This window comes from Nostoc sp., from assembly GCF_036917815.1.
In the GTDB taxonomy this organism is placed as follows: Bacteria; Cyanobacteriota; Cyanobacteriia; order Cyanobacteriales; family Nostocaceae; genus Nostoc.
In genome coordinates this window covers 1-57,671 of record NZ_JBALEK010000014.1, presented here as the reverse complement: position 1 = coordinate 57,671, position 57,671 = coordinate 1, and the positions used below count along the sequence as shown (strand labels likewise).

Sequence of the window (57,671 nt, the reverse complement as noted above, 5' to 3'; positions counted from 1 at the left end):
TTGATTTGCGATCGCTTGTGGGGTGGATTCTGTCTTTGTGACTACTTGAGACTTTGGCGAACAAGCGATCGCACCGAAGTTTAAACTAAGTAAACAAAGTCCAAAAATAATTTTTTTAGGCGTTTGGCGTGCTGACATAACTACTATGAATTGTTAGTATTATCAGCTTTCGAGTATATGCTGCGTTTTCAGATTCTAGAAAAAATGGCGTAGGCGTAGCCCAACCCAGGCATCACATCTATAATTGAGGCGCTATAAAAAATAGCGATGTCAAAGTATCTCCCTCATTTTCCTCGGTTGATCCAAACGCCTCTGATTCCAGCTGCTTTAGCTCCGTTATAGTCTTCTATAATGCTATCACCAATATGCCATGCTGCCTCTGGGGAACATTGATGTTTATCTAAGGCGATAGCAAAAATTTGAGGATCGGGTTTAGCTGCACGTACCTGGGTAGAAATGGTGACGGAGGTAAAAAAGTCTCTCAATCCCAAACTTTGCAATACTGAGTAAATCCGGGAATCGAAATTGGACAGCACCCCCAAAGTAACTCCCAATCGCCGCCAGTTGATTAAAGCTGGTAAGACATCGGGATAGACAAACCACGGTTCGCCAGTGCCAAAGTGGATATAAAGTTCGCTAAAAAAAGCCGAAAAGTCAGAAAATTCCCTGAGAACACCTGCATTTTCAAAAGTGTTCAGAGCAATTATCCGCCACCAATCAAACTCGCGCTGAGGAATGTCTTGCAGTTCTGCATCTGGAAATATCGGCGGCGGAGCGGCTTTAAAGCTTTTGATGAAGGCTGTATTCAATGTTTCGGCTGAAACCGTAACGCCAAATTCTTGGGCTATCTGACTATAAACTTCACCCACACTACCTTTGACATCGAAGAGTGTACCCACAGCATCTAAAAAAATAACTTTCGGTTGTTCCATCAAAGTTTGAAAATTTTGAATGTTGAATTTTAGATTTTGGCTTGTAAGAGAGTTTGTGTGGGTAGAGTCTACCATCTGCTAAGTAGCTTGCCATAAATAAAGCAAATTATGGTATATGTCTTAATTTTTTACCAATGCCCAATGCCCATTAAGTTACCGAGAAAGTGTTTCTATGATCGGACGGACTAGCCAATTAAAACCAACTTTCAGCTGATGGTCTAAAGTTGGCAACCTATATAAATAGGCAATACGACGGGCGACGGATGCCAAAGGACCATCTAGTTTAATTCCCAAACCAGTGAGAGTGGCGTTGTCTATTCCGAGTGCCATCATTTCTCCTAACTGTTGGTAGCGGAAGGGAAGGAGGGGGCGATTAGTCAGAGTTGCCCAGATATTCCAAGCAGTATAATCAGCTTGTTGAAAAGCCGCTTGTGCAGTGGCAGGGACTTGCTGCCCTTCAATATCATGACAGTCTGCTAAATCGCCCAAGGCAAAGATTTCTGGATGATCGATGACTTGCAGATTGGATGTAATACTGATTTGACCACGCTGATTTTGTTTGAGAGCAAGAGATTTCACTACGGGCGCAACCCTAGTTCCCACAGTCCAAATTACCAAATCTACGGGAATTGTGTCTAACTGGCTTTTGTACTCTAGGGAAATGGAATTTTGCTCTATTGATTCCACTTTGGTTTCTAAATCAACAAACACACGACGGGCTTCTATTGCTTTCTTTGCTGCTTCGCGGTTAAACTCTGGGGAAGTTCGCAAAATTTGGTCAGCAATTTCAACGATGCGAAAGCGTCCTCTTTCTCCTAGTCTGTCGGCTAACTTACAGGCTAACTCGACACCACTGTAGCCGGCGCCAACGATCGCTACCCGAATTTTATCAGCATCCGATTCTTCTAAAAATCGCAGCCGTTCTTCCAGCCGATAGGCATCAGAGATGGTGCGGAATGAGTAAGCGTAGGCTGTTGCACCAGGTACTAAATCTAGCGGTGTCTCCCCTCCTAGCGCCAGCACTAATCGGTCATAAGGGATTTGGGGACCTTCATGTATATTTACCCGTTGCTGGTCGATGTCAATTCCCGACACAACCCCTTGATAAAAACGTACCCCAGTGCCTTGTAAAAGTTCTTCAAAGGGTGGGGCAATTTCCCAGGTTTGTAGTTCGCCAGTGAGTAATTCGTAAAGTAAAGGGGAGAATAGGAAGCGATCGCTTTGATCTACTAGAACAATTTCGGGTTTTTGCGTCGATTCCCAAGGTAATTGGCTTAACCGCAGGGCTGTGTAGAGTCCACCAAAGCCTCCGCCAAGGATACAAATTCTAGAAGTTTGTTGAGTCATCTATTCTATCTATGGGAGAGTCAATACTAGTTCGGCAACTAACTTTAGTCTAGTAAGTTAAAGCGGACTTTTCCAAACCCCCCAAAGTTTATCGGAAATCTCCGAAAAACCCCGTCGCTTCAGCGCGGGGCTGGATAGGAGGCAAAGGGACGATTCCACCTGCCACTAGATGCAAAAGCGCAGCTAGCAGGCGATGGCGGGTGGATGAGGAGATGAGCAAATTCCTTGTTCTACCCATTACTGCCCTCCATAGTTGCAGCTAAAATTTTAGCATAAGCAGCCAAATCCAATGCTAATTTTCGAGTTCAAAGCCTACGCTAAATCAGTCCAGTTTGTCGCTATTGACGAAGCAATTCGTGCTACTCAGTTCATTCGGAATAAGTGCATCCGCTACTGGATGGACAACCCGAAAGTCTCTAAGTATGACTTGAACAAACAATGCGCCATTCTTGCGGCTGAGTTTCCGTTTGCTAACAATTTGAATTCTCTGGCTCGTCAGTCTGCTGCTGAACCTGCATGGTCGGCAATCTCTGCGCCCGACGTAGAAAACGCTCAGGGAGATTCAACCCCTACTGTCGCTGGTGCAAACCTGTGATGGCAAGATGGGTCGCTGAACTGAGAATCCTCTGGCCTAAAGGCCAGAGGAGTGTCAAATAATTGGAGATTCGCTATAGTTAACGGTTAACAGGCAAGGCTAAAAGGAGTTAAAGAGATGGAAATTAAGCCAACTGACCCATCGCTAGCACTCATGGAAATTCCACCTGGCTATCTCAACATTATGGGTTACGTTGATCAGTCAGAAGTTAATGGTCCTGGTTGTCGTGCAGTCGTCTGGGTACAAGGTTGTCTTCGGGAGTGTCCTGGCTGCTTTAATACTAACTCGTGGTCATTTGAGGCTAACCAATTGATTGCTATTGATACCCTTGCCGAGAATATTCTCAGTAATACCCGCAATATGGGTGTAACGTTCTCTGGTGGAGAACCCTTTTGGCAAGCAACTGCACTGGCATCTTTAGCTCGAAAGGTAAAAGCTGTTGGGTTAAATGTAATGTCTTTTACTGGCTTCACTCTTAAGCAGCTACAGTCTCAATCGGCGCCGCCAGGTTCTCAAGAATTGTTAGAACAACTCGATATCCTGATTGACGGGCCTTTTGTAGAATCTTTGGCAATTAACTCTCCCAACTCTCCAGTCTCTTCTAGTAATCAACGGGTTCGTGTTTTAAACCCGGCTTTCCAAGACCAAATTACTTGGGCTAGCGATCAGATAGAAGTCCACATCCTCAAGGATGGTGGGCGCATTGTCACTGGCTATCAAGGTGGGCTGGAGTTGACGTAGTGGGGTATTGGGCATGGGGCATGGGGCATAGGGTAGAAAAAGTTAAAACTTAAAAGTTGAGCCTCTGAAGCTCAACTTTTATCTCTCCTCTCTCTTACTCAATGAATGCCCAATGCCCAATGCATCTGTGTTTGAGACGGACTATATTGAAAAAAAATACATATCTAAATTTGACTAAACCATTTCAAACAATTTTTAGTGAACACCGGGTATTTTGGGCTGTTTTACTCCTTGGTACAGCACTGGTGGTAACGCTAGCACTGTCGCTGTCTCAAGGAGCAGTACCTTTAAATATGTCGGAATTTTGGCAAGCCATTCTCCGCAAAGGCGATCCAGTTAAACAGACAATTCTCTGGGATTTGCGTCTCCCACGCATTACTGCTGCTCTCATTGTCGGCGCAGCCTTGGGAATGTCAGGAGCGCTGCTGCAAGGAATGTTACGCAATAGTCTTGCCGATCCATTTATTTTGGGTATTTCAGCAGGTGCAGGATTAATTGTGATTATGATGATCGTATGGCAAATATTCCCGATCGCAATTCCTCTCGCAGCGTGGATGGGTGCAATTTTGACTTCCGCGATCGTGATTTTGCTCGCTCGTGCGGGGTCGGGAATTTCGGTTGAGCGGTTGATTTTAGGTGGAGTGGCGATAAGTTCTTTATTTGGTGCTGTACAAAGTACATTGCTGCTTTTAGCTGAAGACGGTCAAATTCAAATTGCCCTCAGTTGGCTGGTTGGTAGTCTCAATGGACGGGGATGGCAAGAAATTGCTACGGCTGGCCCTTACATTATTGTTGCATTGATCGGGGGATGTTTGCTGGCGCGATCGGTAAATGTGCTGGCTTTGGGAGATGATTTGGCTGTGGGTTTAGGGGTTTCGTTGACGCGATCGCGCTTATTAATTGGTGGTGTCGCCACTCTATTAGCCGCAGGTGCAGTCAGCATCGGTGGCTTGATTGGATTTGTTGGTCTTGTTGTCCCTCACGGTGTCCGCCTGATCGTTGGTACAGATCATCGCTTTGTTTTACCACTTTCCGCCCTGGCCGGTGCATGCTTACTGACTTTTGCAGATTTACTCTCTAGACTAGGAGCAGTAGAACTACCAGTCGGTTCCGTTACCGCCTTGCTGGGTTCACCTCTGTTTATTTGGTTACTTTATCGTCGTTCTGCTGGGTTTAATAAATTTTGAGCTATTGATAAAGAATTCTGACTCCTGACTCCTCCTTCATTGAAAGCGACGAGGCATTGGGCATTGGGCATTGGTAACTTCTTCCCCATGATGCCACTTGCTATATGCCGGGGAACCCGTTCACCGCAGTATGCCCCATTCCCCATGCCCAAAAACTCCACCCACAAGGAGATGGAGTTTTTTATTGACTCGCATTTATCCCAATTACCCCAATGATTATTAAGGCAATCGAGAAAAGTTTGATGAATGTGGCAGATTCACGAAACCAGATAATACCAATGATAGCGATTAGGATAGTTCCCAATCCAGCCCAGACAGAATAAGCCACACTCACTTCAAGTCTCTTGAGAGCAAAGGTCAAAAAAGTAAAACAAAGTCCATAGAAGACAAATATTAATACCGAAGGAACTATTTTAGTAAATCCCTCGGATAATTTCATGCAAGTTGTACCTGAAACCTCAAAGAGGATTGCGAGGATGAGGTAAATCCAACTTATTGACATATTTTTTGTAAGTGGTTTGTTAAGAGCAATAAAGGGGTGGCGCACCAGGCGCTATAAGTGGAAGAAACAGTCCTGAAGCTAACAGATTAAATTTTGAACATATAATTTCAAAATCCAAAATTTGAAATCTAAAATCCCGTGAAGCATTGGGGCAACGTCTGCTGTAGCATGATTGTGGTTTTATCTTACTAATGGTATGAAAGATGACCACTCAATTTGAATACAGCACTCTTGCCCATCCACAGGATATTCAGCAGTTTGGGTATATCCTTGAGCAGTGTTTTATCAGCGCACTTAGTGGCGAGAAAGTTTACATCAACCTCATTGGTGTCGAAAATTTCCGTATTATTCGCGGATTGGAGCAATTAGTTGGTGGATTGGCAACTCTCGATATGGGTCAGTGGTGGGGTAGTGTGTGTGTACCAATGACAGGAATTGCGGCAGTGGGCATTGCTCCAGAATATCGCGGTTCGGGAGCTGCGATCGCTCTCATGCAACACACCCTCAAAGAACTTTATGCCAGAGGAGTTCCAATTTCCGCTCTTTATCCAGCCGTTCAAAGTTTGTACCGAAAAGTCGGGTATGAGCAGGGCGGTAGCTGGTGTATTTGGGAAGTTGCTACCAGGAATATCCAGGTGCGGGAGCAACCCCTAGCTTTAGAACCAATAGTAAACATCAATCATCAAGTATTTCATGAACTATATCAGCAACAGGCGAGACTAACGCAGGGATATTTAGACCGACATCCAGCAATCTGGGAGCGTTTAATCCAACCAGATGAGAAGGAAACAGTCTATGCCTATTTTATTGGCACTAAAGACCAACCTCAAGGCTACATCATCTTCACTCAAGAGCGAACAGAAGATGGTGAAATTCTCTGGGTGAAAGATTGGGTACTCCACACCGTTGCTGCTGCACAAACTTTCTGGTCTTTTCTGGCAAATCATCGCTCCCAAATTCATCGGGTACGATGGAAGAGTTCTGTAATTGATTCCCTGACATTGCTGCTACCTGAACAAACTGCCAAGATATGGCGTGAGAGTCGTTGGCTGCTGCGGGTAATAGATGTAGTCAAGGCATTGGAGATGCGGGGTTATCCATTAGGAATTCAAGCGGAACTGCACTTAGAAATTCAAGATAATTTGCTAACTGAAAATAATGGTAAATTCATTCTTTCTGTTGCCAATGGACGCGGTGAAGTCACAAGAGGTGGAAAGGGTGAGTTGCAGCTAGATATTCGGGAATTGGCACCATTGTATACAAGTCTATTCACGCCCTACCATTTGCAAATAGCCGGAAAACTCTATGGGATAGAAACAGCTATTTTAGCAGCTACGCAAATATTTGCGGGTGTTTCGCCTTGGATGGCTGATTTTTTTTAACATGGTCATAGGACTTACGCAAAACTACACGCTGTAGGGGCAATTCATGAATTGCCCCTACCTAAAAATCAGGGTTTTAGCTATTGTTTGCGTAAGTCCTGGGTCAGAAAATCCTAGTTGAAAATTTCTCGCTTGGCGACTCATATAGCAGTTATCGTTTACGTGAGGTACACCCGTAGGGGCACGGCATTGCCCATGAGTGTCAACTTAACGTGAAAGCAAGCCTAGAACCAGCTTTTAGATTGCCTCGTTCCCAGTCTCCGACTGGGAATGCCCGTCGTTGGGGCTGCCGCCTCCCTTACTGGCGGCAGAGCCGCCAGGAGCAGCATTTCCAGCCAGAGGCTAGAAACGAGATTTGAAAAGGGTTTTAGCTTAAGTTGACACCAATGGGCATTGCCGTGCCCCTACACCTCGTGATGTAACGTTGTACTGCATCTGAATGGGAACCGCTATAACACCATTCCTTTGAAACTTTCGGCTACGTGTCAACAGTGTTTATTTTCTCTCTGTACTAAACATAAGGAAGTTCAAGGAAAGTGAAGTACACAAAGATTCGTTTTAAAGCCAGGTATAAAAAAAGCCTGTTTTACTTCTGAATTCTGACTCCTGAATTCAGAATTATGCTGTGAGTTGGAAACATAATTAATCCGACCCTCGTCCTTCCGCTAGATTAACAATTTCTGTTGTTGTCAACTCACATCACAAATAAAAGTGTCAGCGATTTACTTTTAATAAGTAATGATGATTTATCGTGCTTATCTAATCCCAAATATCATCTCAAAAAATAACTCAATGGGATTTATGACTTTTTCTCCGGAAGTTAAGCACAGTCATCAGAAAAGAATCTCAGGTAAAACTGATTAGTTGCTCCATACTTGCACACCCACAATCACAACATGAAATCACATCTACTGGCGATTGGTTTAAGCAGTTTGCTTATAGTCGCAGGACAAGCAAAAGCCTCACAATTGCAGTCTTGGTACTATGATTCTAGCCAAAACCAATTAGACTTAACTACTACTTCGGGAATAGAACCAAAAGCCTTTTTATTAGATAATCCTAGCCGATTGGTGATTGACTTACCTGGAACTAATTTTAATTCTGATAGTGTCAAACAAAGTTTTGGTAAGGTGGTGAAAGAAATTCGCATTGGAAAATCAGACTCTCAAGCCACTCGTATTGTCGTAGAGTTAGCTCCTGGTTATGACGTTACTTCCCAAAATATATCAATTAAAGGAGATTCTCGTTCTCATTGGATTTTCAAATTCAATTCATTTAACCGCCGAAATAATCCCATTGTTGGGGAAAATAGAGAAGATATTGCCATCAAACCCACAGATGCATCTACATTTGCTGGAGTTATAAATCTTGGTCAAGAAATGGTTGGTATTACTTCTCAAATTCGCGGATTATTAGCAAGTTATAAATCATTGAATCCAGGGATATTTTTCTTAGATTTATCTACAGGAAACTATATAGATATTAATGGCGAAAAAAGATTTGCTGCTGCCAGTACAATCAAATTTCCCTTATTAGTGGCTCTTTTCCAAGAAATAGATGCAGGTAGAATTAAACTCACAGATAAATTAGTGATGCGGCGCGATTTAAGGGTTGGTGAATCGGGAATTATGCAATACAAACCCATCGGAACTAAATTTAGCGTCCTACAAACTGCTACCTTGATGATGACAATCAGCGACAATACCGCCACAAATCTGATTCTCGATCGCTTGGGTGGTGCAGCAAAAGTTAGCCAACGTTTTCGGAGTTGGGGATTGCAAAATACAGCACTTCGGAATTTACTTCCAGACATCGCTGGCACAAATACAACTAGTTCTAAAGATTTGGTCAGATTGGCAGCGTTAGTTTCTAATAATCGTTTGTTATCCCCAAATAGCCGCAATCAAGTTTTAGGCATTATGCGCCATGTCAAAACTAATAGTTTACTACCAGCTGGTATCGGTCAAGGAGCTACTATCGCCCACAAAACTGGTACATTGAGGTTTATTATTGGTGATGCGGGTATTATTCAAATGCCCAACGGCAAAAGCTATTTAGCAGGTGTTTTGGTGCAAAGACCAAACTATGATCCCAAAGCTGGGGATTTTGTCCGTGAAGTTTCGAGAAGAGTCTATAATTACCTAGATAATACCAAAGTTAGCAATATAGAACCGATACTTGGCGATGCCTCCGGCGGGCTACGCCTACGCACTCCTTAGTCGAGCCATAGTTGCGATCGCCAAAATAGGAGCGTACAGTTGTACGCTCCTACATATCTATCTCAGGTATTTTTGTGAAATGGGATTAATTCAGGAAATTTGGTCTAGGACTACCACCATTGCTACCAACAGCAGGAATTTCCAGGAAGCTATCTGTAGCTTTGCCAGTACCATCATCGGTAACGTGTGTAGAGTCACCCGGATGTCCATTGGGGACAAACAGTTGCGGGTGGTCAAAAGGCGCTCTATTATACCGAACTCGCTCATCAGTCAATCCCTTTAAAAAGGCGACCAATTCCTGTTTTTCTTCCGGTGAAAGATTGAGTGGGGGAAGAAGTCCAAAATCACCACCCCGATTGTAAAAATCAACCAATTGCTCTAAGGTCGCCTGACCTCCATTGTGGAAGTAGGGAGCAGTAAGTTCCACATTGCGAAGTCCAGGTGCTTTGAAGGCTCCATCTGCAATCACTGCTTCACTGGAATTCAACGGTGGAGCAAGGATGGGGGGGGTTTCGCCAAGGAGAACCTGAAATTTACCCAGTTGAGCCAATCGTGCCTCTGAAAGCGGATTACCTTGACCGTTACCCTGTAAACCGTCATTACCACCCAAACTGGGGTCGTCTGTAGGAGGTCTGACACCGATATTGAAGAAACCAGTGTCTTCAGGGGATTGTGGTGGGAACGGCGCACGTCTGATTCGTCCGTTTTGAGTCACGCTGCTCACTGAAGCAGATGTTAATTCTAATCCAGTGTGGCAACCAATGCAGCCACCTTTGCCCTCAAAGAGTCCTTTTCCACGTTGCTGCTGCTGAGTTAGGGCGGTGGTGTTTCCTTCTAAGAAGCGATCGTAGGGCGTATCGTTGGCAATGAGTGTAGACTCGTACAACTGAATTGCAAGCCCAAAAAATAGCGAGAAGTTGTACTCCATCAATGTATACTCATCAGTCTCCAAGGAGCGATCGGGCTTCTTGACAAAAGTTCGTTGACCTTGAGCATCGACTTGGATGAGTCGATTAGACTTCCACCACTCCGACTTGAAGGCATCTTGAATCAGCTGATCGTAGGTTCTATTTTTGAGTCCGGGTTTAGGCCATCTACTATCCTCGCCTAAAACGCTGTCTTGTGGATGCACCACCTGTTCACCTAGCGGTCTGAGAGTAAATAGCTTTTTCCCAAGTTTTCGGGGGAGCTTTTTGCCCTTATTAGTTCGTCCGAACTTATCACCAATTTCTTGAAAGGTGCGACCATTGGCGGACAACTCGGTAGAACTGAGTGGCGGTCCGAGCGCCTGAGAAGCCAAAGACGAATTATTCAGGCTGATTTTGACAAATTCGAGCTTATTTGGGCTTTCGGCTTTGACGACAGAGGCGTTAGGATCTCTTAAACCGAAGGGATTCACCCCATTAAAGATATTTTGTGCCCTTCCGTCCCAGAAGTTGCGGAAGTTGAATGCTGCATTAATTACAGTTGGTGTGTTACGCCCCTGGACGTGGCGCACATTTATGCCACCCACATTAAACACCGGATCTGGCTCGTTTGTTACTTTGTCTTCGGCACTACCGGGTATAACATCAACAAACTCCGTGTTGAAGACCCCCTGAGAGGAAGTGATATCGTTACGGTCAGATACAAGAGTCGTAGGATCATTTGGGTTTGACAGCTTGTGGAAGGGAAAATCTCCCGGCTTGAGCTGGTAGTTTGGTAGTCCGCCTACATTAAAAATTGTATCTGGATTCGCTGTCCCATCGGCATTGATCCGCAAAAGCCCAGGATTGATCTGATTTTTGGATCTATTGTCGGCTCCAGCATGGAAGTGACAACTAGCACAGGAAGTCTTTCCATCGCTCCCAACCTGCATATCCCAAAAAAGAGCCTTTCCTAACTTGATTGCAGCTCGTTTGTCTTTTACGAAGTCTCCAAGATTGCTAGGCTCTGGAATCGATACGCTCTTGAGTGAAACTTGAGGTGATGCCGAAACCTGTGCTGATACAGTATTTCCAGCTATTACTGTTGCCGTAATAATGGCAGCAATTGTTATAGTTCTTGAAAATTTTGATCTCAGGTAGTTAGGCTTGCTATATCTAAATCTCCAATCTTGGCTCTGTATTTTTGTCACCAAAGATTTGAGCAAAAATCGACCTCTTGAGGTCAGTAGCAAGTAGCCTGATAAGCTAGTAATAAATACTACTAAGCTGATTATGGGTATAATCCCCATAGTTTTTTGTAAAAAAATAACATCGAAATAAAGTATACATTTACGATCAAATTTGAAATTTAATATTCATGTAAAGTAATTACGTAATTTACGAATTTTCTATGAACAAAAAAAAAACTCTTCGGATTACAAATAAATTGAGTAGCGTAGATAAGCTGTTCTATGCTGTTCCATATTGAATCTGTATTAGCTAGTAGTCTGTCAAGAACTAATTGACGGATAAATAAATCTTTCAATTTTTCTTCTTTCCTTCTTACTTAGCGACGGCAGTCGCTCATCTGACTTTTCACGGCATCTGGAAAACCTCTCTCTAAATCTCTCTCCTAAAAGGAGAGAGACTTTGAATTTTCCCCCTTCCCTAGGAGGGAAGGGGGTTAGGGGGTTAGGTTTTTGGTGGACTTTTCCACATAACGTGAAAAGTCAGAGTCGCTCATGGGGGAAACCACGCCAGATGCTCCACTTGGTGAGGCAGCCCGGTCTTGTTGCCCCAACAAAGAGGGACTGCCGAACCCGGAGGGGGAGACCCCAGACGCTCTCTACGAGACGCTAAAAGCGTAGCTTGCTTCCCTGTAAGGGTACGCGGACTCGCTTGCCGCCGGCGCTATCGCTTTTAGCGTCTCCCCTTGGGAGAAGACCGCACTGGCTCCCCTTGGCGCTAGCCTCTCCCAATGTGAGAAGGGGAGACGCTAACGCGAATGTGGTTCGTTCTTTTATCCATCAAAATGTATTTGACAGACTACTAGTACAGTTCGGCGGAAATAGAGCAACCATTTAAAATTCCTAAAGAGCTTATTCCATAATACTTTTGACTTTTGACTTTTGACTTTTGACTTCCGCCTTGTGGTACTAGGCTACTAAGATAATTTATCAAGAAAAGTTTGGTAATCTAATTTAGATATGCAAATCAGATATGTTTTAGCTTATTATCAGCCCTACTTTTAGTAGGATATTTCAATGTCACTCCATCAAACTTCTGGTCGTTGGCGCTTAGGGCTAGCGTTATCGCTATTGACAGTCTTATTGTGGGGAATTTTACCTATTGCTCTTGCAGTAACTCTACAAGTACTTGATGTCTATACCGTTATTTGGTTTCGCTTTTTGGTATCATTTTTAATGCTTGCTGTGTATTTAGGAATACGCGGTAAATTACCAAAGTTAGAACAATTGCGTTCTGCTTCTTGGAAGTTATTAGCGCTCGCTACACTTTTCTTAGGGATTAATTACTTTCTATTCATGCAAGGTTTAGCATTAACATCGCCTGCTAACGCTGAAGTTCTGATTCAATTGTCTAGCCTTTTATTAGGTTTAGGAGGGCTAGTGATTTTTAAAGAACGTTACCGGCTGTATCAATGGATTGGTGTAAGTGTAATGACTTGCGGTTATCTTTTATTTTTTCGTGAACAACTAACGAATTTAATTACAGCGCATGGCACATATATACTAGGTAGTGTCTTGATTGCGCTAGGAGCAACAGCATGGGCTATTTATGCTTTGGCACAAAAGCAGTTATTACAATCTTTATCTTCCCCTAGTATCATGCTAACTATTTATGGCGGCTGTGCTTTATTATTCACTCCTTTAGCCAGAGTAAAATCACTTTTTATACTTGATACTTTCCATTTAGGGATGTTGGTTTTTTGTGCTTTGAATACTTTAATCGCTTACGGTGCTTTTGCCGAATCATTAGAACATTGGGAAGCATCACGAGTAAGTGCAGTATTAGCTTTAGCTCCCATTGTGACATTAATATCAGTCGCAGTTGTATTGGTTATTACACCTTCTTGGACACCACCAGAAAACTTTACTTTCATAGCAATGTTAGGAGCTGGTTTAGTAGTCACTGGTTCAGTAACGATCGCTTTGGGAAAAGCTGATTAATCGGAATGCTTTTCAGGATTTTTACTGGGTTTTTTATCTAGTGAATTTGTGCCATCTTCAAAGCTACAACATAAATACTGAGGCGGAGTATTTTTTATTTGTTATGATTTAATAGTGAAGGCAAACTACTAGGGTCAGCCGGATACTTTACCCATCTGCGTGACTCTATAGTATTTGATTGTTGACTTTATAGCCGAAAAATCCTTGAAAAAGAATTCAAAATCAGAATTCAGGAGTCAGAATAAATTACTAGGGGATTGGGAATAACTACTTTTTTTGACTACCACATTCTAGATTTGGTGGGGATTTTAAACCAGTTCATACCTATTATTTTTAGCAAGCTACATTCGCAAGTTATACATAATTCATCCTGAATTATAACTGCTGACTCCTAAATTCTGTTTTGATAAAATTGAGGCTAATAACTTTAAGTAAACCAAGCAGGGTGTCCGAATAACTACCAAAGCCAACACCTGATAAAACCAGACCACCGAAATAGTTGAGCGATGAATAGTTTGTTTGGTAATTGGGCCAGCACCCTCAGAAAAAATTCCCTATTGCTGGTTCTTTCAATGGTGCTGCCAACTTTTGGGATTAGTAATTCTGTCTTAGCAGCAGAGCGGATTTATGCATCTTATTCAGCTTTAGAGCTTTCAATTTCAGTTAAAACTTTAGAAAACTACGCCGAAACAGGTGTAATTAACGAAGACTTGGCAGCCTATCAGCAATATCTGCCTCTACAACAGCTTCAAGAATTGCGGCGGATTTTACTTAATCGTGTGAAAGTTACTCCGGTAGTAGTTTCACAACTTCTCCAGACACCGCAAGGAGAATTTTTGCTGCATCGGTTAGCGCAAGTGATTACAGCCAAATCCCCTCAGCCAGAAACAGGATTGAGTACTTTGCGTTCGGCGCTAATTTTAGCCTCTGGTGAATCGGGAGGTTTGACGCTTTTGAATGTGTTGCGTAAATATCCCAGCAGCAGCATTCACCTTGATGTAGCGCAGACTTTGGAAATAGCTACGGAATTAGATAAACTTGTTAGCCAAACCCATCGAGCGATCGCAGCAGTTTCCCAAAAGTCTAAAATAGAAGCTGCTAGCATTTCGCAACCCAATTTATCACAATTGCCCGATTTACAGGTTCCGGGAAAGTTTAAGTCGCAAAAATACATCTTGAAGTTTTTCGACTCAACGCGCAATCGGCTTTTATTGACTGATGTTTACATTCCCAACGTCCAAAGTCCGGCACCCGTAATTGTGATTTCTCACGGCTTGGGTTTAGACAGCAGCAACTTTCAATATTTAGCCACCCATCTAGCTTCCTACGGATTCGCCGTCGTCGTTCCCAATCATCCTGGTAGTGATGCTAAACAATTGCATTCTCTGCTAAATGGACACGCCATTGAAATAGCCGAACCAAGTGAATTTCAAGACCGGCCTTTGGATGTAACATATATACTGAATCAATTGGAAAAAGGTAATCAATCTGATTCACGGTTTAAAGGTCGGTTAAATCTGCAACAAGTCGGAGTATTTGGTCAATCTTTGGGAGGCTACACAGCCTTGGCCTTGGCAGGCGCTAAAATTAACTTTGAGCAGCTAAAACAAGACTGTAAACCAGCAGCACTCCAAAATACCTGGAATATGTCTTTACTGCTTCAGTGTCGGGCTTTGGAATTGGGCATCAGCAAGACTGACAAGGATTATAACCTGCGGGATGAGAGAGTGAAAGCGGCGATCGCAGTTAATCCCGTTACTAGTTCGATTTTCGGCAAAGCTGGCTTAAGTCAAATCAAAACTCCAGTAATGATTGTCAGCAGTAGTGATGATGCAGTTGCACCAGCTTTATCCGAGCAAATTTTACCTTTTTCCTGGTTGGCGAATTCCCAAAAGTATCTCGTCATCCTTGTAGGTGGCACCCACTTTTCCACCATTGGCAATGGAAACCCCGCAAATCAACAAGTAGCATTACCTGCGGATATGATTGGTGATGCTTCCCAAGCGCGTCGTTACATGAATGTTTTGAGTTTACCTTTCTTCCAAACATACATTGTAGGAAAGTCACAATACACCCCCTACCTGAACGCCGCCTACGCTCAAAGTATTTCTAGTAAGTCACTTGGTTTGAGTCTCGTCAAATCATTGAGTACAACCGAATTGGTACAATTACTGGATATGAAAGGAGGCAGTACCGTAAAAAAAAAGTCCCCAACACCATAGTCAGCTTCGGATTTTGGATGTTGGATATTGGTGTTGCATTGTTGCATGTGATGATTTTTATTTGAGCCGAACTTGCAAAAGTTCGGCTGAGTTTGATTAATCGTCTATACGTAGTAGCTTGCGGTAAAACGGTTGTGGAAAATCCGTTACGCGATAACGTTTATAGTTGTCCATAAGTTCAATTAAAAAATTAATAAACTCGAAACTAGCCATCATCAGTTCATAACTCATATCAGCGTTGCCATCAAACTGGATTCGGCAACGGGTTAAGTCTGAGGGTAGGGTAGCAACATTCCAGGAGGCGACAAAGGGGACGTGTTCACTGGCTTCTATCTTCCGATGTCCCTCCAAAACGCCTTTTTGATAAAGACTGATGGCATAAGGCAAGAAATTGCGTTTAGCACCCTGAACGTAAGGTAAGTAAACACTGGCTTGCTGTTGAGTCGCAGGCTGGATTTGATCGATAGACATTGTTAAATATTCCTCAAATTAGTTGACAACTGGGGATATTAGTGGCTGTTAGTAGTATTCCCAAAAGATGTGTCTAAAGCACATAGTGGGGAATGGGGAGTGGGGAATGGAGTTCAAAGACTCATTAGGGACTTCCAAATAAAAAAATGTCCCAAAACTGACCCAAAAACCCTCTCTATTTCCTGACTTTTCACGTTACAGCACTTCCGGCAGCTATGAGGTACATCCTCAAAGCTGAAAGCTATGATAGGAGAGGGGCAAGAGGAAAATTGTATTGCATAATAGCCGGAAGCGCTGTATGTGGAAAAGCTAACGATTGACCTAACCCCCTAACCCCCTTCCCTACGTTCGCGTAGCGGCACGAAGTGCGGGAAGGGGGAAAATTCAAAGTCTCTCTCCTTAAAGGAAGAGAGAAATAGAAGTGAGGTTTTCCAGATACCGTGAAAAGTCAGCTCTATTTCTCCTTTTTCTGTGTCGCGCCAGTTGCTTCTCCCAGGGGGAGACGCTACGCGAACAAGTCTCTTAACCGCAAGGGCGCACTGGCAACTCTATTGTCTCTGTGGTAGCCTGCGGCAAGCCGCTATCGCGTCTACGTTTATTTGGATAATTTATTTCTTGTCAGTCCCTTAGCAACTATCAAAGACTCATCTCTTATGCCCAATTCCCAATGCCCAATTCCCAATAAATGAAGTTACTGCAAAGAAATATAAAAATCTCGGTTACAATGATGCTGCATTAACTTTTATCGAAGCTGGGAACGATAACATTAAAAATCCTGACTGTAAAGTGGTGGATGCAGTTATTGCAGTTTCTCCCAACAACAAGCTGCTGCTACCTTGTTATTACTTTGCCCAAACCGGAGTTCTCATTAGAGAAAGTCCAACTCTACAAGCTTCCTGCCCAAGTGGGTATCAAAGGAATCAAGCCTCTGTCTAAGAGTAGTAAACGTGGTTAACGCGGGTAATTATGCAGAGTGGCGGTGACAACAAAGGTAGTCCCAGTAGCTTTTGGTTTAAGGATAGCGGGTATTGCAGTTTGCCCATTCCGATTAATGTCGGGAAAAGTAGCTTAGGGATATTTGTCCGTAAAATTACTAACTGTAGACAAATACTGATTTTTGAATCAAGCAACCTAACCTATGCCAGCGAATTCCTGGCCCGAAGAAGATTCTTATCAAGAGCTTGATCCGCTCAACTCCTTGTTATCTGACCTATCAGTAGATGAGGAGTCTGTGTTAGAAACAAATCCTGTGTCTCTAACACCCCGGTTTCAAGGTCGTAGAGGCAAAGCCGCTCTAGTCTTGACTATCGTCTGGAGTGGCACGATCGCTCTACATTTAGTTTCTTGGGCTTCTATATTTATTCTAGGACTGGCCACCATTCTAGGATTTCATGCTTTGGTGGTGGTGTTTACTAAATCCCATCGCTATCCAAAAGAAATACAGGGGGATTTGCCCTTTGTCTCTGTACTAGTGGCTGCGAAAAATGAAGAAGCGGTAATTGCTAAATTAGTCAAAAATCTTTGTAATCTGGAATATCCAGGGGGGCAGTACGAAGTATGGATAATTGACGATCATAGCAGTGATAGCACGCCACTTTTATTAGCAGAACTAGAACAAAAACATGACCAACTGAAAGTACTCAGGCGTTCAGCACAAGCTAGTGGCGGCAAATCGGGGGCGTTGAATCAGGTATTGCCGCTCACAAAGGGCGATATTATTGCAGTATTTGATGCTGATGCCCAAGTAACACCAGACTTGCTACAACAGGTAATACCTTTATTTCAAAGAGAAAAGGTGGGGGCGGTGCAGGTGCGAAAAGCGATCGCCAACGCTAAAGAAAACTTTTGGACTAAGGGGCAAATGGCCGAAATGGCTCTTGATACCTGGTTTCAGCAACAGCGCAGTGCCCTTGGTGGTATTGGCGAACTGCGAGGCAATGGTCAATTTGTCCGGCGTTCAGCCTTGGAAAGCTGCGGGGGCTGGAATGAGGAAACCATTACCGATGATTTGGATTTGACAATCCGCTTACATTTGGATAAATGGGATATTGAGTGTGTTTTCCATCCAGCCGTGCAAGAAGAAGGAGTGACAAGTGCGATCGCACTTTGGCATCAGCGCAACCGTTGGGCAGAAGGCGGATATCAGCGCTATTTGGATTATTGGGATTTAATTCTCAAAAACCGCATGGGATGGCGCAAAAGCTGGGATTTGCTGATTTTTATGCTGATTATGTATATTTTGCCAACAGCATCAGTCCCAGATTTATTAATGGCGATCGCTCGTCATCGTCCACCAATGTTAACTACCATCACAGGCTTGTCCCTTAGTATGTCGATGGTAGGGATGTTTACAGGACTGAGGCGAATACGTCAAGATCAAAAATTACCACCTTCTACATATTTTCTGATGCTGCTGCAAACCCTGCGCGGATTTTTATATATGTTGCACTGGTTTGTCGTTATGAGCAGTACAACCGCCCGGATGTCGGTAAGACCAAAACGGCTGAAATGGGTGAAAACCTTGCATACTGGGAATGGGGAATAGGGCATGGGGCATGGGGAGTTTGGAGTTAGGAGTTAGGAGTTTGGAATTTTCTCCCAATGACAAATGACAAATGCCCAATACAACTCTTGGAGAGGCTGCGCCAACGACTTCTCTACGAGACGCTACGCGAACGCTCAGTACAAGTGCCCAATGCCCAATACAACTCTTGGAGAGGCTGCGCCAACGACTTCTCTACGAGACGCTACGCGAACGCTCAGTACAAGTGCCCAATTTTTTATTCATCATCAAGTTCTGATTCTTCTACCCATTCAGGTGTAGTCATGGAGTCGGAGAATTCTGTAGAATCATCTGCAAAGCGGATAATTTGCCCGTTGAAAAATTCTGCTAGGCGTTGAGCTGCGATCGCTACTTCGTCAACTTCCCAATCAGGTGCGGGTGTTCGCTTTGGCGGTGAAGGCAAAGTTTGCGCCCCATTTCTATTTACACCATTTCCATTTACACCATTTCCATTTACACCGTTTCCATTTACCCCATTTCCATTTTTTGCTGCTGTCGGTGCTGGTGGTGGATTAGTTGGCTGTGGTACTGACGCCGGAGGCGAAATTTGCTGGTTGTAACTGGGAGTTGGTGGTTGCTGAGGGCGAGTAGAGTCTTTTGGGGGAGGATTTTTTTTGGCTGAGGTGGAGTTTGAAGAAATTCCTTTTTCTATATTTATCTGGATTTCACGCTGGAAAGTCTGCTGGAAAGCTGCCGCAATCATCGGTAGATAAGATTTCGCCTTGTCATACCATGCCTGTTGGATCGCAATTCGAGCCACATTACCATCAAACTCTATAAGACGGCTCATTTGACGCAGCATTTCTTGCCTGGATTTTGGCTGGAGGTTAGCAAGCACTTGTTGCCAAACCTGAGTTAAGTCATATTGTGCTTCCCCAACAACTTCTGAAGTTACTGGTTCAGTGTTCGCAGGCGACACAGGTACAGATACCGGTTCTGGGGTTGGTGGTGAAACTGAGTTAGCAGCAGAATTGTGATTTGTTTGCTGTTCAACCGTGGGAGATGAACTGACGGGCTGATTTTGGGCAATTGCCAGATGATTGGAGGATACAGAATTATGATTTGTTTGTGGTTCAGCTAAAGGTACAGAAGAGACTGGGTGACTTTGGACAACTGCTGAAGGATAGCTTGGAGATACAGCAGGTATGTTAACTCGTGGCGCAACACTTGGGGCTTGTGGCTGAATATTCGTTGCACTGGGTAACAATCCTAGTAATGTTACCTCCAACCACAAACGCGGCTGAGTGGTATTTTTAATTTGTACTTCTGATGTTCGTAGGTGTTGCTGTCCTGCTAAAATCGCACTCATATCAAAGTATTGAGCAAATTCAACCAGCGCTGTCCAAGTTTGTTGAGTACAAGCAACCAAATCGTGGCGATTGGGTGCGGTTTTAGCTATGAGTAAATCGCGGTAGAAGGCGGCGAGATTTTGCAGAAGAGTTAGGGGTTCTCGACCACGATCTAGGATGTAGTGAGTACAGTCTAGAACTGCTTCTGGTTTATCTTGAGCGATCGCATTTAGAAGCTTTAGCAAGTCTTGTTCGCTTACCGTCCCCACCAAATCCCAAACTCTATCTGGTGTAACTTCACCCGCTAATAAACCCAATTGATCAAGTAAGCTTTCGGCATCCCGTAACCCTCCTTGAGCAAGTTGGGCTACCAGGGTTACAGCGTCGGGTGAAATATGAATGTTTTCTATAGAGGCGATCGCACTTAAGTGCTTCACCATTGCCTCTAACTGAATGCGTCTAAAATCAAACCTTTGACAGCGTGAAATAATCGTTGGTAACACCCGTTGCGGATCTGTTGTTGCCAATATAAAAACTACGTGTCTCGGTGGTTCTTCTAGTGTTTTTAGTAGGGCGTTGAATGCCTGAGTACTGAGCATGTGGCAATTATGTACCAAGAGCATATTTGCCACAAAGTTATGATTATCTGCTACTTCAATGTCATAAACTCGCTCAACCCCAGCGAGGTGAACAGATTCGACTGTCTCCAAACTTGTAATCCATGAAGATGCCACATCCACATTCACCTGACTTTTCACATCGCGTGAACCTAACCCCCCAGCCCCCTTCCCTACTAGGGAATGGGGAGAATTCAAAGCCTCTCCCCTTGTAGGAGAGAGGTTTTCCAGATCCCTATTCACAGGGGATAGTATCTTCACTCCTTCTTTTACGTCCAATGCTGGTAGCCATCCCTGGTTTGTCCTAATTAAATGATTACCCGTACATCTAATTTCTCGATTAGTTGTCTTGATAACCAGGGTTTGCCGTTCTCCTTGGTCTAACCACCTGACCACTTTCTTAAATTCCCACTTCAGAGATGAGTCGTTGTAACTCAAAACCTTCTTGTCTTTAATTGTGGGATCATCAATTCTTTGAAGTCCCTCATCAGTCAAAACCAGAGAATCTCCAGTTAAGCATTCATCAATAACATAAACCTTATAGCGACACTGTACAGGAGCAAACTGGGCTTTTTCAATCAACTCGCGGATATTATCGACACCAGTATTACTGGCGGCGTCGATTTCAATTATGTCTAGGGCGTAACCCTTGGTAATTCCCTGACAAACCTCACACACGCCGCAGGGTTCAGCAGTGGGCTGATCGCCTTTAAGACAATTGAGGGATTTGGCCAAAATCCGGGCACTAGAAGTTTTCCCCGTACCTCTGGGGCCAGTGAATAAATAGGCGGGGGCGATTTTGGATGTGCCGATCGCGTTCGTGAGGGTGGTAGCGATCGCTTCTTGACCCACCAGTTCAGCAAAACTCTTTGGGCGATATTTGTGGTGCAGGGGTTCGTAAGACATGGAAAAATAGACTTCAATGCCTTTCAACGTTTATTAGTAGCACCGAGTCGAGTTTAGGATTCAATTATTTTAAACTCTGGTACCTGCTTTGTTTATCGATATTGTCAGAGCCACTGCACTCAACTAATGCCGTATATTTTGGCACTCAGGAATGCAAGCAACCAGAGCTTATCCTATACTATGATTTCAACATCAATGGTATTGGAATTATAGCATATCATTTAGTACATTTGTTCTAATTAACGAGTGAGGAGAAATCAATTAAAAATTAAAAATTAAAAATTAGGTGAGATAACAAGGAAGATACCCCATGCCCCATGCCCAATGACCAATACTTCTCTTCTTAGGCTGCGCCAACGGCAACTCTTGGAGACGCTACGCGTAGCAAGATCCCCGGAGGGGTACGCTCAGTACAAGTGCCCCATGCCCAATGACCAATGACTATACGTTAGTCCGGTGCGATCGCTACACTACAATTTTAGGATAAGCAATATTTCGATGGTGTAGCAGATGCTCAAGCAGCTATTTCAATGGCTCAAAAAGCTTTTTCAGAGCTTGTTTGGTGGAAAACAGACTGCCTCAAAATCTAGGGAGAATGTGGAAAAAGAACCAGCACCCCCCTTAAGCGATACGGATCTGGAATTTCTCTTCAACGAACTCTTGCAAGGAGTACATCAAGCACGAGGGGAAGCATGGGCACGGAAATGGCTGCATAATATTGAGCATCGCATTCCAACAGAAGACTGGGTTGAGTGGTTAGGGCGCTTTGGCGATAGATTATTAGCATCACCGACACCCAATAATGAAATGGCGGCGCGGTTAGTGCAACTGGGTGAGTTGGACATCCCAGAAATCGGAGATGTTGCCTATAGTATCGGGATGCAGTTGTTGACACGCAATCAAGGCGAACCAATTTGGGAATATGAAGGACCAGATGCTCTTAACACAACTTTGCCACCTGAACCAACTGCTCCAATATTAGAGTCAACAGACTCACCAGAGAATCCCCCAGAGAATCCCCCAGAGAATCCCCCAGAGAATCCCCCAGAGAATCCCCCAGAGGGAGAATACCAAACTGTCACCATAGAAGAGTTATTTGTGATGTTGCAGGAGGATGAAAACTTACGCCAACAGATTGCTCAACAGCTTGCCGTTGAAACAGATGATCCGCAAGTGCTTGTCCAGGCGTTAATTAGTCAATTATCTGGTCAATCGACTAAAGAGCAAACAGAAAATTAACTGCTTGGCACGGTCAAAACTCAAGAGTTAAATCGGGGAATTGTAACGTTGTAATGCTATACTCTTGAAGCTTTGTATATTTTTTGCTATCCTTCTACGGAAGCGCTGTCAGAATCTAATGGATTTTTACGTAATTCATGATTTTTTTAACACAACGATGGCTACAATCTAGAAAAACAAAATCCAAGTGTGTGGCAGATGCTCAGGCGGATATCGCAGTCGCTTAAAAGGTTTTTAAAGCGACTCATTGCACGTAAACAGACTAGTTCTCTCAAGGGTGCGAGAGGAAACAATCTGGTGGAGATACTACCAGAACTAACCAATGCTGAACTGGAACAATTGTTTATCCAATTGTTAGAAGGCGTGCATCAAGCACGAGGACGACAGTGGGCATTGAGGTATCTGCAACGGCTGGAAAATCGCGTTTCGGCTGAACGCTGGATAGATTGGTTGGTGATGTTTGGCGAAAGGTTGCTAGCTTCACCCGCCCCGAATCCTCTTTTAGCATCACAGATGGTGCAATTGGGGGAACTTGATGTTGGCAGAATTGGAGATATTGCATATAACATTGGCATCCGGCTGATGCAAAACTCACCCATACAAAACTCACCCACACCCATAGAGTATGACGACAATCAGGCGCAAGATGTCGTAGAAATGACTCCTGGGCAAGAACTAATCCGCGATTTGGGCGAGGAGTTATGGGAGTATGATGAGCCTGATGTCGTAGAAACTACTCCTGGGCAAGAACTGATCCGCGATTTGGGCGAGGAGTTATGGGAGTATGATGAGCCTGATGTCGTAGAAATCACAACTGATGAAGAAATTCTCCCAACTTCTCCTGGACAAGAGCTAATCCGTAGCTTAGGTGAACAGTTATGGGAATATGATCTGCCAGATGTTGAACCAATTACGTCAGCACCCGAAAATGTGCCTTCTGAGGAAAGATTGACTGAGAATTTAGAGGAAGTGGTATTTGAGTATGAACCAGAAGATGCTCAAACCCCAATCAGAGAAAATATCCCTCTACCCGCAGCGCAAGATTCAATCACCTCATTAGCCGAACTGAGGTTTGACGATGAAGAAGTTACTCCAACTAAAACACCAGCAAATCTCCTTTTTACTAGAGAAAGAAGCGAGTTAGCAACGTCTTCCTCAGAGGAAAGCTGGGATAACACTTTGACGAATTTAGAGCCAAAGGTAGCTTCTGCCCTAGATGAGTTGTGGGTGAGGTTGGATCAAAGTACCAATTTAGTCCAGCAACTTGCTTCTAATTTGGCAGTTCAAAGCAGTAATTCTCCTGGTATTATTGAGCGACATAACGATAATCCGATTACCCACGCTCAAGGGTGGTTTTACCAAGGTCTAAGCCAAGCGAAAACCGGTGATTTGTTAGGCGCGATCGCCTCTTACGATCAAGCCATTGAACTTCAACCCGAATTCTCAGAATATTGGTTTAACCGAGGTTTGACGCTGTTTCATTTAGAACGTTTTGAAGAAGCGATCGCATCTTACGAAACCGCCACACAATTAAAACCCGACTTCTACAAAGCTTGGTACAACCGGGGCGGAACTCTCGGAGAATTAGGATATTTTGAAGAGGCGATCGCTTCTTTTGACAAAGCCATAGAAATTAAAGCAGACTACCAAGAAGCGTGGTCTAGTAAAGGTTTGGCACTGCTGAAATTAGGTTGGCTACCCGAAGCGATATCCAGTTATGACCAAGCCCTACATTTGGAACCAGAAGACCAGGAAAACTGGTATCACCGAGGCATCGCCCTAGCTGTCGGCGAACAATTTGCTGAGGCGATTATATCTTACGACAGAGCGATAGAAATTAACCCAGAGTACCACGAAGTTTGGATAGACCGGGGTGTAGTGCTGTTTAATTTAGGAAAGTGGTCAGAAGCGATCGCCTCCTGGGATAAAGCCCTTTCAGTTCAAGCCGACTTCTACTTAGCTTGGTACAACCGGGGTATAGCCTTAGACAACTTAGGACGTAGACAAGAAGCCATCGCCTCCTATCGGCAAGCGATCGCTATTAAACCCGACTTTCACCTAGCTTGGTATAATCAGGCACTAGCACTGTTTTATTTAGAACAATTTGCCGAAGCGATCGCCTGTTATGACAACGCTTTGCAAATTAAACAAGATTATTGGGAAGCTTGGATTGGTCGGGGAACTGCGATCGGTCATTTAGTAGATTCTGAGGCATTGCGGAATTTGTCGAGTAGAATCACAGCGACAAATCCCGCCTTACAACAAGGCGGCTACGAAGGAAAACTAGCCAGCTACGAAGAAGGGTTAAAACATCTGCGGACAGATACCCACCCAGAAGGTTGGGGTAGATTGCATTTTGCGATCGCTAATACTTACTACGAACAAGGCAAAAAACATACTAATACCCGTGATTATTGGCGCAAAGCCGCATCTGAGTATCATCAGGCGTTGTTAACCCTGACACTAGAATATTTTCCCCAGTTGCACCTAGAGGTTTTGCAATCTCTAAGCAAAGTGCTGATGGGTTTGGGACAAACAACACAAGTTCAAGAATTGCTGCAACGCGGTACAGATTTATTGCGACAATTATTAAGTGAAGAAACTCGCTCAGACGAAAGTAAAAAACAGCTAGCTTTAAAATTTGCAGGTTTTGATCAATTGGCTGTTGATTTAGCCGTAGAGTCTGGTGATTTAGTAGAAGCCTGGGAAATTGCCGAACAAGGTAAAAATACTTGTTTAAACTGGCTGCTTTATGGCTGGAACGATCATATTTATTCGCCTTATTATGGAGCAATTCAACAACTATTCAATCCCACAACAGCAATTATTTACTGGCATATTAGTCCAGTCGCCCTACACACATTTATTCTCAAAGACCAAGCGCCATCACCGATTCTCCTCTTTACACCCATGCAAGATACTGGGGCAATAACTTTAGGAGAAGACGCTATCCGTTTAAATGAATTGCCCCTACCCGAAGCAGTGCAACGCCTAATTGAATTTGAAGCTTGGCTTGAAGATTGGCATCAAAAATACCAAGAATATCGCCGCACAGCCCAAGACAAAGAAAGTAAAAGCCAGCATTCTTGGCGAGTTGAGATGGAAGCAAAGCTATTGCAACTGTATGAAATACTAAATATTTCCACAATTGCCCAGGAACTCGAAGGCATCACCCAACTGGTTTTAATTCCTCACCGTGACTTGTATAGATTGCCCATTCATACCCTTTTCCATCTCTCTTCCCCATCGCCGGAAGAGTTGCCGAATGTGGAGTCAAATTTCACAGTCACCTATCTGCCGAGTGCCCAAATAGGTTTATCAATAAGAACTGAGGATATTTGGCAGTGGCAAAATAAGTTATTGCTCAGTGTTGAACATCCTGAAAGTACAGGTTATCCCACACTTAAATTTGCCAAACTTGAGTCTGAAGTTGTGAGCCAGATGTTCAATAATATCCAACGAATTCAGGGGGCAGAAGCTACAAAAAATCTTGTTGAAAATGCTTTATCTGATAATTACAATATCTTGCATTTTACGGGTCATGTAACTAATAATTTGGTTGAGCCTAAAAAGTCAGAATTAGCATTAGCAGGTGAAGACAGACTTACTCTCGATGAAATCTGCCAACAAAATCTCGCAAGTTACAACCTGATTACCCTCTCTGCCTGTGAAAATTTAAGTACTAGCAACCAGACTATCAGCAGCGAATATGTGAGTTTAGTCAGTGGTTTTGTGAGTCAGGGCGTACCTCATGTAGTGAGTACTCTCTGGAGTGTAGAATCTTCAGCTAGTGCCTTGGTGATGATCGAGTTTTACCGACGATTACACCCCAATAAATCAGCCGTTACTGCCTTAGCTGAAGCAACAAGATGGCTGAAAGAATTAACTGCTGGAGAACTGACCAAATGGTATGAAGATATTTTGAATAATCTGCATCCAGAAGAAGTAAGAATTCAAACTTATTTAGCAACACAATTATATAGAAATAGTAAAATGGCATCAGATAAAAATCTTTATAATCATCCTTACTACTGGGCAGCATTCACGATTATGGGTAAACCGAATTAATCAAAACCCCACACTTACACTAGTACATCACGGCGGAAATAGACCTACCATCCTAAATGGGTAAAAAGCTTGCGGTATAAGTATTCTTTCTTTTTACTTTTGCCTTGTTGTACTAGTTCTATATTTGGTCGGACTTGTACCCGATTGTGGAAGCGTTTATGAATTCATGGTGGTCTGAAAGTTTATGGCGGAAGTGAAGATTAAAAATAAATATGAAATCAGAAACCAGAAATGTATTACTTAAAGCTTACGCAGAACTACATAAGATCATTGAAGAGTTATATGAAGCTCATGACAGAGCAATAGAGAACAATGATTTTGACGATGCTAGTTTGTTGGCTAGTCGAGCAGATAGACTTTATGAAGAAGTCGAAAATTTAGAAATCATCATCTCAGAATTGGAGTAGATAATGAAAACAATTGAAGAATTAAAAACTCGGATCAAAGAACTCAGTAGTCAAGCTGTAAAATTCAGTAAAAAAGCAACTGAAGTGTGTTTGACAGACCGGGAACAAGCTAAACAGTTCAGACAACAAGCTAGGGAAGCTAGTAAGCGTTGTCAGTTATTGATACAAGAATTGAAACGGCAATAGGTTTAAAATAATTCTTACTCAGGGGTTTATTATGCCAGATGTTCGGTTTGATAAATACTATCGCTATGATGACCTGACAAGCATTCTGCACAGTTATGCACAGGAATTTCGCCAACTAGTACGGATAGAAAGCATTGGCAAAAGTTACGAAGGACGTGACATCTGGCTATTGACAGTTACCAACTTTGCCACTGGCGCACATCAAGAAAAACCTGCTCTCTGGGTTGATGGCAATATCCACGCCACTGAACTAGCACCGTCAAGTGTTTGCCTATACCTCTTGCAAACATTAGTTACAGCCTACGGTACTCACTCAGAAATTACCCGTTGTTTGGATACCCGCACCTTCTACATTTGCCCCCGTGTTAATCCTGATGGTGCTGAGTTGGCATTGGCTGACAAACCAAAATTTATTCGCTCTGGTACTCGTCCCTATCCCCATGATGAGGAAGGTAATGAGGGGTTAGTGATGGAAGATATCGATGGCGATGGTCGGATTTTACTGATGCGAATCCCCGATGCTAATGGGGCTTGGAAAGTCTGTCCTACTGAACCACGCCTGCTGGTGCGACGTGAACCAACAGAAACAGGTGGTCAGTATTATCGCGTACTACCAGAAGGAAATATCGAAAATTACGACGGAGTTCAGATTCAAATTCAGCCTTCTAAAGAAGGGCTAGATTTAAACCGGAATTTTCCATTTTTGTGGCGGCAAGAATCTGAGCAATCGGGGGCTGGCCCCTATCCGACATCTGAAACAGAAGTGCGATCGCTCGTTGAGTTTATCACTACACATCCTAATATTACAGGAGCGATCGCCTTTCACACTTTTAGCGGTGTTCTCATCCGTCCCTACACCCACCTCAGCGATGATGAATTTCCTGTTAATGACCTCCGCACCTATCAACGCATTGGCGCTAAAGGTACTGAACTCACCCAATATCCGGCTATCTCCGCCTTTCATGATTTTCGCTATAACCCCAAAGACGTAATTACAGGTATATTCGACGACTGGGCTTATGAATATCAAGGTCTATTTGCCTGGACAGTAGAAGTCTGGAGTCCGCAGCGCCAAGCTGGAATTACTGATTACAAATACATCGATTGGCAGCGAGAACATCCTGTAGAAGATGACTTGAAGATGCTGCGTTGGAACGATGAAAAACTGGCAGGTAAGGGCTACGTAGATTGGTATCCCTTCGAGCATACCCAACTCGGACAGATTGAACTAGGCGGCTGGGATACCATGTACGCTTGGACAAATCCACCCCCTGAGTTTCTAGAGAAAGAGATAGCCCTCTTCCCCGAATGGCTAGTTTGGCATCTGTTAATATCTCCTCGTTTAGAGATTTACGAAGCCAGTGTTCACAAATTGGGTGATGATACTTATCGGGTGCGATTAGTTGTGCATAATACAGGCTGGTTGCCCACCAACGTCACCCAAAAAGCCTTAGAAAAAAAGCTGGTGCGGGGCTGCATCTGTGAAATTGAACTGCCACCTGGGGGAATTTTAGTCACGGGTAAGCCCCGTGAAGAGTTAGGTCAATTAGAGGGACGAGCTTACAAGCCTTCAACTCCCATTAGACGGCACAGCGATCCTACCAAGGATCGGGCGAAGGTGGAATGGGTGGTGCGTGTGCCCCAAGGTAGCACAGCTAAACTGCTAGCCCGTCATGAACGTGCTGGAGTTGTTCGCACTGAATTGACATTCCCATGATTTGACATTTGAAATTGTCAAACATACTTCCTGGCATAATTACCCTAATACGGCTTTGTCTAAATCTATAATTACGGTTCGCCTGATTACACGCGACGAACTTCCCCAACTTTTAGCGTTGTATCACCACCTAAACCCCGTCGATGCGCCTCTGCCTGCTGACGATGTTTTACAATCCATCTGGGATGCTATTTTACATGATCCCCGTTTGTATTACATTGTGGCTGATCTTGCTAACCAGTTAGTAGCAACGTGTAACTTAACCATTGTTCCCAACTTGAGGCGTGGCGCACGTCCATACGGCATTATTGAAAATGTTGTCACCCATGCCGATTATCGACGATAGGGATTAGGTAGGCAAGTGCTGCATTATGCCTTGGCTTTAGCATGGCAGCAACAGTGTTATAAAGTGATGCTTCTGAGTGGCTCAAAACGCGAGGAGACTTTGCACTTCTATGAAAAAGTAGGGTTCAAGCGTGGAGTCAAAACCGGATTTGTTGCCCTACCTCCAGAGGAGTTGTGAGCAAGATTGATATAGATTAGACATCTTCCAAAAATCCTAGTTGATCTTTGGGTTCCTTTTCATAAAATTGTCTTTTGTCAAAAAATAATTCTTAGCCAAAAATCTGGGCGCAATCTGGCTCGAAAATTTTGATTGCGATCGCTAATTCCCAGTCTAGCATTTTCAAATTGCCCATCACTGACAACTATCTAAAGAGTGAAAGTTTTTACTCAAAATCCAGCCCTGAGTTAGTTGTATAATCTCGATTAAGTGATTAATAATAATTATACAACCAAGGGAACATTTTATTTCTTAAATGCTACTAAAGATCATGATACATTAAGTTTGACGGCACTAACCCTCCTCGGCAATTATAAAGAGACGGCTATGAAAGGCCAATTATTTTACTGCTTGACTGCAATTTTAGAACTGATAAAATCGCCTCCTTGCATTAATTATCTTTATTGTTGCAACATATCAGATCGCCACGGTGTCGCTGCTTATATTTAGTGTGATCTGCGGTTCTTTAAAAAAAAATAGGAATTACGCAAAACTACAGGCACTCAGGGGCAATTCCTGACTTGCTCCCGATGAAAATCAGGGTTTCGGCTATCGTTTGCGTAAGTCTTGATGTTATGAGATGTTAGAGCAGCTACTCATAATGTCCCACATTTTAATTTTCCAGAGTTAACGGGTTTCATTTCTGGTTTCCATATCGAGGCAACCAACCAATCATCTGGATATTTGTATTCACTTAACCCGGCATCGTGTATTTTCCAATACTCAACCCAAGAAATTGAAAAGAGGATATTTCCATGTCTAGTTTGTTTCGTTGGTCATCAACAAAGATTGCTTTCCTAGTTCTGGGAATGACAGCTGCCACAATAGCTCCCATTGTAATTTCTGCACCAGCTTTATCTCAAAATACTGTTCCATCTACACCATCACCAACTTCAACAGCTAACCTGTCTGATGTTTCCTCAGATTATTGGGCGCGTCCCTTCATTCAAGCCCTAGCCGACAATAACGTAATTGCTGGCTTTCCTGATGGTACTTTTAGACCCAATCAACCTGTGACTCGTGCTGAATTTGCGGCCTTGATTCAAAAAGCTTTCAGTAACCAAAGCCGAGTTCGGCAATTAAGTTCTGGTGGATTTAGTGATGTTCCTGCTAACTATTGGGCGGCTTCTGCAATTCAAAACGCCTACGAAACTGGATTCTTGGCAGGTTATCCTGGGAACGTGTTTAAACCAAATCAAGAAATTCCTAGAGTGCAGGGGATTGTTTCTTTAAGTAATGGCTTGGGTTTGTCTGGTGGCGATGCAAGTACTCTCAGTAGTTTCTACAACGATGCCTCAGCTATCCCTAACTATGCTGTTAATAGTGTGGCAGCAGCGACACTAGGTAATATTGTTGTGAATTACCCGGATGTCAAACAACTCAATCCGCAACAGTCTTTAACTCGTGCTGAAGCTGCGGCACTATTATATCAAGCTTTAGTTAAGCAGGGAAAACTGCAACCCATTGCTAGCAATCTTCCGGCTAGTCAGTATGTTGTGGCTGGAACTCCAACAAGTACCGATATTGTTGCTCTTGCTGCATCCAGTAGTTCTTTTACAACTCTGACTTCTTTATTAAAGACATCAGGTTTAGCTGATGTTCTTCAACAGGCTGGCCCTTATACAGTCTTCGCTCCCACCGATCAAGCATTTGCTGCTTTACCTGCTGCTACCTTACAAGAGTTACAGCAACCAGAGAACAAAGAAGCATTGATTAAGATTTTGAGATATCATGTGGTTCCCGGTGCGGTAACTGCTAGTCAACTCTCTTCTGGGAAACTAGAAACCGTTGAAGATAAACCTGTAAATATTCAAATCGATCGCGCTAACAATCAAGTCTCGGTGAATAATGCCAGAGTTATCCAGGCGGACGTTAAAGCTAGCAATGGTATTATCCATGCAATTAACCAAGTCTTGATTCCGCCTGATGTTAACATCAGTAAGTTAAATCAGCCACCAACAGGAAGTACAGGTACAACACCTGATGTAACAGTAGGTAGAGCTACTCGTGGTGGCAGAAGCTATATCGGAGTTGCTGGTAACATTGGTTTGCTCGGCAATGATAGAGCTCTGAGCGACGGCAACTTTGCAGTCATCAGCAAACTTGGTCTGACACGCAATATATCAGTACGACCATCGGTAATATTTGGGGATAATACACTGTTTCTGGTTCCCTTGACTTTAGATTGGTCTCCCCGTAGAGGAGGTTCGGTGGATCATGAAACGTTCTCTATATCTCCTTACGTGGGTGCTGGTGTAGCCATTGCAGCTAATAACAATACTGATTTTGGATTACTGCTAACTGGTGGTGTAGATGTTCCTCTCGGTTCTAAATTTACGCTGACGGGTGGCGTAAATGCTGCTTTTTTGAATGATACTGATGTCGGACTACAATTCGGACTTGGCTACAACTTCTAAGTAATCTGACCTCACTTCCATTCCTCTCTCCTTTAAGGAGAGAGGAATGGAATCTTACTCAAGAAGTCAATATCAGATGCAATCCTCATCCCCCGCTCCCTATCCCCACCCTATGAGTACATTGAGGGTGGGGACTTCCGCGACACGTTAAATTCAACTCAGAAGCGCCATATTCTAAGGTCGCTTAATGGCTAGAGTCAGTCCATCGGCGATGGGGACAAGGGAGAGTGTTACACGTTCGTCATGATGTAACTTTTCATTGAGCGCCCGGAGTGCTTGGGTGCTTTCATCTTGAATTTGCTCCTGGGCAACTTTTCCTGACCATAAAACATTATCAATCGCAATCAATCCACCTGGACGCACTAATTGCAGCGATCGCTCATAATATCCATCATAATTTTCTTTATCGGCATCAATAAAGGCAAAATCAAAGGTCTCGCCTTGCCCAGTTGCCAATAGCTGATCTAAAGTTTCTAAAGCTGGTGCCAATCGGAGATCGATTTTATCAGCAACTCCGGCTTCTTGCCAATATCGGCGGGCGATCGCAGTAAATTCTTCACTCACATCAGCAGCGATAATTTTCCCATCATCTGGTAGTGCCAAAGCTACAGAAAGGGAGCTATAACCCGTAAACACTCCAACTTCTAGGGTTTTCTTGGCTCCAATTAACTGTACCAGAAGGCTCATAAACTGCCCTTGTTCTGGTGAAATCTGCATTCCACTTCGGGGATGACTGGCGGTTTCTTGGCGCAACTTCCTAAGAATCTCCGGCTCTCGTAGCGAAACGGATAAAAGATAATTGTAGAGTTGGTTATCAAGACCTATAGACTGTTTTGGCATGGTAGATAAGAGAATTAAGAGAATCTACAGTTATACTATCGCTGATAAGTGGAATCTTAGGAATAACATGGCGCGGTTAGTTTTGACAGCAATATTGCTAGTGTTAGTGACAGCTTGTGGTAGTATTGGGCTGCTACCGACTAGCGAGTTAGTGCAAAAAGCGATCGCACTTGGGCTAGAGCAAACTCAACAAAAACTTAGCCAGCAGTTGGATCTAGATTTTCAAGGATTTGAAATCAAGCGGCTATCAATTACCCAGGAACAACCCTTAACCATTGAAAATTTACCAGCTTTCCGCGTTCGGGGAACCTACGACTTGATTGTTAAGCTACCAAAACGGCGCTTGACACAACCACAAAAACCCTTTGACGTTTACCTGCAAATTCAGCAAGAAGGTAAAACTTGGCGATCGCTAATTCCAGAAAAAGGTAGTAAAAATACTCAATCAAATTGGCGTAGCTATCTCATCCAATAGCTGGCAATACGGTTCGGTTAAGGCAATAGACGCGATAAATCGCCGTCTCTACAATTAGGGGCGTGTCATCAAAAAACCTGATCCGAACCGTATTGCAATAGCTGGTATGTGTAACTAGAAAAACCCTCACAAATATATTTGTATAATTTAAAACTCATAGCCATAATCGAGGTGATCGTTTCACTGGAGACAGGGCAAGATGTATATTAACTTTTTTATCAGTTCCATTGCCGGAATTGTGGTTGTGGTGCTGGCGGCTTTTGGCTTACTGCAATGGTTGCACATCCCTGCTGGTAACTTTCTTGACTGGGTGATTGGTGGTGCAAGTTTTTGGTGGCTGTTGGTAATTGTTACCGTGCCGTGGAATGTGCATTTTCAAGCTAAAGAAGTCTTAGCAGAAGCAGCACAATCAACTGAGAAAGGAATTGCAGTCGATGAGAAACAAGTGAAGTATGTCAAACTTTTGGCCAAGCGATCGCTCTGGGTTGCCATTGCTTTACACTTCTTCTCAGCCGTTGGTCTTTATACTCTTGCTGCTACTGGGATTAGTACGGTAGGGTATATAAGTTCTGGTGCAGCTTTATTGTTAACAATTCTGCGTCCAGCGATTCGAGCTTATGAGTATTTATATGCACGGTTAGCGATGATTCGCCAAGAATGGAAGTATCCGCGCGAAGATATTTTTGAACTGCGCGATCGCTTCTCTGTATTGGAACAAAAAATCCAGTCGTTGGAAGATCAACTCAACCCAGAACAACCTTATTCTTTACCCGCAACACAACAACGCTTTGCTGAAGAGACTCGTAGAGATTTAGCCCGAATTGCAGCTAACTTGGAGGAATTACGGGCGACAAATCAAACTGAACATGAGCGTTTGGCCAGAGAAGCCAGAAATGCGATCGCGCAACTTTCCACCGACGGGCAATTTCTCGATCATGTCCGCGAAATTATTCGATTTTTTAAGACCGCTTAGTTATATTGCACGAGTATATATAGTAGTTCTCCTTTGGATGACAACATCTAGGCACAGCAATGCTCATTGGTTTAAAAGGGAACAGGGAACGGGCAACAGGGAACAGGGAAATCCCCATAATTAAAATTAGGGGATTTGTACAAGGACGTATTTTTTCTTGCGCTACGCGTCCCCTTAAAAAATGTTTTTATTTCTTTCATAAATAAATTTAGTTGCTCTGTACCCTAAATCTTCTCCTGGCAAAGACGCTGCGCGAACGGGGCTAATTCTTGCACTGTTAAGAGTTCCCTCTTCCCTGTTCCCGCCCCGAAGGGGCTTGGTCAACTTAAGCCTCGACGAATAGAATGATGCCTCCAGCACGGCAAGAGAAAATTAAGGTCTTTTAATCTAACCCGCGCAGGCGGGTTTTGCCTGTGTAGACGCGGTTTCCAACCGCCCTTTTAGCTTAAGCCTCCGCAAATATAAGGGAGCATCCCAAATGTGTAAATTTATTTTTTGGTAGTGATGGCTCTCTAGCCCGCTTCCTGGACATTAGGGAGCAAGATGCTGCCACTACAAATTTTATTTTGGCAAAATTGGGATGCTCCCAAATAGAATGATGCCTCCAGCACGGCAAGAGAAAATTAAGGTCTTTTAATTTAACCCGCGCAGGCGGGTTTTGCCTGTGTAGATGCGGTTTCCAACCGCCCTTTTAGCTATTGCGATGTATTCCATGAAATTGAGAACCGCTATAAAGACATTAGAAATTATAGGACTACTATTTGACTTTCAAAAAGATACGTAGGGTGTGTTAGCGACAGCGTAACGCACTAAATCCTTACGCACCCTACAGTACCTAATTTTGTTCAAAAATCAAATAGGAATCCTATATCAGGGCAAGGTATAAAACCAAATATGTTATAACTTTGTACGGATGATATTTGGTGAAGCTCACATAATTTCAGGAGTACTCACGGTGAATCAGATACAGATGACTTTAACTATTGGTTATTTATTAATGTCATGTTATTTTTTTAGTGATTGGTTAATATTTTCCCGACATCATCCTACTTCCACTCCAGAAGATAGATTTTTATCGGTTGTGATGTTTTTGATAACAACTATCTTCTGGCCTCTGATGATTCCGATGTCTTGTTTAGAAATGGTTCAAAAAAAGCGAATAGACTTTAGTAAAATGATTCCTGTTCTCTTAGCAATATTTGTATTTAGTATTTCATATTATTTAACCGAATAATTCATAATTCCTCGTCACGAATTGCATAGATATAAGAGACTTCCAAATAAAATCCTAGTTCGTAGTGAGCGATTCATCGCTCAAAACAACAATTATTAGGACTTTAGTCCTGACTACAAACTTTAATTTATTTATACCAATTCTGTATGAAGATGCGCTAAACCATGCTTAAGTACAAGAAAGGAAAACGAACCGCATTCGCGTTAGCGTCTCCCCTTCTCACATTGGGAGAGGCTAGCGCCAAGGGAGAAGGACGCATTCGCGCAGCGTCTCGTAAGAGTTGGACACAAAGTAAAGAAAGAAGTTAAAAGGGTTTGGCGCAGCCTCACAAAGAAATGGTAAGTAAGTCGGTGAGAAAAATTCAATGTATATGAAGAAATATAAATTAGCTGTAGGGTGTGTTATGCCTTATAGCAACGCACCTGAGATTGTTGACGGTGCGGCGCTTGGCGACAACACACCCTACATGAAAATTCCTTAACATAGCTGGAAATATTAGCACCGACTTACTTATTACGCCTAGCTACTTAATCAAAGGCGGGCAAGATGCCCACCCCACAAGTAAAAGAAGCCGGAGGGTAACAAGTCAATCCTCCGACTTCTTTATGGAACACACTACCTTTAATTGTTAGGCAGTCTATTTATTGAATGGAAATTTTCTAACGGCGTCTGCTGCCAAAACCACTTGAACGGCGGGGTGCTGTACTACGCCCACTACCAAAACTACTACCAGAATTGCGTTTGGTAGTGCTGGAGTTACCAGAGGGTCGTAACGTACTACCACCAAAACCAGAACCAGAAGGACGGTTATTACCTGTAGTGCTACGCGGTGTATTGCGTATAGTTGAATTTCCCGGATATGACCTTCTAATTGTCCCTGTATTGCGGAATGCAGTCCGATTTACCACGGCTGCGGGTGGCACATTGTAGCGAGTTTGGTAGTTTTGAACTGCTTGGCCATAGCTGCCACCATATCCACCGAAGCCATTTAATCCTTGTCCTGATTGATAGGCAGGGGGTACATAATATTGGGGTCTAAACAACAGACTACCAATTGCTTGACCCGCCAAGCTACCAGCCACAGACCCTGCAAAGGGTGCCCAGAAGCTATTTTCTCGACGGACTACAACCGTCTCTTGTTGTCCTGTTTGGGGATTGGTTTTATTTTCGGTAACGTTGTGGACGTACTCAATTTTAAAGTCTTCCGTTAGATATAAAATTGGCTGTCCTTTTTCTACCTTGAGATAGGTTTTCTTACCCTCCTTGATTTGATCATCGGTTAACCGCGCCATTTGCAAATTTTCGGTTGAAAAGGTTGGGGGCTTATTGTTAAGTAAAAACAGGTTGTACTCCCCAGATGCATCGTCATAAGTAGCTTGTTGGATTTGATAGTCTCCGTCACTCAGCCTGGTAGCATTAGAGGTTTGACTAACGTTTTTAGGTGAAGAATTAGTTTGGTTTCCGCCTCCACAAGCGACAGTTGTAAAACACAAACTCAGAGCTAAAAAGACGGCTGTAAATTTACGTACTATGGTCATGATCATTGGATTATTGTCCTATCTCTGAGCTTAACAATTTTTCGATGCAAGTAGTAAGTACGGACTACCCAACACATTACAAAGGAATTAATTCTGGGTAATATTGCAACAGTTGATCGCTAGTGAGTTCATCGCCTAATTGTGCTGGCGAGAAATGCACTTGGATTGCCTGGAGTTTCTGTTTGTAGTGCAAATTGATTAAGGCTTTAAAAGCTTCCTTAAGTGCCTGGACGTTAGAAAGATCAGTTTCTAAATCTGGTACTTCTCCTTCATAAGCTACTGTAATTATCACAATGACGTTACGGGTTACAGGTATCGATAAAGGTTCATTCGCTCCAGAATCAGAGCTGTAATCTGGTTCACTGAGATATCTTTGGGCAGAGTCGGTAAATAATTCGTTCACATAATCTCCCGCCTCGCCTTCATTCCAAAATACGTCACCTTCGTTGGCAGCAGAAAGCCAATATTCATCGTATTGCAGCAGGGTTTGGCTAATTTCTACTAATCCTTCTCCCAAAACTTCTAAGTCGCCATCGGCATCGATCGCATTTCGTCCAGCACTATTTAATACTCCCAAAATTGGGGCGACTTCACCTCCCCCCAAGTGCAGAAATAGCCGAAAGACTACATAGCGAGTTCGACCGATCATTTTATTAAAGAGATTGCTCATTTTCGTCCTCCAAAATTTGTTTTGTCATTTGCCATTTGTTATTTTTCCAATGCCCTATAGTGGTTCTCGTTTACGTGAGGTACACCCGTAGGGGCACGGCAGTGCCCATTGGTGTCAAGTTAAGCCAAAACCCCTTTAAAACCTCGTTTCCAGCCTCTGGCTGGAAATGCATCTCATTGGGCTGCTGCCGCCAGTCTTGAGGCGGAGCCTCAACGACGGGCATTCCCAGTCAGAGACTGGGAACGAGATAATCTCTAAAAGCTTGTTCTAGGCTGGCTTTCACGTTAAGTTGACACCAATGGGCACTGCCGTGCCCCTACACCTTGTGATGTAATGTTGTACCGCATCTGAATGGAAACCGCTATATGCCCCATAACTAATGACTAATATAGTGAAATCCTTTGACAAAATCCATAACCATATCTAATGAAGGTAATATATATTTTGTTGATTCACTGGATATATTATTATAGGCTGAAGGATTGAGAGCAGAGCGATTAATAAATCTTTTCCCAAAGTTGCGATGATAGTGGACAATCAAAGTGTGGGCACTGGAATTTGTTAAAACTATTTGGGTTGGGGCTTTGCAAAAATTTAATTTTGCAGCCACTTCGATATTTTTTTTCGTCTTTTTAATTGTTGTAGCCTGACTTATGGCTGACTCTAAAAGAATATTTAATTGTTTTACTATATGAAGCGATTTTAAATCTTGGTTTGCAACAACTTCACTGTTGAGCATTTCTAGCATACTGGAAATATTCTTTTGAGTAGATGCTGCATCTAGAAAGGGAAGAATCACAATGTAAGCAGTGGGAAATAATGCTTCGTCGCTATCGACATGAAAGGTGAAAATAGTTCGACGACGACCACTTTCGATGCTTGGGGGTTGTTTCAGCACCCGGTATTCTTGAGCAATTTGGTAGTAAGCACCTGCGATCGCAAAATTGGCTTCGTGTTCTAGAGCTGCATCCACAACAATCCGAATTGTTGGCGGTGTTTCGTTAAAAAAATCTCGTGACTCTTCAGAATGGAAGTTTTGGACAATGGAGCGATCGCCTGCTGGACTAAGATCAACCCATTCACAAATCATCCCTTCGGTTTTTAAACCAAACCTGGAGGTGGCATAAAGTTTTGCTCCTGTTAAAGTTGCTCCTGTTAAATCAGCACCGATCCATTCCGCCCTAATTAATTTTGCCTCAGTTAAATTGGCGTGGATTAAACTTGTATTCGTTAAATTGGCATTGCTTAAGTCTGCGCCAATTAAATCAGCCCCGCTCAATTTGGCATTGCTCAAATCTGCCCACCGGAGATTCGCCCCGCTCAAATCTGCCCACCGGAGATTCGCCCCGCTCAAATCTGCCCCGCTCAAGTTAGCACGGCTGAGATTGGCTTGTCTGAGTTCGCTATCTCGCAAATTTGCGCCGCTCAGATCAGAACGACTGAAATCACTGGCGTTTAAGTTCGCCATCTCCAAGTTTGCTCCCGTCAAAGAAGCGCCTTTCAAGATGGCCTCACTCAAGTTAGCTTGACGGAAATTCGCTTGGCGGAGTGTCGCCTCTCGCAAATCGGCACTGGTGAGGTCAGCCTCCAATAGGTCAGTATGACTAAGATCAGCGCGAATCAACTCGGCGCGGATCAATGAGGCTCCTCTGAGTTGAGCGCGACTGAGATCCGCTCGAATCAAATTAGCGACGTTGAGACTGGCGTTGTTCATAATGGCGTCGCATAGATTCGCGCCACTCAGTCTGGCTACATTCAGCTTGGCATTGCTCAAGTTAGCTTCACTCAGATTCGCGCCACTCAGGTTGACTATACTCAAATTAGCATCGCTGAGATTTATGCCACTCAGTTTGACCCCACTTAGGTTAGCTTCCGCTAGGTCAATACCACTAAAATTTAAGACTCCTGCTGCATATTTTTCCAGTAATTCCTCTACAGTCATTGATGCTACCCCTTGGATGCCAACTTTATTTGTTGGTAAAGTCATAAAAAACGGAATGTCAAAATCAAAAATGAATATTGGGATTTTAGGATTGGGACTGATAGGTGGCTCTTTGGGTTTTGATTTGCGATCGCAAGGACATCATATCTTAGGAGTCAGTCGCCGTGAAACCACTTGTCAAAAGGCAGTTGACCTCGGCAGTGTTGATCGAGCATCAGTTGATCTAAGTTTGTTAGCAGCCGCCGAAGTTGTATTTATTTGTACGCCTCTAGCCCTTATTGTGCCCCAATTTGAACAGTTAATCGCTCATTTGTCTGTGGCGACAGTGGTGACTGATGTCGGTTCGGCCAAAGCACAGATAGTTAAAGATATTTCTCCCCTTTGGGATAATTTTATCGGTGGTCATCCAATGGCGGGAAGAACAGACAGTGGTATAGAAGCTGCACAACAGCATCTATTTGTCAATAAACCTTATGTTCTAACACCGATAACTACAACACCAACTAGTGCAATTACCGTTGTAGAAGAAATTGTGCGATCGCTAGGAGCAAATATCTACTATTGTCAACCAGAGCAACATGACCGCGCTGTGAGTTGGATTTCCCATTTACCTGTAATGGTCAGTTCTTCGTTGATTGCTGCTTGTTTGAGTGAAACTGACCCCGATGTTTTGCAATTAGCTCAAAAATTAGCTAGTTCCGGCTTTCGGGATACCAGTCGCGTGGGTGGTGGGAATCCAGAGTTGGGCGTGATGATGGCGCGGTATAATCGTCAAGCATTGCTGCGATCGCTGCAACAATATCGTCACAATCTCGATGAGTTGACTAGCTTAATTGAGCAAGAAAATTGGGCAGTTTTAGAGGAAAAGTTTAAATCAAGGCAACAAGCACGACCTGATTTTGTTGAATAGTTTTCGGGTGCGTTCAGCTACCGATAACGCACCCGTTTATTGTCCCTTGCGCGTTCTACAGGAAATATTTCGTGTGGCCTTTCACCATTTATTCATTCGCCAGTCAGACTTCAATTCTGAATTCTGACCAAGCCCCTTCGGGGCGGGAACTCTTAAGAGGGAACAGGGAACAGAAAAAAGAATTAGCCCCGAATATAGGGTTTAGAGCAAGTAAATTTATTTATGAAAAGAGATAAAAATTTTTTGTTACAAGATGGCGTAAGCCACGATGTTTCAATGCGTCATTATTCAAATCCCCTAATTTTAATTATGGGGATTCCCTGTTCCCTGTTCCCTGTTCCCTGTTCCCTCTTAATCCTGAATTTTTTTCTAATAAAATCTTTAAAAATGCGACTCAACAGTTTGATATTCACCAAACCGATGTATTATACAGATGAATTTACAAAAATCCACAATGGTAGAACGTCCAATCAAGAAATCGGAACGTCAGTCCCAAGGAACTACTGACAACAATTCCGAAAAATCGGATTCTATAACTCCTATTGAATCCAACCCCAAAAGCTCAAAACCGACCCGTAATCGCTCGTCTGGCACAGAAAAAAAAGCATCATTCGGGGATGAAAACAGGCATCAGGGAAATCCTGCCTTAGCGCGTGGCCCAAAACCCGTTAAACCTCCAGTCAAAGTCGAAACAAAAGAACTTGAAACCGAATCAGAACCTAGCTCTGAGGAGTCTCAAGACTAATATTACAACTGTTGCGTGTGATGTGGGAGGCTATAAAGACTGGGATTTCTGACTTCCGTTGGCAGCGATCGCGCCCCCCATCACCTTTAGGTTATTTTGATGTGAAATGCGCGGACAGGTAGGTGTACAAATTCCATAGCCTCAAAAAAGTGCTTCTATCTCAACACCAGCAAGCGTTTCAGCCCTCTAATCCCCCAATTGTCATCCGCGCAATGTCTGAAATGCTTACAAAAACCGGGTGTCAGCCTTAAACCTTTCCCGACACTCTTCCCAAAGGAATTCTCTAATGCTATGATTACTCTAGAATCGCGCAACCGCACCTTGAAAACTAAATACAGCTTGGCTTTCAGGCTCCCGCCATTGCAATTCATCAAAATCCCTATTAGGGATTGAAACTTGGTGAAGATTGGGATGCGGATTGTTGCGAAGGATTGCAATTCATCAAAATCCCTATTAGGGATTGAAACCTGGAATGTTTTTTGACCTTATAGAGGTTGAAAGATTGCAATTCATCAAAATCCCTATTAGGGATTGAAACTGATATCTTGCAATAGTTGCTTGGTGGCAGTGATATTGCAATTCATCAAAATCCCTATTAGGGATTGAAACATCTTGCACACCTTTGTACTCGATGAAAATCTGTGAATTGCAATTCATCAAAATCCCTATTAGGGATTGAAACGGAGCAACTTTAAGTTGCAAATGAGCATTTGGTTTAAATTGCAATTCATCAAAATCCCTATTAGGGATTGAAACTTGAAGTTAAATGTTGCTTGTGCGGCTGGCAGCAGAAAACAGCATTGCAATTCATCAAAATCCCTATTAGGGATTGAAACGGGAAAAATTAGAGTCGGACCCCAAAATTTAAATTGCAATTCATCAAAATCCCTATTAGGGATTGAAACGGTACATTTAAATCTGAACCTAACCTGAGTTTGGGTAAAATTGCAATTCATCAAAATCCCTATTAGGGATTGAAACTTCAGCAGCAACTTCTGTAAGCGGGTATAGCCAGCCATTGCAATTCATCAAAATCCCTATTAGGGATTGAAACATTCCTGAAATTGACACGCCATGAACCCCTCCTATTGCAATTCATCAAAATCCCTATTAGGGATTGAAACCCAAGAGATGTAGACGTGTATACGCTCAAGGAAAATTGCAATTCATCAAAATCCCTATTAGGGATTGAAACACTACTCAAAATCATTTTCAAATTGATTCCTCAATATTGCAATTCATCAAAATCCCTATTAGGGATTGAAACGTTTGCTGATTATGTTACAATATCAGCATAGACAAATTGCAATTCATCAAAATCCCTATTAGGGATTGAAACATATCTGGAATGAAGAGATGCAATAGCTTATATATGATTGCAATTCATCAAAATCCCTATTAGGGATTGAAACGATTGCCGCTTCGGGATTTGTTTATGCTGTAAAGGATTGCAATTCATCAAAATCCCTATTAGGGATTGAAACAGTTTTCCGCCGGCTTGAACACTTTCAAAGTCTGATTGCAATTCATCAAAATCCCTATTAGGGATTGAAACTCAAAATGCGATCGCCTCAGATATCTGGGAATGGCATTGCAATTCATCAAAATCCCTATTAGGGATTGAAACGTACTACAAGCGCAACGGAGTATTAGACCGCACTCAGATTGCAATTCATCAAAATCCCTATTAGGGATTGAAACTCTGTAGTAAATAGTGTGAGCTATTTTATCAGCCATTGCAATTCATCAAAATCCCTATTAGGGATTGAAACAGACCAAACAGATCCCAAGGACGCTAAGGGACAGCATTGCAATTCATCAAAATCCCTATTAGGGATTGAAACAGAGCAGTGACAATAGCTCGGATTGGAGACAGAAGAATTGCAATTCATCAAAATCCCTATTAGGGATTGAAACATTTTCAATATCTCCTATGTATTTACTCAAGCGCATTGCAATTCATCAAAATCCCTATTAGGGATTGAAACTGAGGCTGAAAGCGAAAGTGAAGCTAATAAATATTATTGCAATTCATCAAAATCCCTATTAGGGATTGAAACACCTAAGTATCGCGGCGAACAAGCAACATGATAGCAATTGCAATTCATCAAAATCCCTATTAGGGATTGAAACTGCACTAAGTCTTTGATATCTCTTGGGGTTAGTGATTGCAATTCATCAAAATCCCTATTAGGGATTGAAACGAATTACCCCCCCCCTCACGGATTCTTGTACACATTGCAATTCATCAAAATCCCTATTAGGGATTGAAACCAGGCACTCGGCCCTATCGCTCTTGCTTGTATTTCAGATTGCAATTCATCAAAATCCCTATTAGGGATTGAAACGCCTCAAAATTGTTAACAAAAGTTTGCGGGTCACCGATTGCAATTCATCAAAATCCCTATTAGGGATTGAAACAGTTTATAAATACAGAATCAGATACAAATCGTTCATTGCAATTCATCAAAATCCCTATTAGGGATTGAAACTAATTTTCATAATTTTGAATTGGGCTAGGCTATAATTGCAATTCATCAAAATCCCTATTAGAGGATGTTTGAAAGGTCTTTTTGTCGCTAGCAAAACGTTATAGATCCCCCTAAATCCCCCGATAAAAAGGGGGACTTTGATTCCGGTTCCCCCCTTTTTAAGGGCAGGGCTGATTCATTCCCCAAAAGACCTTAATTTACAAGCGTATCAGTCAAAAAAATCAGGTTTTTAAACACTCTAATTGGGTCAAAAACCAGGCGATCGCACTTAAATTTACCGATTGAAACAGTAATTTTTCGATTACCAACTCACTAAATTTTCTGGTTGATACTCTTGACAAAATTCTGATCTGAACGAATGAAACAGCCCTGCTTTTTAAGGGGGGGTAGGGGGGATCTATAAATACTTAAAATCACAGTCAACCACTTTTCAAACAACCTCTTAGCTCCACTTTATCCATTTTTTGACAACCCTCAAAATGACGCTGAAACCTTTGTGGGACAGCAGCTTTACTTTTTAGATTTCACCGATGATCCTTGACGTGGAAAAAGTATTTGCCAAAAAGCCAAGGTTTTACCGAATAAAGAAAACCGACTTCTTCATTTTGGATAAAGTCAAGCTTAGGGATTGAAACTAAATTAAATCGATTGTAAAGGTCTAGATTTATTAATTTGTTATAATAATTTCCTTGAGTATATAAGTCATCATTTCACCTTTACCTTTAACCTGAATTAAACCTCGTTTTTCCAACAAATATTTATCCTTTAAAAGCTGATAACTTGCTTCACAAACCTGGATACTACCTGCGATGCCATGAGATTCCATTCTACTAGCTGTATTGACTGTATCTCCCCAAAGGTCATAGGCAAACTTTTTCAGCCCAATTACCCCTGCTACTACTGGCCCCGTACTAATGCCAATACGGATACGAAAGGATTGGTTATTTTCTTCATTAAAAGTAGCTATAGCATTTTGCATATCCAAAGCCATGTTAGCGATCGCTGGAGCATGGTTGTTAGACTGATTTGGCAAACCGGCAACAGCCATATAAGCATCGCCAATGGTCTTGATTTTCTCTACCCCATGAAGTTCTGCTAATTGGTCGAACAAACAGAATATTGTATTTAATAACTCGACTAATTCCGCAGGAGACGTGCGAGTTGAAAGCTCTGTAAAGCCAACAATATCAGCAAATAATACCGTAACTTCCAGAAAGCTATCGGCAATAGTTGTTGGCTGTTGTTTTAATTGTTCTGCAATCATCTCTGGCAGAATATTTAATAACAGCCGTTCTGATTTGGACTGTGCGAGTTCCATTGCCTTCCGAGCATAAAATTCTTTTTTTCGCAAGCGTTCGTATAAAAATACGGAGAATACACAAATCACGCAAGTCCAAAATAAATATAACCCCTGCTCAATGTAGAAAGCTGATGAATTTTTTAATAAAGGATTATATAATAAATATAAAACTGAATAGCAAATAATTGTCCCCACTTGTGAGATTAAATGTAGCCACCATTGCACTGGAATGATTGTAGCCTGAGTGAGAAACATCAGATTCCAGAGATTGCCTCTAGGCTCGAGATTATTAAACAGCAAAGCTACATTAATTTGAACAGCACAAGTTACAGACCAGCATAAACTCAAAAAAATTAAGTTTGGATAACGACGACCTATTGAGGTTTTACATAAGCCCCAACAAATGAGTGTGAATACTTCTATTAAAAGACCGATTTTAAAGGCGTATATCTTGCCTTGTAATTGTGAATTTGCCCAAAGAAAAAAAGCGCTTAAAGTCAAGCCAGCTACCAGCAAAATCTGCGCCTGCAATTGCAGCCGTTTTAGCAGAAAGCTCTGTTGCTGTTCTTTATAAGATTCGGCAAGGTTATTGTTAGTTTGCCGATATGACATTCCGTGACTAATGAGCGTATCTAGTTGGATTTTGTCTGAGTTACTTGGATGAGTCATGCACTTTTCGCGTTATTAGTAATCAATGGAGTAGGAAGTGGGGAATAGCGAATGGGGCATGGCGAATAGAAATAATTACCAATGCCCAATGCCCAATCCCCAATTCCCAATTCCCAATTCCCAATGCCCAATGCCCAATCCCCAATCATCATGGCTCGTACCCCTACATTAAATTTTGATCGTGGCACATTAATTTTGCATCCACCACCACGTGGCAAAGGTTGGATGGACTACGCGACATGGGATGATCGAGTTGAAAAATTCCGCATTCCGGCAATTAGATACCGATCGCTAGTGGAAGCACTACAAGCGGAAGATGTTTATTTTATCGACGAGGCGAAGCAATTTTATCCTGTAGATTTGGTTCCTAGCCTCGAAATGCAACCCTATCCCCATCAGACTGAAGCACTAGCAGCTTGGAAACTGGCGGGTAGACAAGGAGTTGTTGTGCTTCCCACGGCGGCGGGAAAGACTTATTTAGCGCAAATGGCGATGCAGTCAACGCCGCGCACGACGTTGATTGTAGTGCCAACTTTAGATTTAATGCATCAGTGGTATGCACATTTGGTGGCGGCTTTCCCTGATGCTGAGGTAGGGTTGCTGGGGGGTGGTTCGCGGGATAGAACGGCAATTTTAGTTGCAACTTATGATAGTGCCGCAATTCACGCCGAAACCTTGGGAAATCAATATGCGTTGATTGTTTTTGATGAATGTCATCATTTACCCACAGATTTTAATCGGGTGATTGCTGAATATGCGATCGCACCTTATCGCCTAGGACTCTCTGCCACACCGGAACGCACCGATGGTAAACACGCTGACTTAAATATCCTCATTGGTCAAGAAGTATATCGCAAACGCGCCGAAGATTTAGCGGGAAAGGCCTTAGCAGAGCATGAAATTGTCCAAATTAAGGTAAAGTTATCCCAACTTGAGCGGGAAAGATACAATCAACTAATTCAAACCCGCAATGACTTTTTGAAGCAATCAAAGATTTCTTTGGGGAGTCTGCAAGGTTGGCAAATGTTCGTCCAAATGAGTGCTAGATCGCAATCTGGACGTAGGGCGATGTTAGCACACCGAGAAGCGAAAGATATCGCTTTGGGTACTGATGGTAAATTGCGAATTCTAATTAATTTATTAGCAGAACATTACCCGGCACGAATTTTGATTTTTACTGCGGATAATGCGACAGTTTACCGCATTTCTCAAGAGTTGCTAATTCCGGCAATTACTCATCAAACTCCAGTGAAAGAACGCCATGAGATATTAACAAAGTTTCGAGAGGGTAAATATAATACTTTGGTTGCATCTCATGTGTTGAATGAAGGGGTTGATGTGCCTGCGGCTTCAGTAGCAATTATTTTATCGGGAACGGGTTCGGCTAGGGAGTATACTCAGCGATTGGGGAGGATTTTACGGAAGGGGAATATTGAGAATAAGCAAGCGATTTTATATGAAGTGGTGGCGGAAGATACGAGTGAAGAGGGAACTTCAGCTAGGCGAAGAGGAGAAAGGAAGGCAGGGGGAGAAAAAGAGAGTAAAGGGAAGTTGCAGGTTGTATATGGGAATGGGAAGGAAAGGAATTTGAAGGCTGCCGAACAGTTAGAAATTAATTATTCAGTTCAAAATCCAAAACTTGTACTGAGCGAAGTCGAAGTATCTAAAATCAAAAATTCAGCAGATGTTACCGACAGACTTACTGATGCATCGCCAAACCGGGGAGGAGATTATTCCGAAGAGACTGAAGATTGATCAGAAAACTTCGGAGTTGGCGATTGAGTTAATTAATTACTTTCAATCAGCAGTGGGGAAGACTCAAGGTGTGCTTGAGCGACAATTGACTGATTTTGAAGGAGATTCTACAGATTATCGGGTGAAGCGGGGATTAGGTTATATTCTCAAAAGTAGTTTTTGCACTTTTGAGGTAGTTAGTCCTCTGGAACCACAAATGTTAAGAGAACGAGTATTTTCGCTAGCGGCAAAGTCTGTTTCCAGTCGAGAATCTACACAAGTTACTCTGAGTAAAATTGCTGATGAGTTAACTCAAGAACTTGAGCGAGAAGTTTTAACAGAACAGGTTCGGAATGGATTATATGCTGATTTATCTGAGAATAAGATTTTAACTGTTTTTGATGCCCCAATAGCACCAGATTTATTAAATCGATATAACTTATCTCAAGTGCAGGGTGTATTTTATAAAGCCAGTAAACTTGTGTTAAATGCTCATCGGAATGTTCCGGGTGAATATAAGCTGTTATTTCGCTATCTGAAGTTGTTTCAATTGATGGCTTATATTGAAGGTGATGCTGACCACGGGTTTACAATTACCATTGACGGACCGACGAGTTTGTTTAATCCTAGTACACGGTATGGGTTAGCGATCGCTAAACTTATTCCCGCTTTACTTCACGTTACTAGATGGAGTCTTTCTTCTATTCTCCAAACCCGTGATGCTTATACAAATACTTGGAAAACTGGACGTTTCACCCTCAATTCCGAATGTGGTTTAGTATCCCACTATCCACCAGGCAAGCCCTACGATAGTATGCTAGAAGCATCCTTTGCAGATAAATGGGATGCATTAAAAAGTGGCTGGGCATTAGAGCGAGAAGTTGATTTGATCCCAATTCCCGGTAGTGTGATGATTCCCGATTTTCGCTTGGTGCATCCTGATGGACGTACCTTCTTATTAGAAATTGTTGGTTATTGGCGGCCAGAATATTTACAAAAGAAGTTTTCTCAAGTGCGACGTGCTGGACGCGATGACTTGATTTTGGCAATTTCCGAGCGACTTAATTTAGAAAAAGCAGGAGTAAAATTAAATGATGTCCCCGCTAGAATTGTTTGGTTTAAAGATAAGTTATTGCCGAAAGCTGTGTTAGCTGTAATTGATTGAAATTGCGATCGCTCCAGCATTAAATAATAAAATAGGAGGCGTTGCCAAACCCTGAAGAATTTCCAATAGCAGAGCATATCCACAAATCATGTCAGCATTCTTCCGCGCACAATTGATGAAGTGATGAGTGCCAAGTACTAGATAAATTGGTTGCCTTGATTTGTTGCAAGTTGCCTAATTAATGACTTAATTAAAATACCAAAGGCGCATTAGATACCCTTGCAATACTGAAATTCCAAACCCTCTTAGGACATCCCCGGAGGGTTATATTTTGCAACGAAACTAACAGACTTGAAGCAACTATCCGATTTATGCTTAACAATGTACTCTTGTACCTTAAAAGCCAATGCCGATCGTATTTAATGTAGTAGACGTTGAGGACAAAGAGCATTACCTGAACTATGAAGAGATAGAGGAAACAAAGGTAGCTGATGAAGGATTACGCAACGATGATTACCTCGATGCTCAATGCTTTTTCGTCCTCCTCAAAAATGGAGATATACTACTTCTGGAAATGGCTAGACAGAACCAAGTAAGTAAAAACTTCCTTTACCGCTTATTGATGCCAGGAGAATAGCCTCCTTTAATATAGCGGTTCTCACTTGGATGCAATACAGTTTGACCTCACTTCCATTCCTCTCTCCTAAAAGGAGAGAGGCTTTGAATCTTACTCCCCTTCCCTTATAGGGAAGGGGCTGGGGGTTAGGTCTGTATTGCACTCAACTGAGAACCGCTATATCTAGGGTTGCCTGGATGCCGACCGTTGCTATTCTTAAATCCATCGTGGACACACGAACGTGTTGCGATCGCAGTCTTTGATCAACTGCGATCGCATTCCACCAAGCATCTCTAAACTACGTCACAACGACTGAAACGAAGCGTCTAAAGCCATAAGCTAAACCACATCTAGTTTGCATATTCAAAATTAATATAACTCTTGTGGGGTGGGCAACATGAGCGCCCTAATTATGCAAATTAAATGTGGAACAGCTTACCAGGACTTCTGTCAAGTTCCTCTCAAGTAACGCCATGCTGGGTAAAAACTCAGATGTCAGCATCTTGTCAAGAATTCCTCTCATCAGAAAAATTGTCTTGAAAACAACATAAATATTCTTGCCTTCCTACTCAATCTTGCTTATAGTGTTCAATGTAAGCTTTACTTGCCATAGTAAAAAATATTGGCACATAGATTGCTAGGAGAGTGCAATGATCAATCATCGGGCTTTGCGTCATGGATGTTTGGTAATTTTCGTGGCGATTCTTTGCATCGGCTTTGGTAGTATAGTCAACCAAGAGCCAACTCTGGGACAGTCATCAGCAAGTAAAAATATCATTGTGGCGATGACAACCAGTATTGAGGATAGTGGGCTGCTAGATGATTTAGTTCCGGCGATTGAAAATAAAACAGGATATAGGCTGAAAAAGGTTGCAGTCGGCACCGGACAAGCTTTGGCTCTGGCTGAAAAAGGTGAGGTTGACGCGCTATTCGTCAATTCACCGAAAGCCGAACGCAAAGTCTTGGCAGGCGGGGCGGTGATTAATCGCCACTTGGTAATGCACAATGACTTTGTGATTGTCGGGCCAGATGCAGACAAAGCAAAGATCCGAGGGAAAAAGAATGCTGTGGAAGCATTCAGTCTGATTGCCAAAAATCAAGCATTGTTTGTATCGCGGGGTGATGACTCAGGTACTAACAAACTAGAAAAAGATTTATGGAAACAGGCAAACATCACACCATCTGGCGCTTGGTATCAGCAAACAGGTTCAGGGATGGGGGAAACTTTGCAAATTGCTAATCAAAAACTGGGATATACCTTAGCAGATCGAGCAACCTATATATTTCAGCAGAAAAACCTGTCTTTGCCAATACTGGTGCAAGGAGATAAGAAACTGTTAAATCTCTACCATGTGATGGAAGTGAATCCGAAGAAATTCCCCAGAGTGAATAGTGCAGGAGCTAAAGCGTTTATTAATTTTGTCTTATCTCCTGAAGGACAGACAATAATTGCAGCCCACGGGAAAAAAGAGTTCAAACAACCACTATTTTATGTTGATGCCGGTAAAACCGAGAAAGATTATGGATTTTAAAGAAACTTCTATATCATACAATGAGCCAATAAATTGTTACAATTGGACAGAATAGAAACTATTCTTTTCTATATCAGGAGTAAGCTCAGGTCTAGATGACGCAAGGACTCTAGGTTAAGTGGTTTCGTTGAACCAAGAATCTCAGTGGCTTTAGCCCTGAGAGTGTCAACATAGCGAATCCTTAAGCAACTGAGGTACACCCAAATCTTTTTTACAAACGCCATCTACTCAAAGATGGCGCGAGGGGAATTTTGGTGATGATTTTCGTATTTGCACCCAAAGTCAGGTAATTCTTGCAAGTGTTCTTGTGTTGCAAGCTATTGCAGTTCTAACCACAAACGAGGATGTGTCTGCTTTCCCTTCGACATCGCACTCGCAGCAGATATGTACATTTAGACAGACAACCTCAACTAATCTCGCATATTCTCCTACTTCTCTGAGTAGAAACCACATCTATTTTGAGAACCATAGTTTTCCAAAGTAGTGGGAGCATCTTGCTCCCGAATGGTAGTAGCGGGCAATATGCCCACACTACTCCAGGTTTCAAAATGGACGAGGTTTAGATATCTGGGCTTTGACAGCAGCAATCAGATTGTCAGGGTAATAAACTGTGAATACAATCATCGAAGGGGCTGTGAGAGCTTCTGAACTATTAACCAGTGGCGATAGTGACGTTTTCCAGGTAATGACAATGACATTGTTCGTATCTGGGACAGCTACAGCCATTAGCGTTTTACTGGGACTACCATTAGGACTATGGCTAGCATTAGTGGATTTCGTCGGCAAGCAGACTCTGACTAGTTTGATTAACTTCGGTATGGGATTACCACCCGTCGTAGTCGGTTTATTCGTCAGTATGTTTTTGTGGCGATCTGGCCCGTTAGGAAATCTGGATTTAATTTATACACCCATAGCTATGATCGTCGCCCAAACCATCATTGCTTTTCCAATTGTCGCTGGCTTCAGTTTTGCGGCAATTATCAGTATTAATCCGAAGCTACGCTGGCGACTGTTATCAATGGGGGCGACACAGTGGCAAGCCAACTGGTTGCTAATCAAGGAAGCACGGTTAGGGTTAATGGCTGCAATCATGGCTGGTTTTGGTCGCGTCATCTCGGAAGTTGGCGCATCCATGATGGTGGGCGGCAATATCAAGGGGCAGACTAGAGTCCTGACTACAGCGATCGTTACGGAGGTAGGGAAAGGAAATTACGATGTGGCGATGGCGATCGCATACATCCTCCTGATCATCACATACACCGTGATCGTATTGCTGACTATCCTACAGCATGACAAGAAAATTCTATGAGTACTAACGAATATGTCCTGAATATGCCACAGGTGAGCGTTGATAGCAAAACACGTAAAAATATCCTGTCAATTGAAAATTTTGCAGTTCGTCCAGGAGAATTGGTTGCTGTACTTGGCCCCAATGGCGCTGGTAAAAGCACTCTGTTAAGAACAATCAATCTCTTGCAACCTTACCGTGGTGAGATGCAATTATTTGGAGAGGATGTCCGCAATGCCAATAAAACATTGTTGCGTCGTCGTTCGGCTTTGGTATTTCAGGAAACCTTACTACTAGATGACACTGTTTTTAATAATGTTGCCAAGGTATTAAAGTTTCGCGGCACACCAACACACAAGATTAAGCAAAGGGTATATACTGCACTGACAGCTTTTGGCTGTGAACACTTAGCAAATCAGGCAGCTCGTTCTCTGTCTGGTGGTGAAGCAAAGCGGGTTTGTATTGCCTGCGGTTTAGTTGCTGATTCGGAATTGCTGCTTTTGGATGAGCCTTCTGCTTCTTTAGATGTGGGAATACGTCCCCAGATGATCGAGAAAATTAGACAATTAGCCCAAGAGAGGGGATCAGCAGTCATATTAGTCAGTCATAATTTTACAGATATACTGCATTTTGCCGATCGCGCGATCGCTTTATTTGACGGTTGTATTATCCAAGATGATAACTTGGAAACTATCATCCGCCGACCAGCTAACGAGCAACTTGCCAGACTGGTAGGGATAGATAATATTATTCCGTGTCAGGTAGAACGTAGTAGCCGTGGAAGTTTTATCAAACTTGCAAACGGCATAGAGTTTTTATATCCTGGGGAAATCACCAAGCCAATTACTTCATGTTGTTTATCTGGCGATACTTTCAATATTTTCGATGCCAGTTCTTCAATATTGCATAAACCTTCGTCAGTAATTATTGAAGGGGTAGTAGAACGGGTTTTAAATGGTATTGGGATTTGTAGTATTTGGGTGAAGGTGGGAGAACAAACTTTAATTGCCAGAGTGCCTCGAAATCTTATGTTTGGCAATGTATATCCCCATGAAATAATTAAGCTGGCATTCAATCCTCAAGATGCACATTTTGTTTAGAAAAAATGCCTCTGATTGGCAAAACCACACTCCAGCGCGTTAGCGTAGCGACTCCTTCAGGAGTATCGCTGTAATGGTTAGTTGCGATTGACAACATGTCCGCAAATAATTAACATGAAATTATCTGTTAATTCTATGAAAATATGACTCTCAGCCTTCGTAACATTTACCCACTGTCAGAATTTCAACGGGGTGCCAAAGCCTTTTTGGAAAAACTTAGGGGAACAAAAGAACCTATTATCCTTACTGTTAACGGGAAAGCGTCTGTAGTTGTTCAAGATGCCCAAAGCTATCAGGAATTGCTAGACAGGCTAGAACTTTTAGAGACAAGCGCAGGAATTCGCAAAAGTCTTGAGGAATTTGGGCTTGGTTTAGGTATCCCCCTAGACGAAGCATTCGAGCAGCTGCGAACAAAATATGACATACAAAGTTGAAATTTCGCCGACTGCGCTAGCTGATACAGCACTTCCGGCTATTATCCAATACAGTTTTTCTTCTTTCCCCTCTCCTATCATAGCTTTCAGCTTTGAGGATGTACCTCATAGCTGCCGGAAGTGCTGTATCGAACAAATATTTCTCTGACGCAAAGCGGCTTGTCGTCAGACATCGCACGATAGGATTTCTCACCGCTAGCGTCTCTTGTTGGTAAAATTACTACTGTAGTCATGCTTCTAGCCTATTGAATTTTGGCGTTGCATAAATGCGGGATGAATTGGCGGTTGAAACCATTGAAAATCTGTGCCTAATTGGGCGAAATCATCCCATAATTCAGCAACGCCTGAATTTTTATTGCCCTCTTCCTGGTTTGCAATCTACAAAACCCAATGCCTCTGTATCAAGGAAACTAGCGATTCTCTTTCAGAGACACTACGTGAACGCCATTTCAATTACCGCTTCGACTGGATACTCAATTTCAGTAGCACGAGCAATCAAAGCTTCTCGAATTCGCTCAGGTAAACGCCCTAAGATGACTTCAGCATCAGCACTCGTAAGTTGTTCTTGAAGTTTAGCTTGCATAGGTTCACCTCTCGGATGGAATTTGGACGTTGTAAGGAAGCCCTCTCGCTACCCAACATTTTCCACAGCGTCCAATCTTCTATAATTTATACTTTTTATTGTCAATATAGTCATCAATATTTTGCAGCATATTAGTTAAATACTTAACCACATTTTCTTTGTCGTCAATCAAGTATCTGAAGATTTTCTCATTCCCATCAGCAGTACTGATTGACTTATTCCAAATAATTTCATTTGATGCATCACAAAATGAAACATTTCCATGAGCTAGATCGCATCGTATTTTAACTACAAAGTTAAGGATGTCATCTATCTCTTTAGCAGGAACTCCTAGATTTCCATAAAAACCATACATATCTATAAGTTCCTTGATAGTTTTAGCGTCAAGGTTGCCAGATATTGGAATATTAGTTGGATCTAATGTGACTATCTCATCGTCCAGAACCGATCTAATTGTATCTTGAAGATTATTTGCTATGGTTTCCTTCTTAATATAAGAATCTCTAAAACTTTTACTCAGATCATTTAATGCCCATATATTCTTCATTTTTGGACTTAAATCTCTGTAAGTCAACTGATCAATCATAATTGCATCATGAATTGCAGTTATCCCATTCCTAATAGAAGATTCAATTAAGTTGTATAAGAGTAAATAGCAATGAGATTTCAGGATTTTTTGAAGATCACTATCAACCGTGTATTCGCCTGAAGGGAAAACTATTGAATTCGTAGAAAAAGCCCCAAGCTGTTCAATTCTGTCTACCAACTCAAAATATTTGTCAATCTCGGCTACTCGCTTATCAAAGTCCCTTATGAACTCTTTCATAAACTGTGGCTAAGAAGCTTCTCCTTAACATAGTCAATTCTCTGCCGCATATTCTCAGGCTTGTGGGTTTGATAGCGACCAATGGGAATACGGAAAGAATATACCTGAGTATTCTTCTCCCCAGTTTGCCACAAGCCTCTAATGACTAAATCAGGTTTTTGTTGTAGAGCTAGGTAAGAACCAACTGAGATAGCCTCAAAGTAAGGGCGCGGAGTCGAATCCGAATCATGATATTTTTTAAAACCACTTGGGAATGTCTTCTCTACAAAAACCAACATTTGCTCAAAATTACGCAGTTTTTGGCTTTTTTCTTCATTTGTAAAGTTGCTGTTCTTCCAAATAACATATTCGTCAAGAAATCTAGCTACTCCTCTTCGCTCAAGATCAGGATGATTTGTTACCTCAGAGAGGCGAAACTCTGGATAAGTTTCCGAAAACGCAAAAAACCTTAGAACAAGTTCAGCTTCTTCATTCCTGTGTTGGAAGTATCTATAAATTGGACAGAGATTGATAAAGGTTTCATTCTTTGAACATTCAAAAACAAAATCAATAAAATCACCTCTATATACGCCTTTCCTAGTTTCCATAGGAGTTAGGTCAAGGCTACTAGTATTGATTCGGTCAAACATATCATTTCTCACTCTTTCATTAGCTTTGTCTGAAAGAACGATCATTCTGATAGGAGTATTCTTAAACTTTCTCTGGCGTGATGGTGCAAGCTCTTTAAAGCAAAAACCATTCAGGGAGTCTAATGTTCTCAAGTTAGTTAATCGCAACTGATTTGTTATAAAAGCTGCGAGAGTTCTAACTCTCTGTGAGCCATCAACGATTTCTAGCCTTCCAGATTCTTTAATTTCAGCGACGAAGAGTAGAGGGATAGGCAAACCGAGAATAATAGATTCAATTAATCTAGATTGACGAGTAATATCCCACACAAACTCCCTTTGATACTCAGGTACATAAATTTCGCTGAGATCGTCATCATCCTTCTCTAAGTATTTATTGACTATGATCTCTATTGTGAATTCTCTAGTGTCATAGTCAATTTCTTGCCTTCTATCCTCAATTTGCTGTTCTGCTGTCCTAACGCTGTCTTGCTGAACTGCCTTAACCATAAGACCTCGCACTTCACTCAAACAGTCTTTGTCAAGATTATAGCAAGATATAGCTTTTGGCATAGTTATACAGAATTTCTAAATCTAATACCCTATTTAAAGTATCACCATGCCAATGAAACCTAGTGAAAGTTGCAGGTCATGAAGCAAAAACCGGATGTTGTAAGTAATGAATTCTCATCCCTGACTGCTCCGAACTTAGTTGCAGTGCGATTCTTTACATTAAATTATATAATAGACTTTTTTACTCAGCACTCAGCACTGTTTCGGTAACGCCGGATTTTGATGCAGTCTGGATTAGGGTTGCTGCTACTTTTTTCGCCTGTGAAGCAGTTGACCAACTTCCTTCCATCATGGCAACGACGATCGCACCTTGCACTAAAAGAAGCAGTTGCCTGGCTAACTGTTCCGGTGATGAAACTTCTGCGGCTTGAGCTAGGCTCTTGATATAGTGGTAAATCGATTTTTGATGCTCCAATGCTACTCGATGTCCAGGATGGTCAGCATTGGCTAGTTCCACTGAAGCATTAATAAATGCACAACCTCGAAAATCTGGGCCTTCAAACCATTCCCGTAAGGCATCAAATATCGCTAACAGTTGTTGGGATGGGTTAGAAGCTTGTTGTTCAATCGTGGTTTGAAGCCATTCACACCATTCTACATCCTGTTGTCGCAGCCACGCTTCAATCAATGCATCCTTTGACTTGAAATGATTGTAGAGTGACATTTTAGCAACCCCAGATTCCGCAACGATTCTGTCAATACCGACATTGCGAATTCCCTCTCGGTAAAATAAGCCTGATGCTGTACTTAGGATGCGATCGTGAACAGATTTACGGGTTGTTTTCGGTTTAGTCATTTAGATCGCATCCTTGAATAATGTGTAAATCTTAAATACTTCATCAATAAGACTGACAAATATTTTTCCAATTTCACGATTATTTAAACCTGATACTTTACTAGCTTTTTAAAGTTACAGTGTAAAGATAAAAAAATTGGGAATTAAAAAACACCCTTAACCATTCTTTGATTCCTTGTAGAGATCAGGGTGTTTCATATATGGTAGTCCTATCTAATTTTTCATGAATGATTTAGGGCTGTTATCGATTACCTGTTCTATTCTTTCATTCACCAAAACTTCGATTCTTTCTAAGGACTTAAGAAAAAACTATCTGTAAAGAATAAAGGGTTTATCCCAAAAGTGATTGATGAACTGCAAGCAGACCAAAGTCCCCCCGAACTTTGGAACTGCTACCGATCAAGTACTTCCACAATCCTCCAGAGACTTGTAGAGCAAAACCATCAGTTCATCAAACAATTGGTTAACTTATGGGATTTGGCTTCTTCACTAGAGCGCAAGTGCTTGGAGATCCTTTGTGCTTTAGCGATTTAGATTCCCTATAAATAAAGAATATCATACATCTGGCCAATTTACTTGCGCTGAGGAATTAATTTACAAACAGTATTCGTGGTTACAATTAGTCATCACGGCAGTTCTTTCAAGTCGGCAAAGCCGCCCAACGGACTGCCTCAGCTAAAGAGCTTCAAACCCGATAATTGCGTCATTCTGTTGTTTTAAGTTGAGAAAATATTGTCGATTTATCCTTAGTGAGATATCTATAGTCAGAACAGAAGTTCAATCATTTATCTTTGGAAATACAGTTAGAATAGTCTGTCTATTTTCTTTGCTAAAAGTCTTATATATAGAAAGATTTCAGTTTTTTGGAAAACTATACATATCTGTCTACTAAAAACTTTCGTTATTCATATTTTGCAATATTAATTAACCTTACTGTTATCAAATTTACTATTATTAATTAAAAAGGTTGATAGGATTTTGAAATCAAGGAACTCCAACAAGTTTCTGACAAAAATAAAGATTAGAAGA

Annotated in this window: 44 protein-coding genes, 3 pseudogenes and 1 CRISPR repeat array (1 of these 48 running past the window's edge); of the genes and pseudogenes, 29 read left to right on the top strand and 18 right to left on the bottom strand. The window is 42.4% G+C overall.

Features of this window, described 5'->3' with window-relative positions:
- The 3 genes from V7K97_RS04225 to V7K97_RS04215 form a co-directional block, all read right to left on the bottom strand.
- Positions 1-138: the start of a hypothetical protein gene (locus tag V7K97_RS04225; RefSeq protein ID WP_334799439.1), read on the bottom strand. Its footprint begins 168 nt before the window's first position; only the first 138 of its 306 coding nucleotides appear in the window; it begins with the start codon at positions 136-138; its stop codon lies beyond the left edge, outside the window.
- A 146-nt stretch (positions 139-284) separates the two neighbouring features.
- On the bottom strand, positions 285-932 hold the full coding sequence (locus V7K97_RS04220) for an HAD-IA family hydrolase (RefSeq protein ID WP_334799438.1): 648 nt from the start codon (positions 930-932) through the stop codon (positions 285-287).
- Between the two features lie 153 nt (positions 933-1,085).
- Complete coding sequence (locus V7K97_RS04215) at positions 1,086-2,279, bottom strand: NAD(P)/FAD-dependent oxidoreductase (protein ID WP_334799437.1); 1,194 nt, start codon at positions 2,277-2,279, stop codon at positions 1,086-1,088.
- 289 nt (positions 2,280-2,568) lie between these two features.
- On the opposite strand from V7K97_RS04215, the pseudogene V7K97_RS04210 reads away from it, so the two are divergent.
- The 3 genes and pseudogenes from V7K97_RS04210 to V7K97_RS04200 all read left to right on the top strand — a co-directional run.
- Positions 2,569-2,811 (top strand): annotated as a pseudogene (locus V7K97_RS04210) (RNA-guided endonuclease TnpB family protein); the annotation flags it as partial.
- A gap of 180 nt (positions 2,812-2,991) precedes the next feature.
- Complete coding sequence (locus tag V7K97_RS04205; protein WP_334799436.1) at positions 2,992-3,615, top strand: 4Fe-4S single cluster domain-containing protein; 624 nt, start codon at positions 2,992-2,994, stop codon at positions 3,613-3,615.
- 119 nt (positions 3,616-3,734) lie between these two features.
- Positions 3,735-4,802, top strand: a complete 1,068-nt coding sequence (locus tag V7K97_RS04200) for a FecCD family ABC transporter permease (protein ID WP_334799435.1) — start codon at positions 3,735-3,737, stop codon at positions 4,800-4,802.
- A 181-nt stretch (positions 4,803-4,983) separates the two neighbouring features.
- Here V7K97_RS04200 and V7K97_RS04195 read toward each other — a convergent pair whose 3' ends face one another.
- On the bottom strand, positions 4,984-5,304 hold the full coding sequence (locus V7K97_RS04195) for a DMT family transporter (RefSeq protein WP_334799434.1): 321 nt from the start codon (positions 5,302-5,304) through the stop codon (positions 4,984-4,986).
- Positions 5,305-5,507: 203 nt separating this feature from the next.
- On the opposite strand from V7K97_RS04195, the gene V7K97_RS04190 reads away from it, so the two are divergent.
- The 3 genes from V7K97_RS04190 (at position 5,508) to V7K97_RS04180 (ending at position 8,905) form a co-directional block, all read left to right on the top strand.
- Complete coding sequence (locus tag V7K97_RS04190; RefSeq protein ID WP_334799433.1) at positions 5,508-6,686, top strand: GNAT family N-acetyltransferase; 1,179 nt, start codon at positions 5,508-5,510, stop codon at positions 6,684-6,686.
- Between the two features lie 212 nt (positions 6,687-6,898).
- Complete coding sequence (locus V7K97_RS04185) at positions 6,899-7,045, top strand: hypothetical protein (protein ID WP_334799432.1); 147 nt, start codon at positions 6,899-6,901, stop codon at positions 7,043-7,045.
- A gap of 537 nt (positions 7,046-7,582) precedes the next feature.
- Positions 7,583-8,905, top strand: a complete 1,323-nt coding sequence (locus V7K97_RS04180; protein WP_334799431.1) for a serine hydrolase — start codon at positions 7,583-7,585, stop codon at positions 8,903-8,905.
- 85 nt (positions 8,906-8,990) lie between these two features.
- Here the strand turns inward: V7K97_RS04180 and V7K97_RS04175 are convergent, their stop codons facing one another.
- On the bottom strand, positions 8,991-11,120 hold the full coding sequence (locus V7K97_RS04175; RefSeq protein ID WP_334799430.1) for a cytochrome-c peroxidase: 2,130 nt from the start codon (positions 11,118-11,120) through the stop codon (positions 8,991-8,993).
- 954 nt (positions 11,121-12,074) lie between these two features.
- On the opposite strand from V7K97_RS04175, the gene V7K97_RS04170 reads away from it, so the two are divergent.
- Together V7K97_RS04170 and V7K97_RS04165 are read left to right on the top strand one after the other, a co-directional pair.
- On the top strand, positions 12,075-12,998 hold the full coding sequence (locus tag V7K97_RS04170; RefSeq protein WP_334799429.1) for a DMT family transporter: 924 nt from the start codon (positions 12,075-12,077) through the stop codon (positions 12,996-12,998).
- Positions 12,999-13,504: 506 nt separating this feature from the next.
- Entirely contained in the window at positions 13,505-15,220 is a 1,716-nt protein-coding gene (locus tag V7K97_RS04165; RefSeq protein ID WP_334799428.1) for an alpha/beta hydrolase, read from the top strand.
- Positions 15,221-15,316: 96 nt separating this feature from the next.
- Here V7K97_RS04165 and ebsA read toward each other — a convergent pair whose 3' ends face one another.
- Complete coding sequence (ebsA, locus tag V7K97_RS04160) at positions 15,317-15,691, bottom strand: type IV pilus biogenesis protein EbsA (RefSeq protein WP_334799427.1); 375 nt, start codon at positions 15,689-15,691, stop codon at positions 15,317-15,319.
- Between the two features lie 1,138 nt (positions 15,692-16,829).
- Between ebsA and V7K97_RS04155 the strand changes: the two genes are divergently transcribed.
- A complete protein-coding gene (locus V7K97_RS04155; protein WP_334799426.1) occupies positions 16,830-18,236 on the top strand; it encodes a glycosyltransferase in 1,407 nt (468 codons plus the stop codon).
- Between the two features lie 70 nt (positions 18,237-18,306).
- Positions 18,307-18,492, top strand: a complete 186-nt coding sequence (locus V7K97_RS04150) for a hypothetical protein (protein WP_334799425.1) — start codon at positions 18,307-18,309, stop codon at positions 18,490-18,492.
- Here V7K97_RS04150 and dnaX read toward each other — a convergent pair.
- A complete protein-coding gene (gene dnaX, locus V7K97_RS04145) occupies positions 18,472-21,066 on the bottom strand; it encodes a DNA polymerase III subunit gamma/tau (RefSeq protein ID WP_334799424.1) in 2,595 nt (864 codons plus the stop codon). The genes V7K97_RS04150 and dnaX overlap by 21 nt on opposite strands.
- A 510-nt stretch (positions 21,067-21,576) precedes the next feature.
- On the opposite strand from dnaX, the gene V7K97_RS04140 reads away from it, so the two are divergent.
- From V7K97_RS04140 to V7K97_RS04110, 7 genes and pseudogenes are all read left to right on the top strand, one after another.
- Positions 21,577-22,305, top strand: coding sequence for a hypothetical protein (locus V7K97_RS04140; RefSeq protein ID WP_334799423.1), 729 nt, complete (start codon positions 21,577-21,579; stop codon positions 22,303-22,305).
- A gap of 198 nt (positions 22,306-22,503) precedes the next feature.
- The gene (locus tag V7K97_RS04135; RefSeq protein WP_334799422.1) at positions 22,504-26,373 is read left to right on the top strand and encodes a CHAT domain-containing protein; all 3,870 of its coding nucleotides are present in this window, start codon (positions 22,504-22,506) and stop codon (positions 26,371-26,373) included.
- Positions 26,374-26,585: 212 nt separating this feature from the next.
- Positions 26,586-26,780: a hypothetical protein gene (locus V7K97_RS04130; protein ID WP_334799421.1), complete on the top strand. Its 195-nt coding sequence runs from the start codon at positions 26,586-26,588 to the stop codon at positions 26,778-26,780.
- 3 nt (positions 26,781-26,783) lie between these two features.
- Positions 26,784-26,966 carry a hypothetical protein gene (locus V7K97_RS04125; RefSeq protein WP_179065491.1) on the top strand — a complete coding sequence of 61 codons (183 nt, stop codon included), beginning with the start codon at positions 26,784-26,786 and terminating at the stop codon, positions 26,964-26,966.
- 31 nt (positions 26,967-26,997) lie between these two features.
- Positions 26,998-28,683 (top strand): M14 family metallopeptidase, encoded by a 1,686-nt coding sequence (locus V7K97_RS04120; protein ID WP_334799420.1) that lies wholly within the window; start codon positions 26,998-27,000, stop codon positions 28,681-28,683.
- Between the two features lies 1 nt (position 28,684).
- Positions 28,685-29,206, top strand: a pseudogene (locus V7K97_RS04115) (GNAT family N-acetyltransferase).
- 794 nt (positions 29,207-30,000) lie between these two features.
- Entirely contained in the window at positions 30,001-31,662 is a 1,662-nt protein-coding gene (locus V7K97_RS04110) for a fasciclin domain-containing protein (protein ID WP_334799419.1), read from the top strand.
- A 174-nt stretch (positions 31,663-31,836) separates the two neighbouring features.
- Here the strand turns inward: V7K97_RS04110 and V7K97_RS04105 are convergent, their stop codons facing one another.
- The gene (locus V7K97_RS04105; RefSeq protein WP_334799418.1) at positions 31,837-32,502 is read right to left on the bottom strand and encodes a class I SAM-dependent methyltransferase; all 666 of its coding nucleotides are present in this window, start codon (positions 32,500-32,502) and stop codon (positions 31,837-31,839) included.
- Positions 32,503-32,569: 67 nt separating this feature from the next.
- On the opposite strand from V7K97_RS04105, the gene V7K97_RS04100 reads away from it, so the two are divergent.
- The 3 genes from V7K97_RS04100 to V7K97_RS04090 all read left to right on the top strand — a co-directional run bounded on the left by V7K97_RS04100 (position 32,570) and on the right by V7K97_RS04090 (position 35,184).
- Complete coding sequence (locus V7K97_RS04100) at positions 32,570-32,977, top strand: hypothetical protein (RefSeq protein ID WP_334799417.1); 408 nt, start codon at positions 32,570-32,572, stop codon at positions 32,975-32,977.
- Positions 32,978-33,176: 199 nt separating this feature from the next.
- Positions 33,177-33,950: a hypothetical protein gene (locus V7K97_RS04095; protein WP_334799416.1), complete on the top strand. Its 774-nt coding sequence runs from the start codon at positions 33,177-33,179 to the stop codon at positions 33,948-33,950.
- Positions 33,951-34,947: 997 nt separating this feature from the next.
- Positions 34,948-35,184, top strand: coding sequence for a hypothetical protein (locus tag V7K97_RS04090; RefSeq protein WP_334799415.1), 237 nt, complete (start codon positions 34,948-34,950; stop codon positions 35,182-35,184).
- Positions 35,185-35,843: 659 nt separating this feature from the next.
- On the opposite strand, the gene V7K97_RS04085 is transcribed toward V7K97_RS04090, so the two are convergent.
- The 4 genes from V7K97_RS04085 to V7K97_RS04070 all read right to left on the bottom strand — a co-directional run bounded on the left by V7K97_RS04085 (position 35,844) and on the right by V7K97_RS04070 (position 39,334).
- Complete coding sequence (locus tag V7K97_RS04085; RefSeq protein ID WP_334799414.1) at positions 35,844-36,728, bottom strand: hypothetical protein; 885 nt, start codon at positions 36,726-36,728, stop codon at positions 35,844-35,846.
- 70 nt (positions 36,729-36,798) lie between these two features.
- Positions 36,799-37,392, bottom strand: coding sequence for a DUF1517 domain-containing protein (locus V7K97_RS04080; RefSeq protein ID WP_334799413.1), 594 nt, complete (start codon positions 37,390-37,392; stop codon positions 36,799-36,801).
- Between the two features lie 70 nt (positions 37,393-37,462).
- A complete protein-coding gene (locus V7K97_RS04075) occupies positions 37,463-37,615 on the bottom strand; it encodes a hypothetical protein (RefSeq protein WP_334799412.1) in 153 nt (50 codons plus the stop codon).
- Between the two features lie 153 nt (positions 37,616-37,768).
- Positions 37,769-39,334, bottom strand: a complete 1,566-nt coding sequence (locus V7K97_RS04070) for a pentapeptide repeat-containing protein (protein ID WP_334799485.1) — start codon at positions 39,332-39,334, stop codon at positions 37,769-37,771.
- A gap of 70 nt (positions 39,335-39,404) precedes the next feature.
- Here V7K97_RS04070 and V7K97_RS04065 point away from each other — a divergent pair, with 70 nt between their 5' ends.
- Positions 39,405-40,244, top strand: coding sequence for a prephenate/arogenate dehydrogenase (locus V7K97_RS04065; RefSeq protein WP_334799484.1), 840 nt, complete (start codon positions 39,405-39,407; stop codon positions 40,242-40,244).
- Positions 40,245-40,677: 433 nt separating this feature from the next.
- Positions 40,678-40,989, top strand: a complete 312-nt coding sequence (locus V7K97_RS04060) for a hypothetical protein (protein ID WP_334799411.1) — start codon at positions 40,678-40,680, stop codon at positions 40,987-40,989.
- Between the two features lie 359 nt (positions 40,990-41,348).
- A CRISPR array of direct repeats spans positions 41,349-43,552; the repeat unit is 37 nt; unit sequence ATTGCAATTCATCAAAATCCCTATTAGGGATTGAAAC.
- Between the two features lie 596 nt (positions 43,553-44,148).
- Here the strand turns inward: V7K97_RS04060 and V7K97_RS04055 are convergent.
- On the bottom strand, positions 44,149-45,450 hold the full coding sequence (locus V7K97_RS04055; RefSeq protein ID WP_334799410.1) for an adenylate/guanylate cyclase domain-containing protein: 1,302 nt from the start codon (positions 45,448-45,450) through the stop codon (positions 44,149-44,151).
- Between the two features lie 150 nt (positions 45,451-45,600).
- Here V7K97_RS04055 and V7K97_RS04050 point away from each other — a divergent pair, with 150 nt between their 5' ends.
- The 7 genes from V7K97_RS04050 to V7K97_RS04020 all read left to right on the top strand — a co-directional run bounded on the left by V7K97_RS04050 (position 45,601) and on the right by V7K97_RS04020 (position 53,259).
- Complete coding sequence (locus V7K97_RS04050; protein ID WP_334799483.1) at positions 45,601-47,205, top strand: DEAD/DEAH box helicase family protein; 1,605 nt, start codon at positions 45,601-45,603, stop codon at positions 47,203-47,205.
- Positions 47,135-48,349 (top strand): DUF790 family protein, encoded by a 1,215-nt coding sequence (locus V7K97_RS04045; RefSeq protein WP_334799409.1) that lies wholly within the window; start codon positions 47,135-47,137, stop codon positions 48,347-48,349. The genes V7K97_RS04050 and V7K97_RS04045 overlap by 71 nt, the downstream gene beginning before the upstream one ends.
- 346 nt (positions 48,350-48,695) lie before the next feature.
- A complete protein-coding gene (locus V7K97_RS04040; protein WP_179069589.1) occupies positions 48,696-48,926 on the top strand; it encodes a hypothetical protein in 231 nt (76 codons plus the stop codon).
- Between the two features lie 629 nt (positions 48,927-49,555).
- Complete coding sequence (locus V7K97_RS04035) at positions 49,556-50,437, top strand: substrate-binding domain-containing protein (RefSeq protein WP_334799408.1); 882 nt, start codon at positions 49,556-49,558, stop codon at positions 50,435-50,437.
- Positions 50,438-51,047: 610 nt separating this feature from the next.
- Entirely contained in the window at positions 51,048-51,746 is a 699-nt protein-coding gene (locus V7K97_RS04030; RefSeq protein WP_334799407.1) for an ABC transporter permease, read from the top strand.
- Complete coding sequence (locus V7K97_RS04025) at positions 51,743-52,825, top strand: energy-coupling factor ABC transporter ATP-binding protein (RefSeq protein ID WP_334799406.1); 1,083 nt, start codon at positions 51,743-51,745, stop codon at positions 52,823-52,825. Before V7K97_RS04030 ends, V7K97_RS04025 begins: the two co-directional genes overlap by 4 nt.
- Positions 52,826-52,968: 143 nt before the next feature.
- A complete protein-coding gene (locus V7K97_RS04020; RefSeq protein ID WP_196517660.1) occupies positions 52,969-53,259 on the top strand; it encodes a type II toxin-antitoxin system Phd/YefM family antitoxin in 291 nt (96 codons plus the stop codon).
- Positions 53,260-53,345: 86 nt separating this feature from the next.
- On the opposite strand, the gene V7K97_RS04015 is transcribed toward V7K97_RS04020, so the two are convergent.
- The 5 genes and pseudogenes from V7K97_RS04015 to V7K97_RS03995 form a co-directional block, all read right to left on the bottom strand.
- On the bottom strand, positions 53,346-53,492 hold the full coding sequence (locus tag V7K97_RS04015; protein ID WP_334799405.1) for a hypothetical protein: 147 nt from the start codon (positions 53,490-53,492) through the stop codon (positions 53,346-53,348).
- Positions 53,493-53,611: 119 nt separating this feature from the next.
- Positions 53,612-53,842, bottom strand: a pseudogene (locus tag V7K97_RS04010) (hypothetical protein).
- A gap of 79 nt (positions 53,843-53,921) precedes the next feature.
- A complete protein-coding gene (locus V7K97_RS04005) occupies positions 53,922-54,668 on the bottom strand; it encodes an MAE_28990/MAE_18760 family HEPN-like nuclease (RefSeq protein ID WP_334799404.1) in 747 nt (248 codons plus the stop codon).
- A complete protein-coding gene (locus tag V7K97_RS04000) occupies positions 54,665-55,783 on the bottom strand; it encodes a DUF262 domain-containing protein (RefSeq protein ID WP_334799403.1) in 1,119 nt (372 codons plus the stop codon). Before V7K97_RS04000 ends, V7K97_RS04005 begins: the two co-directional genes overlap by 4 nt.
- 244 nt (positions 55,784-56,027) lie before the next feature.
- Positions 56,028-56,642 carry a TetR/AcrR family transcriptional regulator gene (locus tag V7K97_RS03995; RefSeq protein ID WP_334799402.1) on the bottom strand — a complete coding sequence of 205 codons (615 nt, stop codon included), beginning with the start codon at positions 56,640-56,642 and terminating at the stop codon, positions 56,028-56,030.
- Positions 56,643-57,671 lie beyond the last annotated feature (1,029 nt).

Coding starts and splice junctions, on each gene's coding strand:
- V7K97_RS04150 (WP_334799425.1), top strand. CDS start 18,307: ATGCCCAATACAACTCTTGGAGAGGCTGCGCCAACGACTTCTCTACGA.
- V7K97_RS04075 (WP_334799412.1), bottom strand. CDS start 37,615: ATGCCCGTCGTTGAGGCTCCGCCTCAAGACTGGCGGCAGCAGCCCAAT.
- V7K97_RS04220 (WP_334799438.1), bottom strand. CDS start 932: ATGGAACAACCGAAAGTTATTTTTTTAGATGCTGTGGGTACACTCTTC.
- V7K97_RS03995 (WP_334799402.1), bottom strand. CDS start 56,642: ATGACTAAACCGAAAACAACCCGTAAATCTGTTCACGATCGCATCCTA.
- ebsA (WP_334799427.1), bottom strand. CDS start 15,691: ATGTCTATCGATCAAATCCAGCCTGCGACTCAACAGCAAGCCAGTGTT.
- V7K97_RS04195 (WP_334799434.1), bottom strand. CDS start 5,304: ATGTCAATAAGTTGGATTTACCTCATCCTCGCAATCCTCTTTGAGGTT.
- V7K97_RS04060 (WP_334799411.1), top strand. CDS start 40,678: ATGAATTTACAAAAATCCACAATGGTAGAACGTCCAATCAAGAAATCG.
- V7K97_RS04035 (WP_334799408.1), top strand. CDS start 49,556: ATGATCAATCATCGGGCTTTGCGTCATGGATGTTTGGTAATTTTCGTG.
- V7K97_RS04130 (WP_334799421.1), top strand. CDS start 26,586: ATGAAATCAGAAACCAGAAATGTATTACTTAAAGCTTACGCAGAACTA.
- V7K97_RS04135 (WP_334799422.1), top strand. CDS start 22,504: ATGCTCAGGCGGATATCGCAGTCGCTTAAAAGGTTTTTAAAGCGACTC.
- V7K97_RS04105 (WP_334799418.1), bottom strand. CDS start 32,502: ATGCCAAAACAGTCTATAGGTCTTGATAACCAACTCTACAATTATCTT.
- V7K97_RS04040 (WP_179069589.1), top strand. CDS start 48,696: ATGCCGATCGTATTTAATGTAGTAGACGTTGAGGACAAAGAGCATTAC.
- V7K97_RS04070 (WP_334799485.1), bottom strand. CDS start 39,334: ATGACTGTAGAGGAATTACTGGAAAAATATGCAGCAGGAGTCTTAAAT.
- V7K97_RS04200 (WP_334799435.1), top strand. CDS start 3,735: ATGCATCTGTGTTTGAGACGGACTATATTGAAAAAAAATACATATCTA.
- V7K97_RS04000 (WP_334799403.1), bottom strand. CDS start 55,783: ATGGTTAAGGCAGTTCAGCAAGACAGCGTTAGGACAGCAGAACAGCAA.
- V7K97_RS04045 (WP_334799409.1), top strand. CDS start 47,135: ATGTTACCGACAGACTTACTGATGCATCGCCAAACCGGGGAGGAGATT.
- V7K97_RS04175 (WP_334799430.1), bottom strand. CDS start 11,120: ATGGGGATTATACCCATAATCAGCTTAGTAGTATTTATTACTAGCTTA.
- V7K97_RS04100 (WP_334799417.1), top strand. CDS start 32,570: ATGGCGCGGTTAGTTTTGACAGCAATATTGCTAGTGTTAGTGACAGCT.
- V7K97_RS04125 (WP_179065491.1), top strand. CDS start 26,784: ATGAAAACAATTGAAGAATTAAAAACTCGGATCAAAGAACTCAGTAGT.
- V7K97_RS04165 (WP_334799428.1), top strand. CDS start 13,505: ATGAATAGTTTGTTTGGTAATTGGGCCAGCACCCTCAGAAAAAATTCC.
- V7K97_RS04215 (WP_334799437.1), bottom strand. CDS start 2,279: ATGACTCAACAAACTTCTAGAATTTGTATCCTTGGCGGAGGCTTTGGT.
- V7K97_RS04020 (WP_196517660.1), top strand. CDS start 52,969: ATGACTCTCAGCCTTCGTAACATTTACCCACTGTCAGAATTTCAACGG.
- V7K97_RS04140 (WP_334799423.1), top strand. CDS start 21,577: ATGCTCAAGCAGCTATTTCAATGGCTCAAAAAGCTTTTTCAGAGCTTG.
- V7K97_RS04095 (WP_334799416.1), top strand. CDS start 33,177: ATGTATATTAACTTTTTTATCAGTTCCATTGCCGGAATTGTGGTTGTG.
- V7K97_RS04090 (WP_334799415.1), top strand. CDS start 34,948: ATGTCATGTTATTTTTTTAGTGATTGGTTAATATTTTCCCGACATCAT.
- dnaX (WP_334799424.1), bottom strand. CDS start 21,066: ATGTCTTACGAACCCCTGCACCACAAATATCGCCCAAAGAGTTTTGCT.
- V7K97_RS04155 (WP_334799426.1), top strand. CDS start 16,830: ATGCCAGCGAATTCCTGGCCCGAAGAAGATTCTTATCAAGAGCTTGAT.
- V7K97_RS04055 (WP_334799410.1), bottom strand. CDS start 45,450: ATGACTCATCCAAGTAACTCAGACAAAATCCAACTAGATACGCTCATT.
- V7K97_RS04085 (WP_334799414.1), bottom strand. CDS start 36,728: ATGATCATGACCATAGTACGTAAATTTACAGCCGTCTTTTTAGCTCTG.
- V7K97_RS04205 (WP_334799436.1), top strand. CDS start 2,992: ATGGAAATTAAGCCAACTGACCCATCGCTAGCACTCATGGAAATTCCA.
- V7K97_RS04190 (WP_334799433.1), top strand. CDS start 5,508: ATGACCACTCAATTTGAATACAGCACTCTTGCCCATCCACAGGATATT.
- V7K97_RS04025 (WP_334799406.1), top strand. CDS start 51,743: ATGAGTACTAACGAATATGTCCTGAATATGCCACAGGTGAGCGTTGAT.
- V7K97_RS04110 (WP_334799419.1), top strand. CDS start 30,001: ATGTCTAGTTTGTTTCGTTGGTCATCAACAAAGATTGCTTTCCTAGTT.
- V7K97_RS04120 (WP_334799420.1), top strand. CDS start 26,998: ATGCCAGATGTTCGGTTTGATAAATACTATCGCTATGATGACCTGACA.
- V7K97_RS04005 (WP_334799404.1), bottom strand. CDS start 54,668: ATGAAAGAGTTCATAAGGGACTTTGATAAGCGAGTAGCCGAGATTGAC.
- V7K97_RS04065 (WP_334799484.1), top strand. CDS start 39,405: ATGAATATTGGGATTTTAGGATTGGGACTGATAGGTGGCTCTTTGGGT.
- V7K97_RS04080 (WP_334799413.1), bottom strand. CDS start 37,392: ATGAGCAATCTCTTTAATAAAATGATCGGTCGAACTCGCTATGTAGTC.
- V7K97_RS04180 (WP_334799431.1), top strand. CDS start 7,583: ATGAAATCACATCTACTGGCGATTGGTTTAAGCAGTTTGCTTATAGTC.
- V7K97_RS04015 (WP_334799405.1), bottom strand. CDS start 53,492: ATGACTACAGTAGTAATTTTACCAACAAGAGACGCTAGCGGTGAGAAA.
- V7K97_RS04050 (WP_334799483.1), top strand. CDS start 45,601: ATGGCTCGTACCCCTACATTAAATTTTGATCGTGGCACATTAATTTTG.
- V7K97_RS04170 (WP_334799429.1), top strand. CDS start 12,075: ATGTCACTCCATCAAACTTCTGGTCGTTGGCGCTTAGGGCTAGCGTTA.